At 71.7% G+C, this 52,209-nt stretch carries 47 protein-coding genes and 1 pseudogene (1 of these 48 running past the window's edge); 13 read left to right on the forward strand and 35 right to left on the reverse strand.

Features of this window, described 5'->3' with window-relative positions:
- Positions 1-316, forward strand: the end of a protein-coding gene (locus ACEXOR_RS14025; protein WP_374850308.1) for a GTP-binding protein. 779 nt of this gene lie to the left of the window's left edge; 316 of the gene's 1,095 nt are visible here — the last part of the coding sequence; its start codon lies beyond the left edge, outside the window; the stop codon is at positions 314-316.
- A 12-nt stretch (positions 317-328) separates the two neighbouring features.
- Here ACEXOR_RS14025 and ACEXOR_RS14030 read toward each other — a convergent pair whose 3' ends face one another.
- The 4 genes from ACEXOR_RS14030 to ACEXOR_RS14045 form a co-directional block, all read right to left on the reverse strand.
- Positions 329-625, reverse strand: coding sequence for a hypothetical protein (locus ACEXOR_RS14030; protein ID WP_374850310.1), 297 nt, complete (start codon positions 623-625; stop codon positions 329-331).
- Positions 626-740: 115 nt separating this feature from the next.
- Positions 741-1,022: an ArsR/SmtB family transcription factor gene (locus tag ACEXOR_RS14035; protein ID WP_374850311.1), complete on the reverse strand. Its 282-nt coding sequence runs from the start codon at positions 1,020-1,022 to the stop codon at positions 741-743.
- A gap of 70 nt (positions 1,023-1,092) precedes the next feature.
- Positions 1,093-1,620 carry a GNAT family N-acetyltransferase gene (locus ACEXOR_RS14040; RefSeq protein ID WP_374850312.1) on the reverse strand — a complete coding sequence of 176 codons (528 nt, stop codon included), beginning with the start codon at positions 1,618-1,620 and terminating at the stop codon, positions 1,093-1,095.
- 110 nt (positions 1,621-1,730) lie between these two features.
- The gene (locus tag ACEXOR_RS14045) at positions 1,731-2,567 is read right to left on the reverse strand and encodes an alpha/beta fold hydrolase (protein WP_374850313.1); all 837 of its coding nucleotides are present in this window, start codon (positions 2,565-2,567) and stop codon (positions 1,731-1,733) included.
- A gap of 275 nt (positions 2,568-2,842) precedes the next feature.
- Here ACEXOR_RS14045 and ACEXOR_RS14050 point away from each other — a divergent pair, with 275 nt between their 5' ends.
- Positions 2,843-3,517, forward strand: a complete 675-nt coding sequence (locus ACEXOR_RS14050) for a DUF998 domain-containing protein (RefSeq protein WP_374850314.1) — start codon at positions 2,843-2,845, stop codon at positions 3,515-3,517.
- 10 nt (positions 3,518-3,527) lie between these two features.
- Here ACEXOR_RS14050 and ACEXOR_RS14055 read toward each other — a convergent pair whose 3' ends face one another.
- The 3 genes from ACEXOR_RS14055 to ACEXOR_RS14065 all read right to left on the reverse strand — a co-directional run bounded on the left by ACEXOR_RS14055 (position 3,528) and on the right by ACEXOR_RS14065 (position 7,396).
- Positions 3,528-4,112: a hypothetical protein gene (locus tag ACEXOR_RS14055; RefSeq protein ID WP_374850315.1), complete on the reverse strand. Its 585-nt coding sequence runs from the start codon at positions 4,110-4,112 to the stop codon at positions 3,528-3,530.
- A 101-nt stretch (positions 4,113-4,213) separates the two neighbouring features.
- Positions 4,214-5,131 (reverse strand): cation-transporting ATPase, encoded by a 918-nt coding sequence (locus ACEXOR_RS14060; protein WP_374850316.1) that lies wholly within the window; start codon positions 5,129-5,131, stop codon positions 4,214-4,216.
- 114 nt (positions 5,132-5,245) lie between these two features.
- The gene (locus ACEXOR_RS14065; protein WP_374850317.1) at positions 5,246-7,396 is read right to left on the reverse strand and encodes a DUF262 domain-containing protein; all 2,151 of its coding nucleotides are present in this window, start codon (positions 7,394-7,396) and stop codon (positions 5,246-5,248) included.
- A gap of 165 nt (positions 7,397-7,561) precedes the next feature.
- Between ACEXOR_RS14065 and ACEXOR_RS14070 the strand changes: the two genes are divergently transcribed.
- Positions 7,562-8,104 (forward strand): TetR/AcrR family transcriptional regulator, encoded by a 543-nt coding sequence (locus ACEXOR_RS14070; protein ID WP_374850318.1) that lies wholly within the window; start codon positions 7,562-7,564, stop codon positions 8,102-8,104.
- Here ACEXOR_RS14070 and ACEXOR_RS14075 read toward each other — a convergent pair.
- Positions 8,101-9,954, reverse strand: a complete 1,854-nt coding sequence (locus ACEXOR_RS14075) for an alpha/beta hydrolase (protein WP_374850319.1) — start codon at positions 9,952-9,954, stop codon at positions 8,101-8,103. The two genes, ACEXOR_RS14070 and ACEXOR_RS14075, sit on opposite strands and share 4 nt — an antisense overlap.
- A gap of 203 nt (positions 9,955-10,157) precedes the next feature.
- On the opposite strand from ACEXOR_RS14075, the gene ACEXOR_RS14080 reads away from it, so the two are divergent.
- Entirely contained in the window at positions 10,158-10,931 is a 774-nt protein-coding gene (locus ACEXOR_RS14080; RefSeq protein ID WP_374850320.1) for a hypothetical protein, read from the forward strand.
- Between the two features lie 68 nt (positions 10,932-10,999).
- Here ACEXOR_RS14080 and ACEXOR_RS17290 read toward each other — a convergent pair whose 3' ends face one another.
- From ACEXOR_RS17290 to ACEXOR_RS14095, 4 genes and pseudogenes are all read right to left on the reverse strand, one after another.
- Positions 11,000-11,710, reverse strand: coding sequence for an OST-HTH/LOTUS domain-containing protein (locus ACEXOR_RS17290; protein ID WP_445451952.1), 711 nt, complete (start codon positions 11,708-11,710; stop codon positions 11,000-11,002).
- Positions 11,708-12,277: pseudogene (locus tag ACEXOR_RS17295) on the reverse strand (NYN domain-containing protein); the annotation flags it as partial. The pseudogene ACEXOR_RS17295 and the gene ACEXOR_RS17290, both read right to left, overlap by 3 nt.
- Positions 12,278-12,472: 195 nt before the next feature.
- On the reverse strand, positions 12,473-13,297 hold the full coding sequence (locus ACEXOR_RS14090) for a M23 family metallopeptidase (RefSeq protein WP_374850322.1): 825 nt from the start codon (positions 13,295-13,297) through the stop codon (positions 12,473-12,475).
- 298 nt (positions 13,298-13,595) lie between these two features.
- Positions 13,596-14,339 carry a DeoR/GlpR family DNA-binding transcription regulator gene (locus ACEXOR_RS14095; protein ID WP_374850323.1) on the reverse strand — a complete coding sequence of 248 codons (744 nt, stop codon included), beginning with the start codon at positions 14,337-14,339 and terminating at the stop codon, positions 13,596-13,598.
- Between the two features lie 56 nt (positions 14,340-14,395).
- Here ACEXOR_RS14095 and ACEXOR_RS14100 point away from each other — a divergent pair, with 56 nt between their 5' ends.
- Both ACEXOR_RS14100 and ACEXOR_RS14105 read left to right on the forward strand, forming a co-directional pair.
- Entirely contained in the window at positions 14,396-14,782 is a 387-nt protein-coding gene (locus ACEXOR_RS14100) for a DUF4406 domain-containing protein (RefSeq protein ID WP_374850324.1), read from the forward strand.
- A 64-nt stretch (positions 14,783-14,846) separates the two neighbouring features.
- Entirely contained in the window at positions 14,847-16,568 is a 1,722-nt protein-coding gene (locus ACEXOR_RS14105; protein ID WP_374850325.1) for a cation:proton antiporter, read from the forward strand.
- 30 nt (positions 16,569-16,598) lie between these two features.
- Here ACEXOR_RS14105 and ACEXOR_RS14110 read toward each other — a convergent pair whose 3' ends face one another.
- From ACEXOR_RS14110 to ACEXOR_RS14120, 3 genes are read right to left on the reverse strand one after another with little or no spacing between them, the layout of a single operon-like run.
- Entirely contained in the window at positions 16,599-17,609 is a 1,011-nt protein-coding gene (locus ACEXOR_RS14110; protein ID WP_374850326.1) for an NAD-dependent epimerase/dehydratase family protein, read from the reverse strand.
- A complete protein-coding gene (locus ACEXOR_RS14115) occupies positions 17,606-20,404 on the reverse strand; it encodes an alpha/beta fold hydrolase (protein ID WP_374850361.1) in 2,799 nt (932 codons plus the stop codon). Before ACEXOR_RS14115 ends, ACEXOR_RS14110 begins: the two co-directional genes overlap by 4 nt.
- Positions 20,398-21,423, reverse strand: a complete 1,026-nt coding sequence (locus ACEXOR_RS14120) for a 3-oxoacyl-ACP synthase III (RefSeq protein ID WP_374850327.1) — start codon at positions 21,421-21,423, stop codon at positions 20,398-20,400. The genes ACEXOR_RS14115 and ACEXOR_RS14120 overlap by 7 nt, the downstream gene beginning before the upstream one ends.
- A 213-nt stretch (positions 21,424-21,636) precedes the next feature.
- Between ACEXOR_RS14120 and ACEXOR_RS14125 the strand changes: the two genes are divergently transcribed.
- Positions 21,637-23,019: a magnesium chelatase ATPase subunit I gene (locus ACEXOR_RS14125; RefSeq protein WP_374850363.1), complete on the forward strand. Its 1,383-nt coding sequence runs from the start codon at positions 21,637-21,639 to the stop codon at positions 23,017-23,019.
- Positions 23,020-23,153: 134 nt separating this feature from the next.
- The gene (locus ACEXOR_RS14130) at positions 23,154-25,268 is read left to right on the forward strand and encodes a vWA domain-containing protein (protein WP_374850328.1); all 2,115 of its coding nucleotides are present in this window, start codon (positions 23,154-23,156) and stop codon (positions 25,266-25,268) included.
- Positions 25,269-25,388: 120 nt separating this feature from the next.
- Here the strand turns inward: ACEXOR_RS14130 and ACEXOR_RS14135 are convergent, their stop codons facing one another.
- From ACEXOR_RS14135 to ACEXOR_RS14165, 7 genes are all read right to left on the reverse strand, one after another.
- Positions 25,389-26,207, reverse strand: coding sequence for an Rv2133c family protein (locus tag ACEXOR_RS14135; protein ID WP_374850330.1), 819 nt, complete (start codon positions 26,205-26,207; stop codon positions 25,389-25,391).
- A 2-nt stretch (positions 26,208-26,209) separates the two neighbouring features.
- The gene (locus ACEXOR_RS14140) at positions 26,210-26,779 is read right to left on the reverse strand and encodes an Rv2134c family protein (RefSeq protein ID WP_374850332.1); all 570 of its coding nucleotides are present in this window, start codon (positions 26,777-26,779) and stop codon (positions 26,210-26,212) included.
- A gap of 54 nt (positions 26,780-26,833) precedes the next feature.
- Positions 26,834-27,586: an Rv2135c family putative phosphatase gene (locus ACEXOR_RS14145; RefSeq protein WP_374850333.1), complete on the reverse strand. Its 753-nt coding sequence runs from the start codon at positions 27,584-27,586 to the stop codon at positions 26,834-26,836.
- Positions 27,587-27,725: 139 nt separating this feature from the next.
- Positions 27,726-28,544 carry a DUF1275 family protein gene (locus ACEXOR_RS14150; RefSeq protein ID WP_374850334.1) on the reverse strand — a complete coding sequence of 273 codons (819 nt, stop codon included), beginning with the start codon at positions 28,542-28,544 and terminating at the stop codon, positions 27,726-27,728.
- 254 nt (positions 28,545-28,798) lie between these two features.
- Complete coding sequence (locus ACEXOR_RS14155) at positions 28,799-29,641, reverse strand: aldo/keto reductase (RefSeq protein WP_374850335.1); 843 nt, start codon at positions 29,639-29,641, stop codon at positions 28,799-28,801.
- Between the two features lie 71 nt (positions 29,642-29,712).
- Positions 29,713-30,057 (reverse strand): biopolymer transporter Tol, encoded by a 345-nt coding sequence (locus ACEXOR_RS14160; protein ID WP_374850336.1) that lies wholly within the window; start codon positions 30,055-30,057, stop codon positions 29,713-29,715.
- The gene (locus ACEXOR_RS14165; RefSeq protein ID WP_374850337.1) at positions 30,054-30,932 is read right to left on the reverse strand and encodes an EamA family transporter; all 879 of its coding nucleotides are present in this window, start codon (positions 30,930-30,932) and stop codon (positions 30,054-30,056) included. The genes ACEXOR_RS14160 and ACEXOR_RS14165 overlap by 4 nt, the downstream gene beginning before the upstream one ends.
- An 81-nt stretch (positions 30,933-31,013) precedes the next feature.
- On the opposite strand from ACEXOR_RS14165, the gene ACEXOR_RS14170 reads away from it, so the two are divergent.
- Positions 31,014-31,604: a uracil-DNA glycosylase family protein gene (locus ACEXOR_RS14170; RefSeq protein WP_374850338.1), complete on the forward strand. Its 591-nt coding sequence runs from the start codon at positions 31,014-31,016 to the stop codon at positions 31,602-31,604.
- A gap of 9 nt (positions 31,605-31,613) precedes the next feature.
- Here ACEXOR_RS14170 and ACEXOR_RS14175 read toward each other — a convergent pair whose 3' ends face one another.
- Entirely contained in the window at positions 31,614-32,156 is a 543-nt protein-coding gene (locus tag ACEXOR_RS14175) for a hypothetical protein (RefSeq protein WP_374850339.1), read from the reverse strand.
- Positions 32,153-32,998, reverse strand: coding sequence for a DUF429 domain-containing protein (locus ACEXOR_RS14180; protein WP_374850340.1), 846 nt, complete (start codon positions 32,996-32,998; stop codon positions 32,153-32,155). The genes ACEXOR_RS14175 and ACEXOR_RS14180 overlap by 4 nt, the downstream gene beginning before the upstream one ends.
- Before the next feature lie 224 nt (positions 32,999-33,222).
- On the opposite strand from ACEXOR_RS14180, the gene ACEXOR_RS14185 reads away from it, so the two are divergent.
- Entirely contained in the window at positions 33,223-34,815 is a 1,593-nt protein-coding gene (locus tag ACEXOR_RS14185) for an ABC-F family ATP-binding cassette domain-containing protein (RefSeq protein WP_374850341.1), read from the forward strand.
- 100 nt (positions 34,816-34,915) lie between these two features.
- Positions 34,916-35,317: a hypothetical protein gene (locus ACEXOR_RS14190; protein WP_374850342.1), complete on the forward strand. Its 402-nt coding sequence runs from the start codon at positions 34,916-34,918 to the stop codon at positions 35,315-35,317.
- Between the two features lie 30 nt (positions 35,318-35,347).
- On the opposite strand, the gene ACEXOR_RS14195 is transcribed toward ACEXOR_RS14190, so the two are convergent.
- Together ACEXOR_RS14195 and ACEXOR_RS14200 are read right to left on the reverse strand one after the other, a co-directional pair.
- Entirely contained in the window at positions 35,348-35,959 is a 612-nt protein-coding gene (locus ACEXOR_RS14195; RefSeq protein ID WP_374850343.1) for a ribonuclease H family protein, read from the reverse strand.
- A 31-nt stretch (positions 35,960-35,990) separates the two neighbouring features.
- Positions 35,991-38,399, reverse strand: coding sequence for an ATP-binding cassette domain-containing protein (locus ACEXOR_RS14200; RefSeq protein ID WP_374850344.1), 2,409 nt, complete (start codon positions 38,397-38,399; stop codon positions 35,991-35,993).
- A 122-nt stretch (positions 38,400-38,521) separates the two neighbouring features.
- Here ACEXOR_RS14200 and ACEXOR_RS14205 point away from each other — a divergent pair, with 122 nt between their 5' ends.
- Positions 38,522-39,451, forward strand: a complete 930-nt coding sequence (locus ACEXOR_RS14205; protein ID WP_374850345.1) for a 5'-3' exonuclease — start codon at positions 38,522-38,524, stop codon at positions 39,449-39,451.
- 64 nt (positions 39,452-39,515) lie between these two features.
- Here the strand turns inward: ACEXOR_RS14205 and ACEXOR_RS14210 are convergent, their stop codons facing one another.
- Positions 39,516-40,190: a class I SAM-dependent methyltransferase gene (locus tag ACEXOR_RS14210; RefSeq protein WP_374850346.1), complete on the reverse strand. Its 675-nt coding sequence runs from the start codon at positions 40,188-40,190 to the stop codon at positions 39,516-39,518.
- Positions 40,191-40,453: 263 nt separating this feature from the next.
- Here ACEXOR_RS14210 and ACEXOR_RS14215 point away from each other — a divergent pair, with 263 nt between their 5' ends.
- The gene (locus ACEXOR_RS14215; RefSeq protein WP_374850347.1) at positions 40,454-41,770 is read left to right on the forward strand and encodes an HNH endonuclease; all 1,317 of its coding nucleotides are present in this window, start codon (positions 40,454-40,456) and stop codon (positions 41,768-41,770) included.
- Between the two features lie 175 nt (positions 41,771-41,945).
- Here the strand turns inward: ACEXOR_RS14215 and ACEXOR_RS14220 are convergent, their stop codons facing one another.
- From ACEXOR_RS14220 to ACEXOR_RS14255, 8 genes are all read right to left on the reverse strand, one after another.
- Entirely contained in the window at positions 41,946-44,315 is a 2,370-nt protein-coding gene (locus ACEXOR_RS14220; protein WP_374850348.1) for an oxidoreductase, read from the reverse strand.
- Between the two features lie 13 nt (positions 44,316-44,328).
- Positions 44,329-45,273 (reverse strand): SDR family oxidoreductase, encoded by a 945-nt coding sequence (locus ACEXOR_RS14225; RefSeq protein WP_374850349.1) that lies wholly within the window; start codon positions 45,271-45,273, stop codon positions 44,329-44,331.
- Positions 45,270-46,622, reverse strand: a complete 1,353-nt coding sequence (locus ACEXOR_RS14230) for an acyl-CoA dehydrogenase family protein (protein WP_374850350.1) — start codon at positions 46,620-46,622, stop codon at positions 45,270-45,272. Before ACEXOR_RS14230 ends, ACEXOR_RS14225 begins: the two co-directional genes overlap by 4 nt.
- Positions 46,619-48,694, reverse strand: coding sequence for an AMP-binding protein (locus tag ACEXOR_RS14235; protein ID WP_374850351.1), 2,076 nt, complete (start codon positions 48,692-48,694; stop codon positions 46,619-46,621). The genes ACEXOR_RS14230 and ACEXOR_RS14235 overlap by 4 nt, the downstream gene beginning before the upstream one ends.
- Positions 48,691-50,058 (reverse strand): 3-phosphoshikimate 1-carboxyvinyltransferase, encoded by a 1,368-nt coding sequence (gene aroA / locus ACEXOR_RS14240; protein ID WP_374850352.1) that lies wholly within the window; start codon positions 50,056-50,058, stop codon positions 48,691-48,693. Before aroA ends, ACEXOR_RS14235 begins: the two co-directional genes overlap by 4 nt.
- A 74-nt stretch (positions 50,059-50,132) precedes the next feature.
- Positions 50,133-50,906, reverse strand: a complete 774-nt coding sequence (locus ACEXOR_RS14245) for an anti-sigma factor family protein (protein ID WP_374850353.1) — start codon at positions 50,904-50,906, stop codon at positions 50,133-50,135.
- Positions 50,903-51,409 carry a sigma-70 family RNA polymerase sigma factor gene (locus tag ACEXOR_RS14250; protein WP_374850354.1) on the reverse strand — a complete coding sequence of 169 codons (507 nt, stop codon included), beginning with the start codon at positions 51,407-51,409 and terminating at the stop codon, positions 50,903-50,905. Before ACEXOR_RS14250 ends, ACEXOR_RS14245 begins: the two co-directional genes overlap by 4 nt.
- A 142-nt stretch (positions 51,410-51,551) precedes the next feature.
- Positions 51,552-52,209 (reverse strand): class I adenylate-forming enzyme family protein (locus tag ACEXOR_RS14255; protein ID WP_374850355.1); only part of this gene is annotated, 658 nt, incomplete at its 5' end.

A 52,209-nucleotide genomic window follows, 5' to 3' on the forward strand; every position in this document is an offset into this window, starting at 1 on the left:
ACTCACCCGCGAGCGGGTCGGTCGGGTCGCGCGATCCCGCGGGTTCGTGCGCCTGGCCACCCGCCCCGACACGGTCGGCTCATGGTCGACGGCGGGAGACGTGCTCGATCTCGGCCCGACGGCCCTCCGCAGCTGGGATCCGGACTCGCCGATCGGTCAGGAGATCGTCTTCTTCGGGGTCGAGCTCGATCGCGACCGCATCGACGCGGCCCTCACGGCGTGCCTTCTCGACGGCTCCGAGCTCGAGGCGGGCCGAGACGCGTGGGCGCGCTACCCCGACCCCTTCCCGGAGTGGGCGGCGACCCACCACCACTGACCCGATGGGGGTCTAGTGCTCGTCGTAGTGCTCGCCGTGCGCGGCGTGCTTGTGGCCGTCGTGGAGGTAGTCGACGTGACCGTCGTGGTCGACGGTGTCGTGGCCGCAGTCTGCTCCGTGGGTGTGCTCGGCGCTCGTGTGCTCCGCCACGCTCTCGTGCTCGTCGTAGTGGTCGTCGTGCAGGGCGTGGTGGTGGGTGCCGTGCACGTAGTCGACGTGCCCGTCGTGCTGAACGGCCTCGTGGCCGCAGGTGGCGCCGTGCTCGTGCTCGGTCACGGTGTGCTCGGCGTGGATCTCGGTGGTGCTCATGGTCGGCCTTCCGCTCGTCTCGGGTGAGTCGTCGTCCTCATCGAGGCGACTGCACCAGCTTGACTGAAACATAAGCACATTGCAATATGTGCGGGTAATTGAGAGACGTTCTCACTCACCTCTCCAGGGCGTGCCGCACCGCGTCGTCGACGATGTGGGAGACGTGCTCATCCGCCACCTCGTAGTGGGCCTCCCGGCCGCTGCGGCGCACCGACACCAGCCCGGCCGCCCGCAGGTTGCGCAGGTGCTGCGAGACGAGCGGCTGCGACAGGTCGCTCTCCTCGGCCAGATGCCCCACCGTCGACGAGCCGTTCGCGAGAATGCGCAGGAGCTTCAGCCTCGACGCCGACGAGAGCGTCTTGAAGAGTTCGGCAGCGGGTTCCAGATCCTCGTCCATCTGTACATATAAACAGACATGAATGCATCCGGTGCCGGCGGGCAGCATCCGTCGGCGTGCGGGAGGCCGTTCAGTCCAGGCCGAGCGCGAACACGACGTCGGTGTAGCCGGCCGCCGCCTCGTCGAGGTCGGGCCGGCGGGTCAGGCCGCCCCGAGCCGCCGTCCGCTGCGAGGCGACGTTGTCGGCTGTGGTGTAGGCCACGAGCGGATGGCGCTCGCCGAGCGCGTGCCAGCGCGCCACGGCCGCAGCCACCAGCTCGCTCGCGAGCCCCCGGCCCCACGCCGCCGGCGCGAACCGGTAGTACAGGTTGTACACCAGGCGCCCGCGCCACTCGACCAGGCGGATTCCGCCGAAACCGATGACGGTGCCCGGGGCCTGTCGGTCTTCGACCGCCCAGTAGCCCTGGCCGTCATCGGCCCAGGCCGCCGCCCATTCCCGGGCGCGCGCGTCGGCACCCGGTCGTTCCGTCATCGGCCCGGCCGGGTTGTGCGCGTTCGTGCGTGGGTCGGAGTGGATGACCCAGATCGCATCGGAATCCTGCTCGGTGATGGGGCGCAGGCGCAACCGGTCGGTCTCCAGGGTGCTGTGCTCGTTCACGCCGACATGCTACCCACCGCGACCGACGGGCCGGGACAGAGCCGATCGCCACCCCGCCGACGCGAACGGCGCACCCGGGGTGTGCCCGGGTGCGCCGTTCGCGGTCGCCGCTACTGCTGGATGAAGGCCAGCAGGTCGGGGTTGATCACGTCGGCGTGCGTCGTGAGCATGCCGTGCGGGTAGCCCTCGTAGATCTTGAGGGTCGAGTTGCTGAGCAGTTCGTGCTGCTTCAGCGAGGCATCCTTGTAGGGCACGACCTGGTCGTCGTCGCCCTGCGTCACCAGAACCGGCACCGAGATGGCCTTGAGGTCGTCGGTCTGGTCGGTCTCCGAGAACGCCTTGATGCCCTCGTAGTGGGCCAGGGCGCTGCCCGTCATGCCCTGGCGCCACCAGTTGTCGACCACCGGCTGCGACAGCGTGACGCCCTCGCGGTTGAAGCCGTAGAACGGCCCGGATGCGACGGCCACGTAGAACTCGGCCCGGTTCGCCGCCAGCGCCTCGCGGAACCCGTCGAACACCGAGATCGGGGTTCCGTCGGGGTTGGCGTCGGTCTGCACCATCAGCGGCGGAACGGAGGAGACCAGGACGGCCTTCGCCACGCGCCCCTGGGGCTCGCCGTACTGGGCGACGTAGCGGGCGACCTGGCCGCCACCGGTCGAGTGGCCGATGTGGATGGCGTTGCGGAGGTCGAGGTGCTCGACGACGGCGTTGGCATCACTGGCGTAGTGGTCCATGTCGTGACCGGTGCCGATCTGCGACGAGCGGCCGTGACCGCGGCGGTCGCTCGCGATCACGCGGTAGCCCTTCGATAGGAAGAACAGCATCTGGGCGTCCCAGTCGTCCGACGACAGCGGCCAGCCGTGGTGGAACATGATGGGCTGGGCATCCTTCGAGCCCCAGTCCTTGTAGTAGATCTCTGCGCCATCATCCGTGGTCACAAAAGGCATGATCGATCTCCATTCTCATGTCGAACCAAGCCGGGCTCGGGACGACCAGTGGGCATTACACTCCGCGACGAAGCGGAGCGTGGCTTCACACTAACTCCGGGGCGAGGGCGTGTTGAGGGCTGAGTCGAGGGTTCCGACATCCGTTCAGTCAGTTCGCTCTGAAGGTCGCTCCGAGCGCCCACCGCCGGCGGCCACCGGGTTCTCACTGCGGCATGCCATCATGCTGTACCGGGACGCCGCCCCGCCCGCTTCGACCGTTTCGTGGAGGACCACTCATGGCCAGTGCACCGCCGGAGTTCGACCGCCAGGCCGCGGTGGTGCGCTCCCTGCTCGGCTGGGGAGTGGTGGCGGGCCCGTTCTTCGTGGCCTTCAGCCTCGTGATCGCGGCCAACCGCCCGGGCTTCGACCTCGGCGCCGACTCCCTGGGCCTGCTGCTCGTCGGCGGGTCGGGCTGGGTGTTCGGCATCGCCCTGGTGCTCTCCGGGGCCATGACCATCGTGGCCGCCTCCGGCCTCTGGCGCACGCCAGACTGGCCGCGCACGGCGGCCGTGCTGGTGGCCGTGTACGGCGGCTGCCTGGTGCTGAGCGCGTTCGCGATCCCGGATGCCGCCGGCTCGGTCACACCCACGGTTCCCGGGGTGCTGCACCTGGTTTTCGGTGCGATCGGCTCGCTCACGCTGGGGGTGGCGGCCATCGTGGCGGGCGGCTGGTTCCGCCGCCGCACGTCACGCGGGTCGCTGTGGTCGCTCGTGGCCGGCATCGTCGTGATCATCGGCTTCGCGGCGGGCGGCGCGGTCGAGCCCGAGTCGGGCGGGGTGCTGTTCACCTGGCTCGGGATGATCGTGGGCTGGCTGTGGCTGGCCCTCACGTCGATCGCCGCCTACCGTGCGGTGCCGCACCCGCTCCGGTCGCACCGGCAGGTGCCGGGGGATGAGGCGCTCGGGGGGTAGGCGCGGCTGATCACGAGGCGGGGTGGTAGTACAGCGCCACGTCGACGGGGTCGCCCGACGCGGTGAACAGGAACTCGGTGCCGCCCTCGGCGGCGGTGAAGTCGCCCGAGGTGAGAGAGCCTGTGCACGGCCCGGAGATGACCGGCGACGCCACGCCCCCGGTCGTGATGGCCAGGACGAGCTCACCGCCGCCGCGGCACGCCAGGTGGAACGAGTAGTCGCCCGGGGCCAGGCTCAGGGCCGTGACCCGATGGCTCTGGGTGGTCTCGGCGTCGAGGTGGGCGGTGATGCCCTCCGGGGTGTTCTCGAGGCCGAACTGCGTGGTGACGTCGGAGGCGATGCCGTCGGTCCACCGCGTCGCGTCGGCGGGGTCGTAGGGAGCGCTGGGGTCGGTGGCCGAGAGGGCCCTCGAGGTGGGCGACGGGGTGGGGGTCGCCGTCGACACGGCGCTCGGGGTGCTCGGGGTGCTCTGCGTGCTCGCTGTCGGCGAGGCCCCCGCATCCGACTGCCCGCCCGTGCACCCGGCGAGCACGGCCGCACCCCCCAGTGCAGCGGTGGCCGTGACGAGACGGATGGACCGGCTGAGGTTTCGCATCACTCCAGCCAACAACAGGCGACAGCGGTCTCGCCGACCTGCCAGGGTTCTTTACGGTTCGCGTCGCCCGGGTCGCGGGGCGCAGCCGGCTCGGCGGGGACTCAGCGGTCGAAGAGGTTGCCGAGGCCGCCGAGGCCGGGGATCTCGAAGTTCGAGCCGAAGTCGGTGAGCTGCTCACCCAAGCCCGTGGCCTGTTCGCCCACGCCGGTCACGGCATCCGTCGCCCCCGCCGCGAGGTCGTCGGCGCCGGTGGCGAACTCGCCCAGGCCGCCGCTCAGGGCCTCGAAGTCGACACCGAGGTTCGTGGCCTGCTCGAGCAGGGGAGCGGCCACGCTGCTCACGACCGCACCGCCGGCGACGGCGGCGAGGAGTCCGCCGGCCACGCCGAGCCCGGCTCCCGCGACGGCACCGGCGCCCACGCCGAGGCCGGCTGCGCCGAGGGCTCCGGCGCCCGAACCGCGTCCCGCACCGGCGCCCGGGGTCGCCTTGGCGAACAGTCCCCGCAGGAGGCCCGGCTTGTGCGCCTCGCCACGGGTGGCCGCCCGCGCCAGGTCGTCGGCCGACGCCGAGGCCGGTTGCTCATAGGGCGGCAGTTCGGCGCGCAGCCGCGACTCGACCTCGGCGCGCTGCGCCGGGGTGAGGCGCCCGAAGGCGTCGCGGTGCACCTGTTCGAGCTGCGCCGGGTCGGCGGTCTTCAGCAGGTAGTCGTAGCGGGCGATGGCGGCGCGGTCGTCGGCGCTCAGTGCGCTGCCGTGCGCCGGGGCCGGGGCCGGGGCAGAAGCCGGGGCCGGGGCCGGCGCGGGGCGAGCGGATGTCGCCCCGGTGCTGTGCGGCGTCACCGAACCCGGGCTACCCGCTCCCGACCCGCCGGTCACCTTGTCGGCCGCCGTGCGCACGAGGTCGCGCCAGTCGGGAGAACCCGATTTCCCGGCGCCGGCACCGGCCGCGCCCGTCGACGTCGACCCCTTCTTGTCGAGGGCCTTCGATGCCAGATTCAGGATGCGCTGCAGGTTGCTCACGGGGGCCTTCCGGTTCGGGTGAGGACGGGCGGTACGGTTTCCACCCTGTCGGCCGAACATTTGCAGCAGCCCCTAAACGGCCCGGCGAACGCCGAGCATCAGGTCTGCACCCGCCTACATCACCGCGCCGACGTAGGAGTACTTCACGAACACCTCCGAGGCGATCCCCGCCTCGTCGAGCACGCCCTGCACGGCCGTGAGCATGTACTTCGAGTCCCACCCCATGTAGAGGAAGTTCTCGGTGTCGAGCTCGTCCCAGTGACCCGTCCATGCCCGGCCGTCGTAGATCGGGCCACCGCGCCGCGCGCTGAACGAGATCACGGCCGGCCGCGCATCCGCCCACAGCCGCTTGAAGATGCGGTTGAACAGGTACTTGACGTCGTACACCTCCCAGTGCTCGCCGCGGTACTCCACGTACTCGAACTCGCGCTCCCAGCCGCGCGGCCAGCCCCGGCGGCGCACGGCGTCGAGGATGGGCGTGAGGTTGTCGTCGTCGATCAGCGCCGTGCCCGGCCGCTTCCACACCTCGAGGAAGCGCGCGGTCAGCTCCACCGTGCGTGCGGCGATCGCGGCCGTGCCCCAGACCTCCAGCGACGCGAGCGCCGAGGTGAGCGGCACCTCGCTCGCCGCGTACAGCCCGCGCTTCGCCGGGAACGACTGGTCGAAGGCCCGCTCGGCCAGCCCGTGCTCCAGCAGTGCCAGGTTGCCCAGCGTCTGCGCCAGGGCGCGGTGGCTGTTCTGCTCGTCGTCGCTGTAGTCGGCCCACTCGCGCTCGCCGTCGCCGCTCCAGCTGTCGGAGGGGGCGAGCGGTACGACGTGCTCGATCTCGAGGCCGGGCGACGCCGAGCCCGCGGTCGAGGCGACTCCCGCCAGCCGGCCGAGCACGTACGCGGCGTGTGGCAGCTCGGTGTACTTCAGCCCCACCTTCACGCGCTCATCCGACGGCGTGATGCGCGAGAACGCGTGCTCGAGGCTTTCGGCGCCCTCGGCCCGGGCCCGGCACAGCCGCGCCACGAGGCGGTCGTTCGTGAGCCCCACCACGGTGCGGCGCAGCAGCAACGACTGCACGTTCTCGAGCAGCTCGATCAGCCCCGCCGTGCCGAGCTCGCCGAGGGCGTGGTCGCGGTACGCCCGCATCACCAGGGGGTACAGGCCGCGGCCGAAGGTGTTCACCCAGCCCAGCTGCCGGGCGATGGCCGGGTCGGTCTCGAGCGACGGGTCGAGCAGGATGCGGTAGGCCGCCGAGAACTCCCGCCACTCGGTCGCGTGCCGGCGCAGGGTGGCCAGGTCGAGTCGGGGGAACTCCTGCCGGAAGGCGTCATACACGCCGCGCTCCCCGGCCACCACCACCTCGCGGCCCGTGGTCATCACCAGGTAGTGCCGCCAGAAGCTCGCGATCGACTCACCCGTGTTCTGCTCGATGGGCAGCCAGTACTCGTCCTCGATCTCGCTCTGCTCGGCGTGCGAGAGCCCCATCAGCACGTAGTTGTGGATGAGCTCGTGGTCGCGCAGCGGCTCGCCCGTGGAGTTCAGGCTCTCGAAGATCTGCTGCGCGTTCGCGTCGGGGCCGAGCGTGATGGCCACGTGCTCGAGCTTCTGCAGCCCGCGCCAGATGCGGGGGGCCTCCTCGGCCCGGATCTGGCTGCGGAAGAACGCGTAGTTGTCGTCGAAGCGCGATTCCCGCAGCTGGTCGCCGGGCTCCCGCCGGTCGAGCACGACGCTCTCGAACACCTCGGCCCAGGCGCGGTGGGGCCGCAGCCGCGTGCTCATGCGGGGTGCGGCGGTGCCGGCGCCGGTTCCGGATGCCGCGTCACCCCGCTCGCGCACCAGCACGCGTTCGAGTTCCGTGGCCAGCTCGGGGTGGTCGTCGCGGATGGTGTGGTGGAGGGCCGCGATCAGCAGCATCAGGGTGGTGATGCGCTGCTGGCCGTCGATCAGCACGAGGGCGGCGTCGTCGCCGTTCGTGCCGTCGGTCGCCGTGTTCTGGGTCGCTGTGTTCTGGGTCGCTGTGTTCTGGGTCGCCGTGTTCTGGGTCGCCGTGTTCGCGGTCGCCGTGTTCGCGGCCGACAGGATGGATCCGATGAAGTGCGTCTGCGCGTCGTCCGACTCCGCCACGGCCCGGATGTCGCCGAGCAGCTGCTCGCAGCCGCCGATGTCCCACCGGTACTGCCGCTGGTACACCGGCACCACGATGGTGGTCTCGGGGTCGGAGAGCCAGCCGATCGTGTTCACGGCGGTGGCTTCGACGTTCGTGGCAGTGACCATGTTCTCGCTCTCCCCGGGGCGCCCGTGGCGCCCGAGGTGCCAGGGCGCGCAGCCGCCGAGTCTAGCCGACGCTGCTGACGCCGGAGCGGGGCCGCGCGCGGCTCGCGTCAGCGGAACGAGGCGCCACCGCCCCCGCCGGTCAGATGCGTACGTTACGGTCGCAGCATGAGAAGCACGGCCGGCGCGCGCCGCTCCGACGCGGCCCGCGAGGCCCTCGGCCACTTCGCGCGGGGCGGTTTCGACGGCACCCCGGTGAGCGCGGTCGCCGACGCCCTCGGCGTCTCGCAGCCCTATCTGTTCAAGCTCTTCGGCAGCAAGACCGGGCTCTTCGTGGCCTGCGTCGAGCTCTGCTACGACCTGATCGAGGCGAACGCCAGGGCCCGGCTCGCCGCCGCAGAGGCCGAGGGGCGGGCGGGCAGCCTCGACGACATCGGCGACGCCTTCCGCACCACCATCGCCGACGCCGACCTGCTCGCCTTCCAGCTGCAGGCCTGGGCGGCCTCGGCCTCGCATCCCGGTCAGCCCGAGATCAGGGAGGTCGTCTCTCGCCGTCTCCGCAGCAGCCTAGAGCTCAGCCGGGAGCTCACCGGGGCCACTGCCGACGAGGTGAACGAGATGTTCGCCCGCGGGACCCGATTGGTCGTGACGACGGCCCTCGACATCCGGTTGCTCGAGAACGAACCGGATGCCGAGAGCCCGTCGCGCTAGCCGGTGACGGTGAGCGTGTTGGTCACCGACACCAGGGCCACGGTGGCCGCCATGATGAACCCGCCGATGTAGGGGTTGTTCGTCACCCGGTAGAGCTTGCGCGAGACCACGGCCGCCACCGCGAGGATGACGATCACCGGGAACAGCCAGATGCTGAAGATGCCGCCGAACCCGGGCACGAGCTCGCCGCTGGTGAAGAACACCGTGTACTGCACCACCACCAGCACGATCGGTGCGAGCGAGTTGAACAGCGCGAGCACCGCGGTGTTCACCCACTCCCTGCCACCGAGGGTGAAGCGGTTGAACACGTTGATGGCCACCGAGTTGGCGAAGAAGTACACCAGGAAGAACGGCAGCACCAGCAGAGCCAGCGGGATCTTGTCGGGCGTGAACCACTTCACCGCGATCACCCAGATGCGGAAGTCGGTGGTGAAGAAGTAGTCCACCACGGCCACGATGCCGAACGCGGCCACCACCACGACGAGCCCGAGCAGGATGCCCTGGAAGAACTTCTTCCAGCCGGGCAGCATGCCGCCCGCCCTCAGGTCGACGCCGGCCTTCCGGCCGAAGGCGAAGTACGACACCGTCATGATGATGAGCGCCGCGCCGCCGTTGATGGCGGCCCACAGGGCGATGAAGAACACCGCTCCCTGCGGGAACAGCGAGGGCACGGAGTTGAAGGCCAGCGTGCCGATCGTGTCGTTCTGCGAGAGGGCGACGTAGGTGGCTCCTGAGATGAGGGCGGAGACCACCATCGAGCTCCAGAACCACACCAGGCCGCGGCGGGTCTGCGGTCGGGCGGGCTCGATCTCGGTGCGGCGGAGCCCGGCGAACGCGCGGGTGGCGAGCAGCGCCTTGGCGAACGCCACCAGGAAGATGCCGAAGCCGATCAGGCCGAGGGTGGTGAAGAACTCCTTCCACTGCCACACCTGGGCGCCCGGGTCGATCGGGTTCGGAGCTCCCAGCGTGGTGTCGAAGTAGTCGATCACGTCGGAGGTGGTGCCCTTCGAGAACGGCCCCCACGGGTGGGTCTGCGCGGGCGTGTAGAGGATGCGCTGCGCGTCCTGACCGTCGACCGACTGGGTGTAGAACTCGCCGGCCTCGCGCTGCTCGGTGTCGCCGGCGGCGGGATCGGCCCCGAAGTTCAGGAACGACTGGGCGTTGGGCGTGCCGACGAAGTCGCGCGGAGCCGTGAGGGCCACGCCGTTCGCGTCGTAGCTGCGGAAGAAGAACTCGTCGTACTGGTCGGCCACGAGGCCCACGTCGCGGGAGCCGTAGATGTTCGTGTACGCGCCGTCGGCGTCGGCGTAGAACGCCTCGTTGTCGACCAGCAGCACCGACTTGATCAGGGGAGTGGGAGCCGCATTGTCGGCCACCACGCTGTAGTTCGCGGCGCGGGCGCCATTGGAGTGACCGGTGATGCCGATGCGGTCGGTGTCGACGTAGGGCAGATCGGCCACGAGCTTCACGGCGTCGTAGAGGCCGGTGCCGTTGACCGGGATGTCGGCGTTGGCGAGCGGCTCGGAGTTGCCGTGCCCGTACATGTCCACCGCCACCACGACGTAGCCGCGGCGGGCGAGCTCGACGAAGTTCGCGTCCTGCATCTCGCGGTTGTTCCACCAGCCGTGGGTGACCACGACGGCGGGGGCCTTGTCGTCGGCGGTGGCGGTGTCGGGCTTGTAGAGCAGGGCGCTGAGCATCTCGCCCGAGGAGGTCTCCCACCTCATGTCCTTCACGGCCACGTGGCCGCTGTCCGTCTGCACCAGGGAGGCGCCGATCGCGGAGACGAAGCAGAGCGCGAGGGCCACCGCCAGCCAGATCGCGTTGCGCCGGAATAGGTTGAGCTTCATTGCTGTCCTTCGAGTAGTGACTGGTCGCTAACCATAATCTCCCGCCGAGCGGCGCTCCGGCCGATCGGGGCGAATTGCACATCTGTGCACGCGACAGGCCCGCCGGAGGCCTCGGACTCTTGTCAGGGGGCCCGATGTAGGGTTGCCTAAGTTCGGGCCTGTTAAAACGTGCTGGCCCTTTACGAAAGGACATGATTCGCGTCATGGGTTACATCAAGTCCGCCGCTCTCGAAGAGACCGGCTACGTGGTTCTCGACCGCTACAACAAAGAGATCGACCCCAAGGAGTGGCTCGACATCGAGTATGTCGACTGGAAGTCGTCGGGTGACACCCGCTTCTCTCCGCTCGCCAGCGCCAAGGGTGAGATCGAGTGCAACGGCTTCTGGAACCACAAGCCGCCGCGCACCGACAAAGACGGTGTCTGGATCGATTCCCAGACCGCCATCGCCCCCACGCTCACCGAGCGCGCGAAGGAGCCGGGCGCGAACGTGGGCCGCTGCCGCGTGATCGAGCTGCAGCCCAACAGCTACGCCGACGCGCTCTACAACCTGCACCAGGACGACAACAACCGTCTGAACCCGGATGGCACCGGCTGGGTGGTGCGCGGCTTCTTCAACCTCACCGACGACAAAGACAGCTACTTCGTGCTGCGTCACAACCGCACCGACCCCGAGGGTGAGGTGCGCATCGCACTGCCCGCCGGCGCTCAGCTCATCGTCGACACCCAGCGCCTGTGGCACGCGGCTTCGCACCCCGGTGCCGAGCCCCGGTACTGCCTCATCACGTCGTGGGAGTCGGGCCCCGAGCTCGACGCCTACATCGAGAAGTACAACGGGGTGAACCACGTCGACAGCGTCGAGGTGGACCAGGAGGTCCTCGACGCCGGCCAGGCCGAGCAGACCCGTCGCATCGCCGCTCGCGCCGCCGCCCTCGCCGCTCGCGGCCAGGCGGAGAAAGCGGTCATGAGCGAGGCCTGATCTCCGCTCGAACGCGAAAGGCCCCGGACCGATGGTCCGGGGCCTTTCCCGTCTCCGCGGAAGGAGCGTCAGTTCTGGGCGGCCAGCTCCGGCGAGAGGCGCACGAGGCGGGCCGTCGACGACTCGTCGATGTCGGCGATCGACTCGCGCGACTTGATGAAGTCCGAGAACGAACGGAACCCGAGGGCCTTCTCGCTGAACGACGGGTCCATGCGCTTCATCTGCGTCTTCACCTGTGAGCTGTGCAGCCACTCGGCGTCGTCCTTCTCGTGGCCGAGGCGCAGGGCGCGCTCGAGCAGGCTCGAGGCGAGCGCCTGGGGGTCTTCGGGCTCGGGCTCGGGCTCCGGCTCCTCCTCGATCACGTCGGCCGGGAACTTCGCGCGGCGCGGGCCCCGCTTCTTCGCGGCCGGCGGCGAGACCTGCTCGAGCGCATCCTGCAGCAGGCGCTCGGCGGCGGCCACGTCGGCGGCGACGGCGGCCGAGCTGTCGTCGGTCGAGCCGGTCGAGCCGGCGGTGGTTCCGGATGCGGCCGACGCGGGGTCGGCCGTCTCCTCGGCACCCTGGGCTGCGGCGGCGGCCGCGGCATCCGTCGCCGGCTTCTTCGAGCGGCGGCTGCGCGACGAGGGCGCCGCCTGGGTGCCCTCGGCGGAGCCGGCCGTCTTGTCGTCGGTGGTCGTGCCGTCTGGCGTCTTGTCGTCGCGCGCCGCCTCCTTGGCGGTGCCCGCTGCCGCCCGGGCGGCATCCGAGGCGGCCCGTGCGGCCTGCGAGGGCGACTTCACGCCCGGCAGCGCGTCGTAGGTGGCGAACTCGTCGCAGGCCGCGGCGAGCGAGCGGCTGGTGGAGCCGGCCACGCCGATGCCCACCACGTAGCGGCCGAGTCGCTTGCAGCGCTGCGCCAGCGCGATGTAGTCGGAGTCGCCCGCGACGATCACCACGTGGGTGAGGTCGGGCAGTCGGAACATGTCCTCGATGGCGTCGACGGCGAGGCGGATGTCGGCACCGTTCTTCGCGTACGCCGCCGCCGGGAACAGCTGCACCAGGTCGACCGCGCGCCCCACGAGCTGGCCGCGGTAGTCGGCGTTCACGGGCGCCGACCAGTCGGCGTACGCCCGCGTGAGCACGAGGGTGCCGAACGAGGAGGCGAAGTCGATCACGGCGCCGATGTCGACCGTGGCCTCGCGCAGTTTCTCGGCGGTCTCGGCATCCGGCTGCGAACCCACCGAGCCGAAGCCGCGCGCCTTGTCGCGCATGAACTGGCTGCGACCGTGAACCTGGTCGTAGCGGGAGATGATGATGTTGTCGAAGTCGATGTACACGGCGACGCGGGCGTCGGCGGATTCGGTCATGGAGAGCTCGTCTCGATCGGTGGCCAACCTCCAGTGTGGCCCGCGCGGGGCTCGTGCACCACTCGGTGCGGCCCGCGGCGGGTCGGAGAGGTCGGCCGGGCTGGGGTGGATGCGGGTCTGGGGTGGATGTCAGGGCCGGGGTGGATGGCAGGGCTGGGGTGGCTGGCCGGGCTGGGCCGGGGCTGTCCGGGTCGGTCAGTTGTGGGCGGTGAGCCAGGCGAAGGGGTCGACGGGGGTGTCGTCCAGGTGGATCTCGAGGTGCAGGTGCGCGCCCGTGGACGTGCCCGTGTTGCCCACCGAGCCGATCGCCTGGCCGGGCAGCACGGCCTGGCCCTCGGTGACGAGCGGTGACCCGCTGAGCATGTGACCGTACCAGCTGCTCACGTTCTGGCCGTCGATGACGTGGTCGATCACCACGTACACCCCGAGGCCGCCCGCGTCGGAGGACTGCACCAGGCGCACCACGCCGGCCGCGACCGCGTTGATGGGCTTGCCCTGCCCGGGGGTGAAGTCGACGCCCTTGTGGTTCGTGCTGCCGATGCCGCCGGGCGAGGAGCGCGGCCCGAATCCGTCGCTGATCGGCACGCCGACCGGGAACGGCCACTGCACGGCGCTGTCGGGGTTGTTCGTGAAGGTGGAGGCGGTGCGGAAGCCCACGGCAGCCGCCTTGGCAGTCGCGGTGGCGACGCGCTCGGCGGTGCGGGCCGCCGAGAGGGCCTCGGGGGTGGTGGCGTCGTAGCCGTCGCGCCAGACGGCGGGGGTGTCGCCGGAGGCGGTGAGCAGCTGCTGCGCGTCGGGCGCCTCGGCGGTGACCGGCGCGGCGCCGAACGAGGTCGCGGGCTCGGCGGCGGCCAGCGACGTGGCGGCGGCCAGCAGCGCGGCGAACGACAGGGCAGCGGCGGCGCGCAGCCGCGGTGGCCGGGGGCGGCGAGCCGACACCGGCGCGGAGCGGGCGGGCTCGTCGGGTGCTCGAGCGACGCGGGCCTGCACGGCGCGTTCTTGCACGGTGCGAGCCTGCACGGCGCGTTCCTGCTCCCGCAGTGCGCGCCGGCTGGGCAGAGCGACGGACGGGGATGAAGGGGAGGTCGACGACATTCGGGGTTTCGGGTTTCGCTTTCGTTCTGCGGGCCAGGGTTCGGCCGGCGCAGCTGACCAGGAGACGCCTCGGCGCATCCGGTGCTCCCAGCAACTCTAAAGACGTCTCATAGGTGATAGCTGAGTGTGCCGACCGGTTCGCGCACGTCTGCCGGTCGCCGACCCCCTCCTCGCCCCGGTGGTGGATGCGCGTGCGCGAGGCGCCGCGTGCGCGAACCCGAGGTCAGGGGCGGGTGCGGGCGGTGAGGGCGGGGAGCAGGGGGTTGGTGTCGTGGGGGTCGGTGATGAGTTCGGCGACGGCGTCGAGGGCGAGCACCGGATAGCGCGACACCGCACCGATCTTCTCCTCGCTCGCGAGCACGTACACGTCGGCGCTGCGGCCGGCGAGCACCCGCTTCGTCACGGCGTCGTCGAGGTCGCCCGTGGTGAGGCCGTGCTCCGGATGCACGCCCGTCACCCCCAGGAAGAACGCGTCGGCCGAGAGCCGGGCCGCCGCCTCGATGGCGAGCGGACCGCCGGCCACGAGGGAATGCCGGGTGAGCTCTCCGCCCAGCAGGATCACCCGCGCATCCGTCGTCTCGGCCACCCGCAGGGCGACCGCCGGGCTCGGCGTGATGACCGTGAGGCCGGCGCCCGCCGGCAACAGCCCGGCCAGCAGCAGAGCGGTGGTGCCGCCGTCGATGACGACGGTCGAGCCGGGGCGGATGCGCTCCGCGGCGGCCCGGGCCACCCGCTCCTTGCTGGCCGTGGCGAGATTCAGCCGTTCGGCCACCGGGCGATCGGCCGGGGGGACGGGCAGCGCCCCGCCGTACACGCGTATGCACGCTCCGGCGTCGGCGAGCTCGCGCAGGTCGCGGCGGATCGAGTCCTCCGACACCTCGAGCTCGGCGGCCGCGCTCTTGGCCACGATGCGGCCGTCGCGGGCCAGCAGCTCGAGCAGGTGGGTCTTGCGCTGGCTCGCGAGCATCCGTACTCCTTCACGATGTTGCAGGTTTGTACGTGTTTAACGATAGTGTCTGCGGCATGCAGAAGCCACTCGTCATCCTCATCGCCGGCCCCTACCGCTCCGGAACGGGCGGCGACCCCGACGCCATCGCCCGCAACCTGGAACGCCTCGAGCAGGCCGCCGCGCCGATCCACCGTCTCGGCCACATTCCGATGATCGGCGAGTGGGTCGCGCTTCCGGTGCTGCGGGGGCTGGACGCGAACGGCGGCGCCGCGGCACACGGCGTCGAGGGCGGCGGCGAGGGCGACGTGATGTACGAGGTCGCCAGCCGCCTGCTGCAGCACTGCGACGCGGTGCTCCGGCTGCCGGGCGACTCGGTCGGCGCCGACACCGACGTGGCCATCGCGCGGGAGCGCGGGCTGCCGGTGTACGTCGAGCTCAGCGACATCCCGGCCGCGCGGTAGGGGTCGCCGGGCGGCGTTCCGCAACCCCGGGCCGATGCGGTTCGACCCGGATAGGGTCGGGACAATGGAACTGGGCCTCTACGGAATCGTCGCCGTGGCCGTCATCGTGGCCGTCGCGGCGTTCTCGAAGCGCCTGGGGATAGCGGCACCCATCATCCTCGTGGTGGTGGGCCTCGGGCTGTCGTACCTGCCCGGGGTGCCCGAGGTCGAGGTGCCGCACGAGATCGTGCTCGACGGCCTGCTGCCGCCCATCCTCTACGCGGCCGCGGTGAGCGTGCCGGTCGTCGACTTCCGCCGCAACCTGGCGCCGATCGCGAGCCTGTCGGTGGTGCTGGTGATCGTCACGGCCTTCGCCACCGGTTTCCTGCTGTACGCGCTGCTGCCCGACCTCGACTTCGCGGCGGCGGTGGCGCTCGGGGCCATCATCAGCCCTCCGGATGCGGTGGCCGCCACCTCCATCGGCCGTCGCCTCGGCCTGCCCCCACGACTGCTCACGCTGCTGGAGGGCGAGGGGCTCGTGAACGACGCGACCGCCCTCGTGCTGCTGCGCTCCGCGGTGGCCGCCGCCGCCGGAGCGCTCGCCTCGCCCTGGGCGGGCGTGGCCGACTTCTTCTTCGCCGCGAGCGTGGCCGTGGTGGTGGGCATCGCGGCCGGTGCCGTGACGGTGTTCGTGCGCTCGAAACTCACCGACCCGGTGCTGGACACCGCGCTGTCGCTGGCCGTGCCGTTCGTGGCGTTCATGCCGGCGGAGCAGCTGGGCGCATCGGGGATCCTGGCGGTGGTGGTGGCTGGGCTGTACACGGGGCACGCGGCGCCCACGAAGTTCTCGCCGCAGTCGCGCATCAGCGACCGCATCAACTGGCGCACCATCCAGTTCCTGCTCGAGAACGGCGTGTTCCTCTTGATCGGGCTCGAGATCCGCACGCTGATCGAAGACGTCGACCCCACCGTGCTGGGCGTGGCGGACTCGTTCGGCATCGGGTTGCTGGCGACCCTCGCGCTCATCCTCATCCGGTACCTCTGGGTGGGGCCGCTGGTGTTCGGGTTGCGGCTGCGCGAGCGGAGGGCGGAGAGATCGACCTACCGCGCCCTGCTGGCGCTCTACTACTACCGGACCCATCCGGTCGACACGAAGCACCAGGCGCGCATCCGCAACCGGCTCGAGCGCGACTTCGGGCGGCGGCGCAGCGACCTCGAGACGCAGCGGCAGGAGCGCATCGACTGGCGCGGCGGCATCGTGCTCGGCTGGTCGGGCATGCGCGGCGTGGTGACGCTGGCGGCCGCCCAATCCCTTCCGGAGGAGACCCCGTACCGGCCGCAGCTCATCCTGATCGCGTTCACGGTGGCGGTGACCAGCATCGTGCTGCAGGGGGGAACGCTGCCGTGGCTCATCCGGGTTCTCGGCGTTCAGGGCATCGACGCCAAGGAGGACCGGCGCGACCTCGCCCAGCTGCTGGAGACCATCAGCGGGGCCGGGCTCGAGGCGCTCGACGACGAGGTGGCGAACCGCACCGACGTGGTCGACCCCGACGTGGTGGAGCGGGCCAGGCAGACCACGTTCCTGCGCACGGAGGCGGCCTGGGAGCGCGCGGGCCGCCGGGAGACTCCGGATGAGACGCCGCACCGGCTGTTCCGCGAGCTGCGGCTGGCGATCGTGGCGGCGGAGCGGGAGAAGATGCTCGAACTGCGGTCGCTCGGCACGTATCCCTCGCGGATCCTGGCCGAGGCGCAGGCGCTGCTCGACCAGGAGGAGACGCGGCTGCGCCGGCGCCCTGGGGCGCACTGAGGGGCACTGAGGCGGGAGACCCGGCCGACGTCAGCCGCGCTGCAGCGCGGCGTAGTGCGCCGCCAGGCGCGCCAGCCCCTCGTCGATCGAGACCTCGGGGGCCCAGTCGAGCGCGCGGCGCGTCTCGCGCTGATCGAACCAGTGCGCCGTGGAGAGCTGCTCGGCGAGGAAGCGGGTCATCGGCGGCTCGTCGGCACCCGGCCGAACGCTCCACCAGCGTTCCACGGCGCTGCCCGCCGCCCGGGCGAGAGCGGCCGGAACGCTCCAGCGCGGCGGCGTCACCCCCGCCGCCCGGCAGATGCCGGCGATCAGCTCGCCCACCGGCCGCGGCTCGCCGTTGGTCACCACGTAGGGCCGCCCGTGCGCCGTCTCGGCCCGGTGCAGGGCGGCCACGATGGCCGAGGCCGCGTTGTCGACGTAGGTGCTGTCGATGAGCGCGGTGCCGCGGTTCAGCAGCGGCAGCCGGCCCTGGCGGGCGCGCTCGACGACGCGCTCGACCAGCTGTGTGTCGCCCGGCCCCCACACCACGTGCGGGCGCACGGCCAGAACGGCGAAACCCTCGCGGTCGCGTGCGAGGGCGAGCAGCTCGCCCGAGGCCTTCGTGCGGGCGTACAGCCCGCGTGCGGCCGCCGGGTCGGCGGGCATGGCACCCGCCCCCACGAGCGATGTCCCCGCGTGCGCCACCGACGGCGACGACACCTGCACGAACCGCGTCACGCCGGCCGCCTCGGCGCCGTCGAGCAGCGTGCGGGTGCCCTCCACGTTCACCCGCTCGAACTCGGCCGGATCGCCGGCCAGCGACACCTTGGCCGCCAGATGCACCACGGCCTGCACGCCGTCGAGCGCGCGCGTCACCACGGCCGGGTCGGTGACCGAGCCGCGCACATCCGTCACCCCGTCGACCGCGCCGGCCCCACCCGGGGTGCCCACCAGACCCGATGGGCGCCGTTGCAGGGTGCGCACCTCGTGGCCGTGCGCGGCCACCTCGGTCGCCACGGCGCGGCCGAGCAGCCCGCTCGCGCCGGTGACGAGCACGATCATGGTGCGCTCGGGCGCCGGCCCGCGAGGATGAGCTCGGCCCAGGCCGACAGCCGCACCCGGTCGATCTTGGAGTTGTGCCGGATGTCGGTGGGCAGCTGCGCCACCGCCAGAACCGCGACGAGCGGATGCGGGCTCGCCGCCCGGATGCCGGCTGCCAGCCCGGCCTCCGCCAGCCGCGCCGACCGGGTGGCGGGCGTCGTCTCGACCACGGCGACGAACTGGCGGAGTCCCTCGGGACCGATGCCCACCACCGCGGCCCGCCGCACCTCGGCGACGGTCTCGATGGCCTGCTCGGCCCCGACCGGGGCTACCGGTCCGTTCTCGGTGGCGATGACGTGGGGCAGGCGGCCCTCGATCCAGAGGCGGCCGGCGGTGTCGAGGTGGCCGACGTCACCCGTGCGGTGCCAGCGGGCGCCCGGTGTGCCCGATTCCGCCTCGCGGTCGGTGAGCCAGAGGCGGTCGTAGTGGTCTTTGAGGTGGGCGGCCGAGATGACGACTTCGCCCAGCACTCCGGGCTCGGTGCTCGGCTCTCCGGATGCGCGACCGTGGGCGTCGAGGCCGCTGATGCGCACCTCGACGCCGCCGATCGGGAGCCCGACGCAGACGCCCTGGTCACCGGGGTCGCGTTGCTCGGGGCCGTGCTGCGGCGCACCCGCGGCATCCGCTCGGAGCTGCTGCAGGTCGGTGAGCGTGATGTCGGAGACGAGCAGGCACTCGGTCATGCCGTAGATGGCATGCGCACTCGCGTTCGGCATCACCTCGACGAGGGCGGCGAGCATCCGTTCGCTCACCGGGGCGCCCGTGGAGAGCACGGTGCGCACGCCGGTGAGCACCTCGCGGTCGGCCGGCGTGAGCTCGTTCGCGGTCGCCACCACGTTCAGGATGGCGGCGGGGGAGAGGAACACGATGTCGGCGGCCGCGGCCCCGACCGCGCCGGCCACGGCTGTCGCGGTGAGGGTGCGCGGCGATGAGACGTCCATCTCGGGGGTCGACGAGCGGGCTCCGAGCGCGGGGCCGAGCAGGGCGAACGGGGCGAACCCGGTGACGAGCCCCGAGTCGGGAGTGAGCGCGAAGTGCTCGGCGAGCACGTCGCGCACGGCCGAGAGCTGGGCGTGGGTGTACACGACGCCCTTGGCGGGGCCGGTGGAGCCGGAGGTGTAGAGGATGGCGGCGGGATCGTGCGGGCCGGGGGCGTCGGGGAGGGCCGCGTGGGTGGTCCCGTGCTCGAGCAGCGCGCCCAGGTGGGTGCGCACGCCGAGTGCCTTCGCGATGCCGCGGGGCAGGCGTGCGGTCGAGATGCGCACACCCGGCCAGCCGAGGGCGCGTGCCGCCGCGAGGCCGCGGGGTTCCCCGATGACGTACTGGGGCCACGCGCCCTTCACGGCGCGGCTGAGCCCGGTCACGCCCAGCCCGGCGTCGGCGACCACGACCACGGCGCCGAGCCGCAGGCAGGCGTAGACCACGGCGGTGAGGGTGGGACCGGGGGTGGTGAGCAGCGAGACGCGGTCGCCCTTCCGCACGCCGAGCCGATGCAGGCCGGCGGCGAGGCGGGTGACGCGGTCGTCGAGCTGCGCCCAGCTCACCCGCCGTACCCAGCCACCGCCACCGCCACCGCTACTGTTACCGCCGGAGGGGGCCACCTCGATCACGGCATCGCCGCGATCGTGGCGCCGGTCACTCAGACGCTGCCAGAGCGGCACGAACTCCGGTTCGAACTCAGGCGCGGCGACGTGCCGGCCGCCGGTGGGGACATCTCCGAGCGCGGGATCGCCGTGGTGCTCGCCGTGGTGCTCGCCGTGGTGCTCGTCGAGCAGCGCCGGGCCGTTGTCGCCGAGCCAGGTCAGCACCGAGTCGGCCACGGGGGCGTCGTCGGCGAGCAGATGGCCCGCACCCTCGAAGCGATGCACGTCGGCGTGCGGCAGGCGCTCCACGAGGTCGTCGAGGTAGCGGTCGCCGAACACGGGGTCGCGCGGCCCCCAGAGAATCAGCGCCGGCACCCGCAGCGCGGCCACGTCGGTGGCGAGCCGCGTGAGCCTGGCATGGCTGGTGTGCTCGGGGCCCACCGGGATGTCGGCGACGAAATCGCCGATGCCCTGCCGGCGCGAGGCCGACCGGTACGGTGCGCGATAGGCGTCCCGCACCGCGCGCTCGAGCGGCGGCGAGGCGAGGGAGAGCGTGGTGTCGAGGAAGGCGGTGGTCTGCACCGAGCCGGCCGCGAGCATCCCGCGCGCCCCGGCCAGCCGCAAGGGCGCCGGGATCGGCAGGCCCGCCGGGTGGTGCACCGCGGTGTTGAGCAGCATCACGCCCGCGAGCGACGACACGTGCTCGGTCGCCCAGCCGAGCGAGATCACCCCGCCCCAGTCGTGGCCGAGGGTCACGACAGGCCCGCCCGAACCCGATTCCGGCCCGGATGCGAGGCCGAGCGCGTCGGTGAACGCCCCGAGGTCGGCGATCCGCTGGGTGAGCGTGCGCTGCAGCCCGGTGCGCTCCGAGAACCCCATCTCGAGCTGGTCGACCGCCACCACCCGCCACGCCGGCCCGCCCTGCCGCGCGACGTCGATGGAGCGCTCGAGCACCGAGCGCCACAGGTACGACCAGGTGGGGTTGCCGTGCACCGCGAGCACCGTGCCCACCGGCTCGATGCCGAGCGAGGCGAGAGCGTCGGCGGTGTCGAGGTAGTGCCACCGTCGCTGCCGTCCCGCGTCGGCCAGCCGGCCGGCAACCTCGAGCCGCCGCGAGAGCGAGGAGTCGAATCCGGCGAGTCCTTCGGGCGACGGCGCGGAGGTGGTCACCAGGCGATCTCCATCAGGGCGGTGTTCAGGCCGGACCCCACGCCCATCAGGAGCACCCGGTCGCCGTTCTTCAGCGTCTTCTGCTCCTCGGCGAGCGTGATGGGGATCGAGGCGGGCCCCACGTTGCCGAGGTGCGGATAGGTCACCGGCACCCGGTCGCGATCGAGCGTGGCCGCCCGCACCATGGATTCGGTGTGCACCGACGAGACCTGGTGGGTGATGTAGCGGTCCATCGTGCCCCAGCGCCAGTCGGCCGCCGCGGCTTCCTTCCAGGCCGACAGCACGAGGTCGAGGCCGCCCTTCAGCAGCGCCCGCGCGTCGGTGAACATGCCGTCGACGCTGCCCACGCAGAGTTCGTGGAACTGGGTGGCCGCCCGGGTCACCCCGCCCAGGATGCGGTGACCGGCCGGATGCGCGTCGGCCGGGCCGATCACGGCCGCCGCCGCCCCGGAACCCAGGGTGAGCGAGGCGAACTCGCTCATGAAGGCGTCGCGGTCGATGTCGTCGCGAAGCAGCCGCTCGATGGTGTTCACCTGGATCTCGTCCGCGTCCTCGCCGTTCACGATCAGGGCGTACTTCACCTGGCCCGACTCGATCATCGCGGCGGCCAGGGTCATCCCGGTCACGAAGCCGAGGCAGGCGTTCGCCACGTCGAAGTTGATGGCCGAGCTCGGCAGGCCGAGGCCGTCGTGGATGCGCACGGCCACCGAGGGTTCGAGGTGCTGGCGCGTGACGGAGGTGTTGATCATCAGCCCGATCTCCGAGGCGTCGATGCCCGCTTCGGCCAGTGCGCGGCGCCCGGCGGAGATGGTGGCGGCATCGGAGCTCTCACCCGGACCCCAGTTGCGCCGCTCGAGCACGCCCGCCACGCGGCGGAGCAATCCGCTGCGCAGCTTCAACCGCTTCAGCGCAGAGGCGAGCTTCTGCTCGATCTCGTCGGACGTGGTGACCTTCGACGGGATCGTGCTCGCCACGGACAGCAAAGCCACGTTGCGGAATCGGGTAGTTGAGTTGCCGGTCACGAATCCTCCGCGGCTCTCGTAATCCCGCGCGATCGCGCGCGAGAGACTAGCAATCTACAGCGAGACTGCTGGATGGTCGCTGTACAGCTCATCCTCGGATAGTAGGCACGCCTGGCCTCCGACGGCTCGTCCGGGCCCCGGCGGCGAAGCGCTGAAGACGATTCTGGCAGAACGACAGGGGTGCCGGGAACGCGGCGTAGCATTGCCCGCGTGATGCGTCCTACCCAGACGACCGTCGGCGAACTGCGAGCCTCCGGGCACACGCAGAAGACGCTGCGAGCCGAGATCCGTGACAACCTGCTCGATGCCCTCCGAGAGGGCCGAGACCCGTGGCCGGGGCTGCACGGCTTCGAGTCCACCGTCATCCCGCAGCTGGAGCGTGCGCTCATCGCCGGGCACGACATCGTGCTCCTGGGCGAGCGCGGCCAGGGCAAGACAAGGCTGCTGCGCACCCTGTCGGGGCTCTTGGACGAGTGGTCGCCGGTGATCGAGGGATCGGAGCTGGGCGAGCATCCGTTCGAACCCATCACCAGTGAGAGCCGCCGCCGCGCTCTCGAACTGGGCGACGCGCTGCCGATCACCTGGCGCACGCGCGACGAGCGCTACGTCGAGAAACTCGCCACCCCCGACACGAGCGTGGCCGACCTGATCGGCGACGTCGACCCGATGAAGGTGGCCGAGGGCCGCAGCCTGGGAGACCCCGAGACCATCCACTTCGGGCTGATCCCGCGCAGCCACCGCGGCATCGTGGCCATCAACGAGCTGCCCGACCTCGCCGAGCGCATCCAGGTGGCGATGCTCAACGTGATGGAGGAGCGCGACATCCAGATCCGCGGCTACGTGCTGCGGCTGCCGTTGGACGTGCTCGTGGTGGCCAGCGCCAACCCCGAGGACTACACCAACCGGGGCCGCATCATCACGCCGCTGAAAGACCGGTTCGGGGCCGAGATCCGCACCCACTACCCCACGGAGCTGGCCGACGAGATCGCGGTTATCCGGCAGGAGGCTGAGCTCGTGGCCGAGGTGCCCGACCATCTGGTCGAGATCCTGGCGCGATTCACCCGCAACCTGAGGGAGTCGGCCTCGGTCGACCAGCGCAGCGGCGTGAGCGCCCGGTTCGCCATCGCGGGGGCCGAGACCATCGCGGCGGCGGCCATCCATCGCGCTACCCGACAGGGCGAGACGGATGCGGTCGCCCGTCCGGTCGACCTCGAGACCGCGGTCGACGTTCTGGGCGGCAAGATCGAGTTCGAGTCGGGCGAGGAGGGCCGGGAGGACGAGATCCTCGACCACCTGCTGCGCACGGCCACGGCGGAGACGGTGCGCGCCCACTTCCGCGGGATCGACTTCTCGGTGCTGGTGGATGCGCTCGAGAGCGGCGTGATGGTGACGACGGGCGAGCAGGTGGCGGCCCGCGACTTCCTCGCCGGGCTGCCGTCGCTCGGCGAGTCCGACCTGTACGACCAGATCGGCGAGCGGCTCGGCGCCACCAACGACGGCCAGCGTGCCGGGGCGATCGAACTGGCGCTGGAGGGCCTGTACCTCTCCCGCAAGGTGAGCAAAGAAACGGGCGGCGGCGAGACGATCTATGGCTGACCTGTTTCGGGTGGTTTCGCAACGACGGAGGTTCCCGGTCGTGTCGGTGCCGGAGTCCGTCGGTGCCGTGATCCGTCCGGGATCTCCGTCGTTCGGGCGGACCCGGGAGGGCGGCGGCCGACCTGGGGGTTCCGGTGCCCAGGGCTAACCGGCGGCTGACGCGGGACTCGCGGTACGGCAAGTACGTCGACGGGCCCGACCCGCTCGCGCCGCCCGTCGACCTCGCCGAGGCGCTCGACGCCATCGGCGAGGAGGTGATGGCGGGGTACTCGCCCGAGCAGGCCCTGCGCGAGTTCCTCCGCCGCGGAGGCCGCGACCAGACCGGTCTCGACGACCTCGCCCGGCGCGTGGCCGAGCGCCGCCGCGAGCTCACCGGCCGGCACAACCTCGACGGCACCCTGCAGCAGATCAGGCAGCTCCTCGACGAGGCGGTTCTCGCCGAGCGCAAGCAGCTCGCGCGCGACGTGGACCTCGACGAGGGCGACCGCGCGCTGGCACAGATGCAGCTCGACAACCTGTCGCCATCCGCTGCCGCCGCCGTGAGCGAGCTGAACGGTTACGACTGGAAGAGCACGGATGCCCGGCAGCGCTTCGAGCAGATCAAAGACCTGCTCGGCCGCGAACTGCTCGACCAGCGCTTCGCCGGCCTGAAGAACGCGCTCGAGAACGCCTCGGAGGAGAACCGCGAGGGCATCACCCGGATGCTCGCCGACCTCAACGCGCTGCTCGAAGCGCATGCCAGGGGCGAGGCCGGCCAGGCCGAGTTCGACGCCTTCATGGCCGAGCACGGCGAGTACTTCCCCGAGCAGCCCGAGACCATCGACGAGCTGCTCGACACGCTCGCCGCCCGCGCCGCGGCCGCGCAACGCCTGCGCAACTCGATGACCCCCGAGCAGCGCGCCGAGCTCGACGCCCTCGCCCAGCAGGCCTTCGGCTCGCCCGAGCTCATGCAGGGTCTCGGGCAGCTCGACCAGACGCTGCGCTCGCTCCGCCCCGACGAGAACTGGGGCGGAGCCGAACGGCTCGACGGCGACCAGGGCCTCGGGCTCGGTGACGGAACGGGCGTCTTCCAGGACCTGGCGGAGCTCGACGCCCTCTCGGAGCAACTGAGCCAGTCGTACAACGGCTCGCGCCTCGACGACCTCGATCTCGACACGCTCTCGCGCCAGCTGGGCCAGGATGCGGCGGTCGACGCCCGCACGCTGCAGCAGCTCGAGAAGGCCCTGCGTGACACCGGCACGATGAACCGCGGGTCTGACGGGCAGCTGAAGATGACGCCGAAGGCGATGCGCCAGCTCGGCAAGGCGCTGCTGCGCGACGTGGCCCAGCGGCTCTCCGGCCGCCAGGGCGCCCGCGACCTGCGGCAGGCCGGAGCGGCGGGGGAGCGCTCGGGTTCGACGCGGGAGTGGGCCTTCGGCGACACCGAACCCTGGGACGTGACGCGCACCGTCACGAACGCCATCACGCGCGCAGCGGGCGAAGGCACACTCGGCTCGGGCGTGCGTCTCGAGATCGGCGACGTCGAGGTGCAGGAGACCGAGGCGCGCACCCAGGCCGCGGTGGCGCTGCTCGTCGACACCTCGTTCTCGATGGCGATGGACGGCCGGTGGGTGCCGATGAAGCGCACCGCACTGGCGCTGCACACGCTCATCACGAGCCGGTTCCGCGGCGACGACCTGCAGCTGATCGCCTTCGGCCGGTCGGCGCAGGTGATGGAGATCGAGCAGCTCACCGGGCTCGAGGCGGAGTGGGACAAGGGCACCAACCTGCACCACGCGCTGCTGCTGGCGAATCGGCACTTCCGGAAGCATCCGAACGCCCAGCCGGTGCTGCTGATCGTCACCGACGGAGAACCGACCTCGCACCTCGAGCCGAACGGCGAGGTGTACTTCAGCTACCCGCCCGACCCGGTGACCGTGGCTGTGGCGGTGCGCGAGCTCGACAACTCGATGCGGCTGGGAGCGGCGACCACGTTCTTCCGGCTCGGGGATGACGCCGGGTTGGCCCGGTTCATCGATGCGATGGCGCGGCGTGTCGGTGGGTCGGTGGTGGCACCGGAGGCGGACGACCTCGGGGCCGCGGTGGTGAGCTCGTACCTCGGGTCGCGGCGGGGTGGCGGTGCCGGTGGTTCTGGTGGCGGTGCCGGCAGTGCCGGCGGTGCCGGTGGTTCGGGCGGCCTCGGCGGCGGGGCGATGCGCGAGGGGTACGGCGATCTGTTCGGGCGCGGCTGGGGCGGCCGCTTCAGCTGAGCCGGGCGCTCGTGGGAGTCGGGGCGCATCCGTTCGGCGGGATCGTCGTGCTCGGCGGGGCTGTCGTGTTCGGCGGGGCTGTCGTGTTCGGCGGGGCTGTCGTGCTCGATGCTTCGCGGGTCAGAACAGCGGCCAGGGGGTGGCCGGCATGCGGCCCTGCGGTTCGGGGAATCGGGCCTCGCGGGTCAGGCGTTCGCAGCGGAGCGCGAAGGCGTCGATCTCGTCTGCGGTGAGCAGCTCGGTCAGCGCCTCGCCGAGCGGGCCCAGCGCGAGCTGTTCGGAGACACGCTCGGCACCCGCGAGCTCGTCGGCGGCCAGCGGTTCGCCGATCCAGCCCCAGAGCACGGTGCGGAGCTTCGGTTCGGTGTGGAAGGTGAGGCCGTGGTCGACGCCGAAGCGGTGCCCGTCGGGCATCGCGAGCACGTGGGCGCCCTTGCGGTCGGCGTTGTTGGCGATCACGTCGAACACGGCGAGACGGCGCAGGGTGGCCGAGTCCTCGTGCACGAGGGCCACGGGATGGTCGTCCTCGTCGTAGCCCTCGAGCACCGTGCGCCAGCCGGGCGCGGGTGCGGGGCCGTCACCGGATCCGCGCCCTGGCAGGTCGGCCGTCAGCACGAGGTCGACCGCATCCTGCTCGGGGTCGATGTCCTGCCAGAGCTGCACCATGCCGGTGCCGAGCGGGCCGTCGCGGAGCCAGGTGCGGGGCACGAGGTTCCAGCCGAGGGCTTCAGACACGAGGTAGGCGGCCACCTCGCGGTGGGCCAGGTTGCCGTCGGGGAAGTCCCACAACGGCTTCTCGCCGCGGATGGGCTTGTACACCACGGGAACGCCCTCGATGTGGGCGAGGAAGGTGGCGTTCGAGGCGGTGGTGATGCGTCCGGCGAGTTCGAGGTCGCCGGTGAGGAGATCGGCGTTCCCGGGTGCGCTGCCGTCGGGCATCGTCAGAGGTCGCCGTCCACCGGGCAGACGTGGCCGCTCGGGTCCATCGGCGTTCCGCAGAGCGGACACAGCGGCCGGCCGGCGCCGACCACCTCGCGCGTGCGCTTGGCGAAGGCCCGGGCGGTTCCCACCGGCATCCGGAGCACCAGCATCTCGGCGGGCTCGACCACGATCTCGTCGTCGAGCGACCACTCGGAGGCCTCGTCGGCCTCGTCGACGATGATCACCGGGTAGGCCTCGACCACGAGCTGGGCGGTCGACGGGTCCCAGCCGAGGCCGATCGCCCCCACCCGGAACTGCTCGTCGACGGGCAGCTCGAGCGGGTCGTTGTCGACCAGTTCGACCGGGGTGCTCGTGGGAACGCTGAAGCGGTTGCCGTCGTTCACCATCAGCTCGTCGAGGATCTCGTCGAGCTTCTCGGCGAGCAACGACGACTGCTCCTTCTCCAGCGACACGCTGATCGACCGGCTGCCGGCACGCGCCTGCAGGTAGAAGGTGCGCGCCCCGGGAAGGCCGACCGTGCCGACCACCACGCGGTCGGGCCAGTCGAAGGTGTGGACGAGTGTGGGCATGGGCTCCAGCTTAGGTTCGTGAGGGCGTGGCCGCCCGGGGGAGGAGGTCGGGATTCAGGGAGCCGCTGTCGGGTGGCCCGCACCGCCGCCGACGGGCGCATCCGTCGCCGGGGCGACCCGGGCGAGCCACGACAGGTCGCCGGCATCGGTGTTGGTGGCGATGACCTCGGGGCGCCCGTCGCCGTAGCGCACGATCGAGACGGATGCGGGGCCGACGCTGATGCGCTGGAACAGGTCGAGGTGCATGCCGAGCGCGTCGGCGAGGATGCTCTTGATCACGTCGCCGTGGCTCACCGCCACCCACACCGCTCCGGGACCGTGCTCGGCCTCGAAGGCGGCGTCGTGGCCGCGGATGGCGGCGACCGCCCTGGCCTGCATGGCGGCCATCGACTCCCCGCCGGGGAACACGGCGGCCGACGGCTGCGTCTGAACCGCCGACCAGAGCTTCTCCTTCGCGAGATCGGCCAGGCGGCGGCCCTGCCAGTCGCCGTAGTCGCACTCGGTGAGGGCGTCGTCGATGCGGAGGAGGCTGTGGCCGGAGGGGTCGGCGGGGTGCTCGGGGTGGTGGTGCTCGCGGTGCTGGTGCTCATCGTGGTGCCGGCTCAGGATGCTCGCGGCCGTCTCCCGGCACCGCTCGAGCGGACTCGACACCACCCCCACCAGCGGCACCACCCCGAGGCGCTCGCCGGTGCGTCCGGCCTGCTCGCGCCCGGTGGCGTCGAGCGTCACTCCCGGGGTGCGCCCGGCGAGCACGCCCTCGACGTTGGCGGTGGTGCGTCCGTGCCGCACGAGGATCACAGTGGCCATATCCACCAGCCTAAACGCGCCCGCCCCGACCCCGACCCGGCCCCGGCCAGCGTCGCAACGACGGAGTCTGCGCGCCGATCTCGAAAACGACGGATGCTGCACCCGTTCCGCGCGCAGACCTCCGTCGTTGCGCCAAGGGTCAGCGGGAGGAGTCGAGGGTGGCGGCCGGGGAAGGGGAGGGGGACCGCAGAGCGGCGTGCGCGATCCACGTGGCCACCGCGCTCACCGCGAGCGGCAGCAGCGGGCCCGCCCAGCTCGCCAGGTGCACGAGCGCCGTCGCCGCCAGCGCGCCGGCCGGCAGCGCCACGATCGACAGCACCCGGATGCCCTGCCCCCGGTCGTCGCGTTCGGCCAGTTCCTGCATGGTGGTGGTGAGCGTGCCGGTGACGTACGTGGTGGTCACACCGCCCACGTCGCTGAGCTTCTTGGCGGCCACGGTCTGCAGCGCGAGTGCCGCGGCCGACAACCCGATCACCGCGCACTGCACCGGCAGCACCACGTCGCGCCAGCCCACCAGCCACACGACGGCCGCCACCGCCTGCGCCACCAGCGACGGCACCAGGACGAACCGGATGACGAACCCCCGAGCCCGCCCCGCACTCGGTGCCGCATCCGGTTTCGCACCCGCCCTAGCCGGCGTGGATGTCGCATCCGTCGTCCGGGTGAGGCGGAAGCCGACGTACAGCACCACCGCGAACACCACGACCGCGAGCAGTGCGCAGGTCACCGTGGTGGGGAACCCGGCGCGGGTGAACATCGCCGCGAGCACGAGATTGCCGGTCATGTTGGCGGTGAAGGTGCCGTTCAGGGCGAGGAACGCGAACGCGTCGGCGCATCCGGCCGAGAACGACAGCAGCACCAGTGCGGCATGCAGCGGCGTCAGCCTGCGAGGGGCACCTGCTGCCCGGTCGGCTGCCGAATGTCCGTCGTGCGGTTGTCCGTCGTGCGGCGCTGTCATGCCCCGAGGCTAGCCACGCGGATGCGCTCGCGACACGAGCACCCGTCGCACGCCCTTGCGACGTCCGTCGCAACCCCGGCCCGGCCCGACCTGCCCGGCCCGAGACCCACTCCCTCCGGCGCCGAGCCGGCGACGGAGTTCCGGCCGGGGGCGCGGCAACGACGGATGCCGGGCCCGCTCTCGGCCCGACCCTCCGTCGTTGCTGCGCGGCAGCGGGGCCGACCGGGACGGGACGGGAACGGAGGGAGTAGGGGTTACTGCTCCTCGTGCACGTCGGGGTCGCCGCCGAAGAGGCGGCCGTCGGCGCGGCCGAGGGCCGTGATGGCCGCCACCTCGTCGTCGGTGAGCTCGAAGCCGAACACGTCGAGGTTCTCGGCCTGGCGCGAGGGCGTCGCACTCTTGGGAATCGGGACGCTGCCGAGCTGCACGTGCCAGCGCAGGATCGCCTGGGCCGGCGTGATGCCGTGCGCATCCGCCGCCGCTCGCACGGCCTCCTCCTCGTAGGGGGCGTTGCCCTTGCCGAGCGGGCTCCACGCCTCGGTCTGGATGCCGAGCCGGGCGTGCACCGCCCGCAGCTCCACCTGCGGGAAGTACGGGTGCAGCTCGACCTGGTTCACCACCGGCGTCACGCCCGTCTCGGCGATGATCTCCTCGAGGTGCGCCTCGGTGAAGTTGCTGACGCCGATCGAGCGGATGAGCCCCTCGTCGCGGGCCTGCACCAGCGCCTGCCAGGCCTCGACGTACTTGCCGACGCTCGGGTTCGGCCAGTGGATGAGGTACAGGTCGACGTACTCCAGCCCCAGCCGCCAGATCGACTCGCGCACGGCCTCGGCCGCCTGCTCGCGGCCGTGGTAGCGGCCCGGGAGCTTCGAGGTGACGAACAGCTCCTCACGCGCGATGCCGCTGCGCCGGATGCCCTCGCCGACCGCTCCCTCGTTCTCGTAGTTGAAGGCGGTGTCGAGTGAACGGTAGCCGGTGCCGATGGCGCTCACGACCGCCTTGGCGCCGGCCTCGCCGCGGAGGGGGTAGGTGCCGAAGCCGATCGCCGGGATGGAGCGTCCGTCGTTGAGGGGCAGGAGGGGAGCGAGATCAGTCATGGCTCCCACGGTACGCCGACCGGGCCGCGGTGCGCCCGCGGGGTGCGATGGTAGGCGGCGTTCTCGGACTGCTACTCGTCGGGCGGGGAGTCCGGTTCGCGGTCGAGCTCGGCCAGGGCCTCGCGGGCCTGTGCCAGACGCTCGGGTTCTGCGATCTCCCACCACTTCGGGCCGCGCTCGCCGAGACCGCGTTTGGCGAGGCCGACCCGCACTCGGGCTGCCGCCATCCGTTCGCCGTCGCCGGTTCGCTTGGCGGCGCCGACGGATGCGCGGGCCCGGCCCAGGTGACCCTGCAACGCCTCGACCGTCTCCACTGGCAGCACCGGGTCGGTGCGCCGCCAGCGCCGGCCGCCGATCACGATCCAGCGCTCGTCGTCGGTGTAGACGCGCTCGCCGGCCGGCTCGTCGCGGCTCATGGCATGGCCTCGGGCAGCGGTGGTGCCGCCGTGCGCCGTGCGGTCGCCACCACGCCCACGCTCGCCGCCGTCACGAGTGCGATCGCCGCCAGCTGCGGCACCGTGAGCACCTGGTGCAGCAGCGTCAATCCGGCCAGCGCCGCCATCGCCGGCCCGAGGCTCGACAGCACGCCGAACACGCGCGACGACATGGTCTTGAGGGCGGTGAACTCCAACGCGTACGGGATGGCGGAGGTGAGCAGGGCCACCCCGGCGAACACGGCCAGCAGCCACGGCGCGTCGAGCACCGCATCCGTCGCGGGCACAGCCCCCAGCGGCACCACGATCACCGCGGCCACGAGCATGGCGGCCGACAGCCCGTCGACGCCGCGCACGCGGGGACCGAGCCGCGACGAGGTGACGATGTAGAGCGCCCAGAACGCCGCCGCACCCGCCGCGAGCAGCAGCCCCACGGGTGACAGCGCCCCACCGGCCTCGGCGCCGAGCAACGCCACCCCGCTCACGGCCAGCAGCACCCAGAGGGCGTCGACCGGGCGCCGGATGCCGGCCGCGGCCACCGCGAGGGGGCCGAACAGCTCGACCGTCACGGCCACCCCGATCGGGATCTCGGCGATCGCGAGGTAGATCAGGCTGTTCATGCCGGCCAACGCCACGCCCAGCAGCACCACACCGAGCCAGGTGCGCGCATCCCACCCGCGCAGCCGCGGGCGCACCACGGCCGCGAGGATGAGGGCGCCGAACGCCAGCCGCAGGGCTGCAGCGCCGAGCGGGCCCACCTGGGCGAAGAACGAACCGGCGAAGGCGTTGCCGAACTGCACGCTGACGATGGCGACGACCGCGAGCACGGGCGCAGGCAGCAGTCGTCGGTCGTTCATCGCCTCCATTCTCGGGCACGCCGGGGCGGTTCGGTTGCACCAGCCGGGGGCCGAACCGGCCGCGGGTGCGAGACTGGGGGAGTGAGCGCGCTCGACGACATCCGCGCGGCCGTGACCGCGCATCCGTCGAACGCGTGGGCGCGGGAGGCCGGGTACGCGCCCCTGTTCGTGGCGTCGGAGCGGTCGCGCGTGCTGATCATCAGTCAGGCGCCCGGGCGGCGGGCGCAGGAGAGCGGAGTGCCCTGGAACGACCCGAGCGGGGTGCTGCTGCGGTCGTGGCTCGGCCTGACGGAAGCGGAGTTCTACGACCCCGAGAACATCGCGATCGTGCCGATGGACTTCTACTACCCGGGCAGGGCACCGAGCGGCGACCTGCCGCCGCGGTCGGGGTTCGCCGAGCAGTGGCATCCGTCGGTGCTGGAGCAGCTGGGAGACGTGCGGCTCACCATCCTGATCGGCGCCTACGCGCAGCGCCACTACCTCGGTCGACGGCGCGCGGCGACGCTCACCGAGACGGTGCGCGAGGCCGAGAGTCACCTGCCGTTCTTCCCGATCGTGCACCCGTCGCCACTCACGCGCGGCTGGCGGATGCGCAACCCCTGGTTCGAGGCCGAGACCGCCCCGCGGCTCGCCGCACTCGTGCGGGAGGCGCTCGCCGACCCGGCTGCGTGACCGCGGGCGTCAGCCGTGCGCGAGCAGCTCGAGGCCGATCACGGCGAACCCGAGCAGCACCTCGGCCGCGAGCAGCGCGAGTTTGAGCCAGCCGGGCAATCTCACGCGCCGCACGGCGAGCCAGCCCACCACGCCGAGGGTGACCACCAGCACCGTGCTCGAGAGGCGAAGCGCTCCCTCCACCCCCATCACGTCCAGCGCCGCGAGCCCGAGCAGGACGAGCGGCACCACCACCACCGCGAGCGCACTCGACGACACCGCCGCCATGCGCCGCAGCTCCCCCCTCGACGGAACCGCCGCGTGCACCACCGTGTGGCTCACGAAATCCGCCACGAACACCGCGAGCAGCGTCGCCACCACCGTGACCAGCAGCGTCGTGGCCGCCTCGCCCGCGGTCACGTCGTGGGCATGGCTGAGCATCGCGAGCACCACCGCGAGGCTCGTGAAGGTGACGTAGATGCGCTCCTTCAGCCGTTCGGCGCGCAGTTCTCGATCGGCTTCGCTGAGGGCGGGCCGGCGACCCGGCGGCTGGTCGCGCGACGTCTCACTCATCCCTCGATCGTGCCATCTGCACCCGCGGTCGTGGTCGGGGTCACGGTTCCGGATGTCGCCAGCTCGGCGACGGGGCCGGTCGGCAGTGCGATCCAGCCCTCCCGTCGTGCCTGGTCGAGCAGCTCCGGCGGTGCCGGGGTCCAGCGGCCCAGGGCGGCGCTGCGGGCGGCGAGTGCCGCCACCACGGCATCGAAGGCGTCTCCGGATGCGGTCATCAGCTCCGCGAATCCGCCCAGGTCGAGCCACGGGCACTCCGTCACCAGGTGCCGCAGCAGCCGCTCGCGGGCCTCCGTGCCCACGCGGTAACCCGTGGTGTCGAAACCCCACAGGCGGAGCGACGCGCCCGGATACACCTCCGCAACCCGCCCGCCGCCCGCCCGATCGACCGCGACTCCCGCGGCAGCGAGCCGGCCGAGCAGCCCGGCGCACCGCATGGCGGTGAGACCGAGCCGGTCGGTCGAGACACTGAGCGGCCACCGGCCGGTGACCTGCCTGACCCGGCGGTCGGTCTCTCGGTAGGCCAGCGTGCGCCGCCAGTCCATGCCGCCGTCGGGGGCGGTGGGCGCAACGTTCGCGGCACTCGTGTCGGGAGCGGCGTGCCCACCCGGAGCTGCCGGCGCACCGAGGGCGGCGTGACCTCGCACGAACTCCACGAAGGCGTCGGGCCAGCCCAGAGCGCAGTCGATGCCGAGCTTGTGCACCCCGAGGGCGGCGCCCACGATCAGGGCGTCATCGACCCCGAGGTCGAGCCGCTCGAGCCGTGCTGCGGCGCCGTTCCATTCGATCACGGCGAGAGCCGTGCCCTTCGCCTCAGCGGCGAGATCGACTCCGGCCACGCGCACCCGTTCACCCTAGCCCGAGCCGCGGCTGTGCCGGCATCCGCCCGACCGGTGCGCGCCGTCGCCGGCCCTGCCCGCCCTCCCAGCCCACGCCGTTAGGCTTGGCCGTCGGCCACATCGCGCGACCCGGTGCGCCGCCGGCACGCCTGCCGTCCTTGCAGGACGTCGCGCATCCGCCGCCGTGTCACCCCACCCGCCGTCCCACCCGAACCACCCCGAAGGAACCCGTGAGCCTGATCCGCCTGAACGACGTCAGCATCGAGTTCGACGGGCGGCCGGTGCTGCGCGAGGCGTTCCTGAAGCTGCGAGCGGGCGACCGCGTGGGCCTGATCGGCAAGAACGGCACCGGCAAGAGCTCGCTGCTCGAACTCGCGCTCGGCCGTCTCGAACCCGCCTCCGGCACCGTCGACGTCACGCTCGGCACCACCATCGGCTACTTCTCCCAGTTCTCCGAGCTCGACGGCGACCGCAGCATCCGCGACATCCTGAGCGACCACTTCGAGCCGGTGCACGTCACCCAGCGCCGCCTCGACGAGATCGGCGAGAAGCTCGCCGAGCCGATGGGCGACGACGAGATGACGGCGCTGCTCACCGAGCAGGGCGAGCTGTTCGAACGCATGGACGCCATCGACGGCTGGTCGTACGAGAACACCATCGACACGGTGCTCACGAGTCTCGGCTTCGACGAGGCGAGGCGCGGACTGCCCGTCGACCGGCTCTCGGGCGGCTGGCGCAACCGCGCGGCGCTCGCCCGCATCCTGATCCAGTCGCCCGACGTGCTGCTGCTGGACGAGCCCACGAACTTCCTCGACCTCGACGGCGTGCGCTGGATCGAGAACTGGCTCGGCCGCTACCCCGGCGCCGTGCTCGTGGTGAGCCACGACCGGCAGTTCCTCGACGGCGTCGTGACGCGCATCGTGGAGATCGAGAACTACCGGCTGCAGGAGTACGAGGGCGACTACTCCGCGTACGTGCACGCCAAGCAGTCGCGCCTGAAGATGCTCGAGCGCCAGTTCGCCCACGAGGAGGAACTGCTGGCCTACGAGCAGGCCGCCAGCACGGCCCGCCGCGAGGCCGCCCGCAACCCCTCGAACGCTGTGGCCCGCCGCCTGGCCGACATCAAGAAGAAGCAGGCGCCGCGCCCGATCGATCAGATCATCACCGACATCTACGGCGGTCTGCGCGTGAGCAACGACCTGCTCGAGGTGGTGCGGCTCAGCAAGGGCTTCGACGGGGTGCCGCTGATCGAGGGTCTCAGTTTCAGCCTGCACCGCGGCGACCGCGTGGCCGTGGTGGGCTCGAACGGCTCGGGCAAGTCGACGCTGCTCGACGTGCTCACCGGCGAGACGGAGGCCGACAGCGGCCAGGTGCGCTGGGCCCGCGGCGCCCGGTTCGCGTCCTACAACCGGGTGTACGCCGAGCTCGACCTCACCGACACCGTCGGTCACGCCGTGAACGCCTACCCCGACTCGCTCGCGTTCTCGGCCACCAAGAAGAGCGTCGGCCGGTTCCTCGCCATGCTGCAGTTCTCGGATGCCGAGCTGCAGCAGAAGATCGGCTCGCTCTCCGGTGGCCAGAAGGCGCGGGTCGCCATCGCCCAGTGCTTGCTCTCGGGAGCCGCCGTGATCGTGCTCGACGAGCCCACGAACCACCTCGACATCACGAGCACCCAGGTGATGGAACGCGCACTGACGCACTTCCCGGGTGCGGTGCTGGTGGTGTCGCACGACCGGTTCTTCGTCGACAAGCTCGCCGACCGGCTGCTGGTGTTCGAAGGCGACGGCGTGGTGGTGGAGCGGGCGGCCTCAGGGGCGCTGTGATGCCGGGCGTGCTGGTGCGTGTGCTCGTGCGCGGGCGGGTGGTCGTGCTCGTTGCCGGATCGTGACCCGGGGTGCGGGGCCCGGCTGGGATACTCACCGCATGAGAATCACGTCGGTCGTCGCCGCTGCCCTCGTCGTGGGTGCTGCTCTCACGCTCACCGCCTGCACCGGCACGAGCTCCACCACCCCTGAGACGCCGATCGGCGGTGACATCGTGGCACCGGTCACGATGGCGGCGAACGACCTGCAGGGCGCCACCGTCGACCTCGTGGTGGGCCAGGTGCTCAACATCACCACGGGCGACCTCGCCACCGACAGCTACACGGGCGAGGTGGCCGACACGGATGTCGCGACCTTCGTTCCCGGCACCACCGGCGGCAGCGCCGAGACGAACCCCGGCGTGACCGCAGACGCCGCGGGCGAGACCGAGGTCACGATGACCAACGCGCAGGGCGGCATCCAGCCGCTGAGCTTCACGGTCGTGGTGACCGAGAAGAAGTAGCGGCGGGCATCGGCTGCTGGACCGTAGCGGCTAGAACAGGGTGTCGTCGAACAGCCGCGGCGCGGCGGGCTGTGATCCGGGGGTGCTGACGGTCGGCGACGGCGAGCCGGCGGACGCCGGTGGCTGTGCCGTCGTGCCCTGTGCCTGTGCCTGTGACGCTGCGGCCGGTGCCGCGTGCGCTCCCGGGAAGCCGGGCCCGCGGTCGGGTTCGCGGCCCTTCTGGTAGGCCTCGGCAGCGCCGCGGGCTCGGGCGTCGGCCGCCTCGTTCATCACGTGGCCGACGTGGCCCTTCACCCATTCGAAGCGGTAGCGGCGACCCCGGATGGCGTCGTCGATCTCTTTGATCAGGTCGAGGTTCATCACGGGCTTTCCGTCGCCCTTGCGCCAGCCCTTGCGCTTCCAGCCCGGCATCCACTTCGTGATCGTGTTGATCACGTACTGGCTGTCGCAGAGGATGTGCAGGTCGTCGTCGACATGGGCGGTGGCCTTGAAGAGCTCGAGCACCGCCTTCAACTCACCCATGTTGTTGGTGCCGTGCGGCCAGCCGCCGGCGGCCCAGGTGTCGTCGTCGATGTACCAGGCCCAGCCGGCCGGGCCGGGGTTGCCGAGTGCGGATCCGTCGGCAGAAGCTGTGATTGTCATCAGCCCCAGGCTACCGGCAGACCGCCTCCGCTCACGCCTCCACGTACCGCGCCAGGTGCTCGCCGGTGAGCGTCGACCGGGCCTCGACGAGCTGTGCAGGCGTGCCCTCGAACACCACCCGCCCACCGTCGTGTCCGGCTCCCGGGCCGAGGTCGATGATCCAGTCGGCGTGCGCCATCACCGCCTGGTGGTGCTCGATCACGATCACCGACCGCCCCGCTTCCACCATGCGGTCCAGCAGCGCCAGCAGTTGCGACACGTCGGCCAGGTGCAGCCCCGTTGTCGGCTCGTCGAGCACCAGGATCTCGCCCTTCTCGCCCAGGTGCACCGCGAGCTTGAGTCGCTGGCGCTCGCCGCCGGAGAGCGTGGTGAGCGGCTGGCCGAGCGACACGTAGCCCAGGCCCACGTCGCGCAGCCGCTGCAGGATGGCGTGCGCGGCGGGGATACGCGCCTCACCCGCCGCGAAGAACTCCTCGGCCTCGGCCACGGGCATCGCCAGCACCTCGCTGATGTCGCGCCCGCCCAGCCGGTACTCCAGCACCGAGGCCTGGAAGCGCCGGCCCTCGCACTCCTCGCAGGTGACCGCGACCCCCGCCATCATGGCGAGATCGGTGAACACCACTCCCGCGCCGTTGCATACCGGGCAGGCACCCTCGGAGTTCGCACTGAACAGCGCCGGCTTCACCCCGTTGGCCTTCGCGAACGCCTTGCGGATCGGCTCGAGCAGCCCGGTGTAGGTGGCGGGGTTGCTGCGGCGGGAACCACGGATGGGGCTCTGATCGACCGTCACCACGCCCGCCCCCGCCTCATCCGTTCGCCCGCTCAGCGAGCCGTGGATGAGGGAGCTCTTGCCGGAGCCGGCCACTCCGGTGATGACCGTCAGCACCCCCAACGGGATGTCGACGTCGACATCCTGCAGGTTGTGCTCGGAGGCGCCGCGGATCTCGAGCGCCGAGCGCGGCTCGCGCACGACCTCCTTCAGCGTCGCCCGGTCGTCGAAGTGGCGGCCGGTGACCGTGTCGGAGGCCCGGAGCTCGTCGACCGAACCCTCGAAGCACACCGTGCCGCCCGCGGTACCCGCTCCCGGGCCGAGATCGATCACGTGGTCGGCGATCGCGATCGTCTCCGGCTTGTGCTCGACGACGAGCACCGTGTTGCCCTTGTCGCGCAACCGCAGCAGCAGGTCGTTCATGCGCTGGATGTCGTGCGGGTGCAGCCCGGTGGTCGGCTCGTCGAAGACGTAGGTGATGTCGGTGAGCGCCGAGCCGAGGTGCCGGATCATCTTCACGCGCTGAGCCTCGCCGCCGGAGAGGGTGCCCGACGCCCGGTCGAGCGAGAGGTAGCCGAGACCGATCTCGACGAAGCTGTCGAGGATGTGCGCGAGCGAGTCGAGCAGCGGCTGCACCGACGGCGCGTCGAGCCCACGCACCCACTGCGCCAGATCGCTGATCTGCAGGGCGCACGCGTCGGCGATGCTGATGCCCGCCAGCTTCGACGATCGTGCCGCCGCGCTCAGCCGGGTGCCGCCGCAGTCGGGGCAGGTGGCGAACGTGGCGATGCGGTCGACGAAGGCGCGGATGTACGGCTGCATCGACTCGCGGTCTTTCGAGAGCATCGACCGCTGGATGCGGGGGATGAGCCCCTCGTAGGTGAGGTTCACGTTGTCGACCTTCACCTTCACCGGGGCGCGGTTGAGCAGGTCGTCGAACTCCTGCTCCGTGAAGTCGCGGATGGGCTTGTCGGGGTCGAAGAAGCCCGAGCCGGCGATGATGCGCACCATCCACCCGTCGCCGGTGAAACCCGGCACCGTGATGGCGCCCTCGTTGATCGACTTCGAGTCGTCGTAGAGCTGGCTCCGGTCGATGTCGGAGACCGAGCCGCGGCCCTCGCAGCGCGGGCACATGCCTCCGGTGATCGAGAAGCTGCGTCGCTCCTTCGTGGTGGCCCCACCCTTCTCGAAGGTGACAGCGCCCGAGCCCGAGATGGAGGCGACGTTGAACGAGTACGCCTGAGGCGACCCGATGTGGGGTTCGCCCAGGCGACTGAACAGGATGCGCAGCAGCGCGTTCGCGTCGGTGGCCGTGCCGACGGTGGAGCGCGGGTCGGAGCCCATGCGTTGCTGGTCGACGATGATGGCCGTGGTGAGGCCCTCCAGCAGGTCGACCTCGGGCCGGGCGAGGGTGGGCATGAATCCCTGCACGAAAGCCGGGTAGGTCTCGTTGATCAGGCGTTGCGACTCGGCGGCGACGGTGTCGAACACGAGCGAGCTCTTGCCCGAGCCCGAGACGCCGGTGAACACGGTGAGGCGGCGCTTGGGGATGTCGACGCTGACGTCTTTGAGATTGTTCTCGCGGGCGCCCTGCACGCGGAGGAGTTCATGCGGGCGCTCGGCGGCACGGTTCGGTGTGCGGGTGTCGCTGGTATCGCTGGTGCTGGCCATGGCGGTCACTTTAGCGGTGGCCGGGGGTCGAGGGCTTCTCGGATCCTGCTGTGTGGAGGCCGGGCCCGCTGTGCAGGACAGGAGGGCCTGCCGTCGCACGCGCATCCGTGTCAGGATCGGCTATGCCCTCCCGCCTCATGCTGCTCGACACCGCGTCGCTGTACTTCCGTGCCTTCTACGGAGTGCCCGACAGCATCCGCCGGCCCGACGGCACGCCGGTGAACGCCGTTCGGGGGCTGCTCGACATGATCGGCCGGCTGGTGGTCGAGTACGAGGCCACGCATCTCGTGGCCTGCTGGGACGACGCCTGGCGGCCGTCGTGGCGGGTCGCCCTCATCCCGAGCTACAAGGAGCACCGGGTGGAATCGACGCGCGGCGGCACCTCGGTCGAGGTGGTTCCGGATGGCCTGACCGCCCAGATCCCGCTGATCCGGGAGGCGCTCGCCGCCGCCGGCATCGCGGTGGTGGGCGCCGCCGATCACGAGGCCGACGACGTGATCGGCAGCTACGCGACGCAGGCCCAGATGCCGGTGGACGTGGTGACGGGAGACCGCGATCTCTTCCAGCTGGTCGACGACGACCGCGGCATCCGGGTGATCTATACCGCTCGGGGCATGAAGAATCTCGAGGTGCTCACCGACGCGGTGGTGGTGAAGAAGTACCGGGTGCTGCCGTCGCAGTACGCCGACTATGCGGCACTGCGCGGTGACACGTCCGACGGCCTGCCGGGCGTGGCGGGCATCGGCGAGAAGACGGCGTCATCGCTCTTGCTGGAACACGGAACGCTCGAGGCACTGCTGCGGGCCGACGACCTGTCTCCGTCGGTCGCCGCGAAGCTCGAGGCTGCGGCCGACTATCTCGCTGTGGCACCGCGGGTGGTGAACGTGGTTCGCGATCTCGCGCTGCCGTCGCTCGACGAGATCGGGGCCCGGCTGGGCCCGGTGACGGATGCGGGACGGGTGACACTGGAGCGGCTGGCCGAGCCGGAGGAGTGGAATCTCGGAGGGTCGGTGAAGCGGTTGCTCGGGGCGTTGGATGCGGTGGGTGGGTGACGCGGTGGGTGCGATCCGCTGACGCTCCGGCTGCTGCGCCGGCGTCAGGTGCGTCGGCTCGCGCTCAAGCCACCCCGGCTGCGCGACGCACGAGAACGATCGCGTCGTCGAGCACCATCGGCTGACCATCCGGGCCCGTGGCCTCGCGCGAACGGGTCTCGCTGAGCACGGTCGTCCATCCCTCGGCCAGCTGCAGCGACTCGACCACTTCGTCTGGGGTGGGCAGCGGCGGCTCGTCGTGGTGCGGCTGGTGGGCCGACGGGAAGCTCGCGTGCCCGACGACGAGGAGATGGCCTCCGGGCGCCACGGCCTGCGCGGCACGACGCAACACCTCCTCGCGGGGGAAGGCCACGGGGGAGTGCAGGAAACACGCCGAGACGAGGTCGAACTCCTCTGTCGGCTGCCACTCGGCGAGGTCGGCCTGCTGCCAGCTGATCGCGGCGACGAGCTCGCGACCTGCGCCGTGGGCCTGGTTCGATCGGGATGCCGCGTGCTCGGCCGCCCGGGCGAGGGCCGTCGTCGAGATGTCGATGCCCGTCACCGTCCAGCCCTGCTCGGCGAGCCAGATGGAATCGCCCCCCTCGCCGCTACCGAGATCCAGGGCGCGGCCCGGTATCAGGGATGATGCCACCGCCACCAGCGCGGCGTTCGCCTTGCCGCTCCAGATCTGGGGGCGCTCCTGGTAGCGGTTCTCCCAGAAGGCGATCGCATCCTGATTCGTGTTCTCGGGCTCGGTCATGGAGATCAGCATGTCGGGTGCGGGCGGATGGTGGGAAATCGCGTGCTGAATCGGCATGTGTGGGAGACGACCCGACATGAGAGGGCAAGCGCGGAGCGCGCGGCAGCTTCGTGTGTTCGGCAGGAAGATGGGTGGCCTGCGAAGGGGCTGCCGCGCGCTTCGCGCTTGCCCTCGATGGTCGTGGATGCGTCTCAGAGATAGGTTGCATTGTCGAGATGCGGCTGGACATCGCGATGTCGGTGGGTGCGTGTTGAATTAATCTCATGAAGCCGCACTTCGAATCCGCACCCGGTGAGGGGGCCGTGTTCGCGCGCGCCTCGGGTGCGGGGCGTGATGCGATCGGGGAGCGGTACGACGCGGTCGTGCAGCGCATCGTGGAGGCCGAGCGGGCCATTGCGCGCATCGAGGCCGCCCGCACCCGTGACTTCGTCGAGGCGATCGCGTTGGCCGAGGCGCTGGCGTCGACCGCGGGTGCACCCACGCCCACCGAGCGGGAGTGGGCCCGCCGTTCGCTGGCCGCGGAGATCGGATGCGCGTCGCGCCGTTCCGAGCGAACAGTCGCGCGGTTGCTCAACGAGTCCGAACTCATCGTCGCCGACCTGCCGGCCACGCTGGCGGCACTCGCGTCGGGCGACATCTCCTACGCCCACGCGCATTCGATGGCTCTGCACGCTCTGTCGTTGCCCGAATCGTCGCGGGGCCCTTTCGAGGTCGAGGCCCTGCCGCTCGCCGCCGAGAACACCGCCGCGCGCTTCGACGATCGGGCCCGCCGGTTGCGGGAGCGGGTGCATCCCGAATCCATCGAGTCGCGAACCCGGCTGGCGCGCGAGGAGCGCGGAATCTGGCTCGATCCGGAGCGCGACGGTATGGCGACGCTGCACCATCACCTGCCGGCTGTCGACGCTCTGGCCATCCACGATCTGGTCGACCGCACCGCCCGAGAACTCCGCGGGCCCGACGAGGAGCGAACGCACGCTCAGCGCTGCTCCGACGTGCTGACCGGCATCATCCTCGGGCGCCCTGACGGCGAGAAGACGGTGCAACCGACCATCATCGTCACGGTGCCGGCCACCACCCTGGCCGGTTGCGACGACGCTCCGGCCGATCTTCACGGCTATGGCCCGATCGATGCGGCCACTGCCCGGCGCATCGCGGCGGCTGCTCCGACCTTCCTCCGGGTGCTCACCCACCCGTCCACAGGCGAGCTGCTCGATGTGCGCCGCACCCGCTACCGGGCACCGGCGGAGCTGCGGCTCGCACTCATCGCGGCCGACGAGACCTGCCGGTTCCCGGGTTGCGGCCGCCGCGCCTCCCGCAGCGAGCTCGACCACACGGTCGCCTGGGCCGACGGCGGCGCCACGAGCGCGTCGAACCTAGCCCACCTCTGCTCGAGCCACCACCACCTCAAACACGCGGTGGCCTGGACTGTCCGCGCAGCCCCCGAGCCGGGCCTCCGGTCTCCCGATTCGTCCGGAGGTCATCCACCTTCCACGGCGTACCATCCGGCACGCACCTTGGAGTGGCGATCACCGAGAGGCGCCACCTACCTCACGAGTCCCGCCTCGCTCCCGCCTCCATGATCCGGCGCGACATCATGACGATCCGGGGTGCCGATCGGGGCGCCCGGTGCCGCGCCCATCAGCGCTTGGAACGGTGCGCGGCGGACTGGTGCAGACGGGGTGACGTGAGCAGCTGTGCGGTCGTCTCTTCGGTGGCGCCGTCAGCTGTCAGCTGTCAGCTGTCAGCTGTCAGCCGTCAGCCGCCTGCCGTCAGGCGTCGCGCGGCTGCGAGGGCTTCGCGGGTCGCGCGCACGGCGTCGACACCCGAGGCGTCCCGGGCGCCGCCCACGATCTCGTGCGGAACCCCGGCCGAGGCGAGCTCCGCGCTCAGCGGGTCGTGGGATTCCTGCCCGGCGCACACGATCACGGTGGTCGCTTCGATCAGCTCGCGGGTTCCGTCGGCGCGCACGATCCGCACACCCTCGGGAACGATCTCCTCGTAGTCGAGCGACGTCTCCATCCGTACGCCCGCGTCGCGGAGCTCGCCGACGGCCACCCAGCGCGACGTGATGCCCATTCCGTCGCCGATGCGTCCCGACCGCCGCAGCACCGTCACCTCGGTTCCCGGCCGCGGGCCTGCCGCACCGCCGGCTGCGCCGTTGGCGGCATCGTCGTCGGCATGGCGGACCGATCCGGCAGCCACGTCCGGCGCGACCCGCGAGCGGATGCGCTGCGGCAGCGCGTCACCCTCGAGGTACGTGTCCGGCCGGGCCAAGTCGTAGCGCCGCGAGAACTCGCGGGCCCGCTCCGCCGGGTCGTGCGAGAGCACGAGGTACTTCGCGACATCCACGCCGATCCCGCCCCCGCCGAGAATCGCCACCGGCCCCGCCAGCACCCCCTCCCGCAGCGCCTGCTCGTAGCTCAGCACGTGCGGCAGCCCCGCCCCGGGCACCGACACCTCCCGCGGCCGCACTCCCGTCGCCACGATCACCCCGTCGAAGCCGCCCGAGATCAGCTCCTGCGCCGTCACAGCCGATCCGAGAACCACCGTCGCCCCGGCCGTGCGGAGTCGTGCCTCGTAGTGCGCGACAGTGAGGGCGTAGTCCTCCTTGGTCGGGATGCGCGCCGCCAGTCCGAACTGGCCCCCCAGCCGCGTCGCCGCCTCGAACAGGGTCACCTCGTGGCCGTTCGAGGCGAGGTCGTCGGCCGCGACCAGCCCGGCCGGCCCGCCGCCCACCACCGCGATGCGTCGGCGGTGCTCGATGGTGTCTCCGGCGCCGAGTGCGTCGCCCGCACCGAGAGCGTCGCCCGCACCGAGTGCGCCGCCCGCCTCGAGAGAGTCGCCCGCACCGAGTGCGCCACCCGCACCGAGAGCGTCACCCACCCCGAGGCCGCCGCCGGGCAGCCCCACCGCCACGGGATACCGAACCTCGTTCCCCGCGCGCGGGTTCACCAGGCACGACACCGACCGCCCCACGAACGATCGGTCCAGGCACGCCTGGTTGCACCCGATGCAGGTGTTCACATCGTCGAACCGCCCGCGCCACGAGTGCGCCACGATCGCCGCATCGGCGAGGAACGGCCGTGCCAGCGCCACCGCCGTGATCAGCCCGCCGGCCAGCACGTCCTCCGCGTCGCGCAGATCGGTGAGCCGGTTGCTCGCGATCACGGGCACCGCGGTGGGCGCCGACGGGTCGCCCGGCAGCGCGACCGCCCGGGCCACGGCCTCCGCATAGCGCAGCCACACTCCGTGCGGAACCGCCGCCTGCACCGTCGGCACCGTCGACTCGTGCCAGCCGATGCCGATGTTCAGCGCGTCGGCGCCGGCGCGAACGAGGTCGCGGGCGAGCGCATCCGTGTCGTCCTGGGTGCTGGAGTCTGGCACGAGGTCGGCGCCCGACATCCGCACGATCACGGGCACGTCGGTTCCGGCACCGCGTCGCACCGCGCGCAGCACCTCGATCGCGAACCGACGCCGCCGCACCGCGTCGCCGCCCCAGTCGTCGTCGCGACGGTTGGTCACCGGCGAGCAGAACTGGTTGATCAGGTATCCCTCCGAAGCCATGATCTCCACGGCGTCGAACCCCAGCTCGACGGCGCGCGCCGCCGCCCGCTCGAAATCCTCGATGGTTCGGCGGATGCCGGCCTCATCGAGCGCGACCGGCATCGACGACCCGCGAGCCCGCCACTGCACCGCAGACGGCGCCACCGGATGCACGGCCTCGCCCCGCGCATCCGTCACCCCCTCGAGCAGCGCGTACCGCCCGGCGTGGAAGAGCTGCGCCGCGATGAACCCACCCGCCGCGTGCACGGCGTCGACAGCGGTCTTCAACCGGTCGTCGGAGGCGGAGCCGCCGGTGGTGGTGTCGCCGACATCCGTTCCGCCGATCACCGTGAAGTCGGCCCCGCCGCACCCTTCGGCGTTCACCGCGAGCCCGCCCGTGATCACCAGTGCCGCTCCACCGTGCACCCGTTCGGCATAGAACGCGGCGAGGGCGGCGCCGCCGTCGTCGAGCGAGTCGAGGCCGGTGTGCATGCTGCCCATCACCACGCGGTGCGGCAGTTCGAGCGGGCCGAGCCGCCACGGCGAGAACGTGAGGGGGAGCGTGGTGCGGGGTGCAGACATCCGGATGCGTCGCCTACTCGGCCGCGCCAGAACTGCTCGCGGCCCCAGAACCGTCGGCAGCCCCAGAATCGTCGGCGATCCCAGAACCGCTCGCGGCCCCAGAACCGCTCGCGGGCTCCGTACCGCCGGGCCCGCCCGAACCATCCGATCCCAGCACCGCCTCCCGCAACGATCCCGTCGTGTCGCCCCAGAACGGCGGCGCCACCACCGTGAGCCCGCCGTCGACCACGAGCGTCTGCCCGGTGATGTACCCGGCTCGCTCCGAGAGCAGGAACTCGGCCGCATCGGCCATGTCGTCGGCGGTGCCCGGCCGCTGCAAGGGGATCTTCGAGAACACCGTCTCCACGGGCGCCATGCCCGGCACCCGGTTGTAGAAGTAGTCGAGCGAATCGGTGTCGATCAGCCCGCCGTTCACCGCGTTCACGGTGATGCCGCGCGGCCCGTACTCGGTGGCCATGTACTTCACGTACGCCTCGTTGGCCGCCTTGGCGGCGCCCAGGGCGGCGTAGGTGGGGAACGCGCGCAGCGACCCGTAGCTCGTGACGGCCAGAATTCGGCCGCCGCGGTCCATCAGCGTCGCCGCCCGGATGGCCCCGAGCACGAACGAGCGCGTGTTCATGGCGTAGCTGCGATCGAGATGGTGGGTCTTCAGCTCGGCCACGGGCTTGAAGGCGCTCGCGGCGGCATTGGCCACGAAGCCGTCGAGCCGGCCGTACTCGCTCTCGACGGTGTCGAACAGGTGCTCGATCTGATCCGGATGCTCGATGTCGGCCTGCACCGTGAGCCCCGATCCGCCGGCGGCCACCACGTCGGCCAGCGACTGCTCGGCGAGGTCGGTGTTGACCTTGTAGTTCACCACCACCGCGGCGCCCTGGGCGCCGAGCTTCTGCGCGAGCAGGCGCCCGATGCCGCGGGAGGCGCCGGTGATCACGATCACGCGTGTGGGGTCGCCGCTCATGCGGGCACCCCTGAATCCGAGCCCGAGCCCGAGCCCGAAGCCGCACCGCCCGAAGCCGCACCGGGATCCGGCACGGCACTGCCCGCAGCAGCATCCCGAACGGAACGCTCCCGAACCGCCTCGGCCAGCACCGCCCGCGCCACCACCGTCTTCTGGATCTCGTTCGTGCCCTCCTCGAAACGCTGCGCCCGGGCATCCCGGTACACCCGCTCGATCGCGTTGCGCTTCCAGTAGCCCTGCCCGCCGTGGATCTGCAGCGCCTTGTCGGTGACCCGCGCCAGCATGTCGACGGCGATCATCTTCGACGCACTCGAGAGCGTGCCCGCATCCGGAGCACCGCTCTCGAACGCGGCCGCGGCGGCCATCACGAGCGCCCGGGCCGCGGCGATGTCGGCGTGGTTCTCGGCGAGGTAGGCCTGGATGACGGGCCGTTCGGCCAGGGTCTTGCCGAAGGTCTGCCGGGTGAGCGCGTAGTCGAGGGCCAGCTCCTGAGCCCGCGAGGCGAGGCCCACGCAGCTCATCGCCACCGAGATGCGGCTGGGCAGCAGGAAGCCGCCGAGCGCCACCGCGAGGCCGTCGCCCTCCTCACCGAGCCGCGCCGACACGGGCACCGGGGTGTCGGTGAAACGCAGGATGGCGTGGTCGGTACCGCGGATGCCCATGGTCTGCGAGTCGTCGATCACCTCGGCGCCCGGCAGCCCGGTGTTCGGCACCAGCAGGGCCACGGTGCCCTCGCGCCCGGTGGTGCCCTCGAGGCGGGCGAAGAGCAGCCAGTAGTCGCACTTCACCCCGAAGGTGATGAGGTGCTTCTCGCCCGAGAGGTAGTACGTGTCGCCCTCGCGGCGCACGCTCGAGCGCAGGTCGGCGCCGGTTCCGGCCGTGGCCTCGGTGAGGGTGAACGCCACGAGCACGTCGCCCGCGATCGAGGATCGCACCAGGTCGACCTGCGCCTCGTTCGCGAACGGCAGCATGGCGCGCCAGGTGCCGTTGTTCACGTGGGCGAGCATCCGGATGCTGGCGTGCGATCGCGAGAACAGCTCCAGCAACTCCAGATACCGGCTGAACGGGATGCCGCGGCCGCCGAGCTCCACCGGGGCGGCGAGGCTCATGTACCCGCGGTCGCGGAGCTCCTCGTACAGCTCTCGGGGTACGTCGCCCTCGGCCTCGATGCGCTCGGCCCACACCTCGCCCGGGCCGCGCACCCAGGCCTCGATCTCGGCCTTCAGCCGGGCGAATTCGAGCTCGTCGAACTCGCGCTGATCGAACCCGGGCTCATCGGAGCCGGGCTGATCGGACCCGGGCTCATCGGACCCGGGCTCATCGGATCTGGCCTCGTCGAGCGTGCTCACGCGTCCTCCTCGTGTACTGCTGTCGCGTCTGCGGTTGCTGTTGCTGTTGCTGTCGCGTGCGCGGTTGCTGTCGCGTGCGCGGTGGCTGCCGGCTCGGCGAGCGACGCGGGCGGGTCGGCCGCCACGAGCCTAGCCGCCTGCTCGCGCAGCAGGTTCTTCTGGATCTTGCCCACCGCGTTGCGCGGCAGCCGGTCGATCGTCACGAGCCGCTCGGGCCAGTAGTACTTCGACACCCCGGCCGCGGCGAGGTGCTGCTGCATGCCGGCGAAGTCCAGCGGCCGGCCAGAGACGGTTGCCACGAAGGCACAGGCCCGTTCGCCCAGACGCGGATGCGGTTCGGCGACGATGGCCGCCTCCCGCACCGCGGGGTGCTCGGCGAGCAGGTTCTCGATCTCCACCACCGGGATCTTCTCGCCGCCCCGGTTCACCACGTCTTTCACCCGGCCCGTGAGATGCAGGTAGCCCGCCGCGTCGATCACAGCGAGGTCGCCGGTGCGGTACCAGCCGTCGGCGGTGAAGGCCTCGGCGGTCAGGTCGGGCCGGTCGAGGTAGCCGAGGAAGGTGGTGGGGGAACGCAGTTCGTAGTGGCCCTCGACGCCCCACGGCAGCTCGGCGCCCTCGTCGTCGACGATGCGGATGCGGATGCCGGGCAGAGGCCGGCCGTCGGTTCCCCAGGCCGACTCCGGCGGGTCGTCGGGGGCGGCAAGCGTGCCGAGGCATGTCTCGGTGGTACCGAACGCGCCGCACACGGCGGCGCCGAGCACCCGTCCTGCCCGCTCGGCGAGCTCCCGCGGAACGGCGGCGCCGGTGGGCACCACGATGCGGAGGCTCTCGGGTGCCGGTGCGCCCGCCTCGACCGCTTCGACGAGATCCATCACGAACGGGGTGGCAGCCTGCATGAACCGGGCGCCGGCGCCGGGATGATCCGGCTGCGCGGATCCGAAGGCCTGCTCGAGGGCGACGGTGGCGTTGTGCTGCTCGGCGCGCTGGGGGCTCGGCCGCGCGGATCCGAAGGCCTGCTCGAGGGCGACCGACGCGTTCCACACGGGCTGCACCACCGCGGCGGCGCCGATGCGCCAGCTGAGCAGCAGACCGTAGAGGAACCCCGTCTGGTGCGCGAGCGGCGAGGGGATGAACACGCGGTCGTCACCGGTGAGAGCGAGGTGTTCGGCCTCCATCGCGGTGGCGAGGGCGAGCGAGCGGTGCGAGTGCAGCACGCCCTTGGGTTCGCCGGTGGTGCCCGAGGTGAACAGCAGCTGGGCCACGTCGTCGGCTGACGGACGACGTGCCTGCAGGGCGGCGCGCGCGGCCGCCGGTACCTCGGGGTTCAACAACGCGTCGTAGTCGTGCTGGGCGGGCTGCGGCGGTCGCGACGGCGCTCCGATGGAGGTGCCGGTGGCAGTGCCGGTGTGGGTTCCCCCACCCGCGTCCCGCGCGCCGGCGCGGAGCGCCCCCGTGGCGTCGCGCGCGCCGAGCACGATCACGTGCTCGAGCGACGTGGCCGACCCCCGCGCCTCGGCCTCGGCGAGCACGGCCGGCAGCTCGGCGGCGTGCGCCCGGCCGCGGAACGACTCCGGCACGATGAGCACCCGCGAGCGTGACCTGGCCAGCACCATCGCGGTCTCGCGCACCCCGAAGACCGGCATCACGGGAGCCACGACGGCACCGATCTGCAGCACCGCGAGGCTCACCACGGCGCACTCGGTCCAGTTCGGCAGCTGGAACGCCACGGTCTCACCCGGCTCGACGCCGAACGCCACGAGCGCCGCCGACAGGCGGTCGGCCTCCTCGGCGAATTCGGCCCAGCTGAGGCTGCGCGGCCGGTCGCCCACCTCGATGAGGGCGGTGTCCTGCCCGCGCTCCGAGAGCATCCGATCGACCGCGCTCGTGACCCCGGTGCCCGAGCCGACCGGGGCAGCGCCGAGCACCTCGCCCGACCCGCTGCCCACCCGCGCCGCGCTGCCCGCCCGCGCCGCACCGTCCACCCGCGCCGCGCTGCCCGCCCGCGCCGCACCGTCCACCCGCGCCGCGCTGCCCGCCCGCGGCGCACGCCCCCGCGCCGCATCCGTCACGGCGCCACCTCCTCGCGCGCATCCCGAGCACGAACCCGCATCGGCAACCCGATGTCGTTCATGGCGTCGAGGAACCGCGGGTACGAGATGCGGTACGCCCGCGGGTAGGTCAGCGTCGTCTCCCCGTCGGCCCGGGTGCCGGCCACGGCGAGCGACATCAGCACCCGGTGGTCGTTGAACGACGACAGCGCCGCACCGTGCAGCGGCCCGTCGTCGCCGAGCCCGTCGATCTCGAGCGCATCGCCGCGATCGGTCAGGTGTGCACCCAGCCGGTTCAGCTGCAGCATCGCCTTCACGCGGTCGGACTCCTTGAGCCGGATGTGCGCCACCTCGTGCAGCCTCGACCGCCCCTCGGCGAAGGCGGCGAGCGCCGACACCACGGGCAGCAGGTCGGGGATGCCCGAGCAGTCGAGGTCCACCGGCTGGAGGGCGATGCCGTCGTGCCGCACCCGCACGAACCCGGTGGCGGCATCCCGCTGCACGGGCAGCCCCATCGCCGTGACGATGTCGAGGAAGTCGGCCTCGGGATGGTCGGTCTCCGACGCCCGGGTGGCGTGCAACCCCCGGAACAGAACGTCGGAGGGGTGCAGCGCGGTCGCCGCCAGCCCGAACGCCGCCGATCCGATGTCGGGCGGGATCGTGTAGTCGGCCGGCCGGGCGGTCTGCCCCGGAGGCACCACGAAGGTGCGGCCGTCGTCGGAGGCCTGCACCTCGAGGCCGAAGTGCCGCATCATGCGCACGGTGAGATCGACGTAGGGGCGCTCGTTGAGCGTTCCCGTCACCTCGATCGTGGTCGTGCGCCGGGCGAACGGCGCCACCAGCAGCAGCCCCGACAGCCACTGCGAGAGGGTGCCGGGGATGCTCGCGTGGCCACCCTCCGGCCGGCCGGGGTGCACGGTGATCGGGGGGCATCCGCCGGCCGACTCGTGCCGGATTCCGAGCTGCTCGAGCGCGTCCAGCAGGGCCTGGATGGGCCGGCGGCGGAAGTACTTCATTCCGGTGAGGGTGATGGGCCGGTCGGCGAGGGCGGCCAGTCCGGTCATGAAGTAGAGCGTGGTGCCCGAGGAGCCCACGTTCAGCAGCCCCTCGGCCGAGACGGAGCCGTGATCCACCACACCGCCGGTGGTCGTGTACGGACCGCCGTGCACGACGTAGTCCTCGCCCTGCACCTCGATGCGGGTGCCGAGGGCGCGCAGCACGCCGATCGTCCACACCACCTGCCGGGTCTCGGAGAGCCCGCGGATGACGCTGCGCCCTGGGGCGAGCGAGGCCAGCACGAGCGCCCGGTGGGCGTGGTACTTCGACACGGGAACATCGAGCTCGCCGCGGATGGTTCCGGACGAGCCGTTCACGGTCAACTGCACGCCCACCATCCTGCCAGGCGTGGTGGCAGCCGAGCGCCGGGGCGGTCCCGGCGCATCTCAGAGCCCCTGATGACTCACAGGTCGGTGCGCACGATCGGCTGGTCGCTCCCGCTCAGCCGGATGTCGACCGAGGCGATGTCGGATGCGGCGATGCTCGTCGAGGCCGACAGATTGCCGGCCGAGGCGCCGTTCTCCGCGGTCCAGCTCGCCACCGTGGTCTCCACCCCGGTGCGGTCGGTCACCACGAGGTCGTAGGGCACCGGTCCGACCAGGGTCGACTGCAGCTGCTCGCTGTAGCTGCAGTCCCAGTCGAAGCGGGTTCCCCAGTCCGTGGGGCTCACCCGCAACTCGGCATTGATGTAGCCCGGCTCCACCTGGGTCATCATCACTCGCTCGGCCGCCGTGGTCGTGGTGCCCCCGGGAAGGGGTGCGGCCACCGGAGCCTCGGTCCCGTCCGGCTGCGACGAGCCGAGGCCGAGCCCCGCGCCCAGCCACAGGCCGCCCACCAGGCCCAGCGCTGCCAGGGCCGCCCCCGAGCCGGCCATGATCGCCGCCATGCGTCGCCGCAGGCTGCGCCGGCGTCGGCTCACCGCCCTGGCCAGGTCCTGCACCGAGTCGGCCCGCCGGGCGACCACCACGGTGGGCTCGGCTTCGAGCAGCGACTCCGCCTCCTCCACGCTCAGCCGGCCCAGGATGGCGGGCATCCCCGCCAACTCGGCCACCGCCCGCGAGCACTCCGCGCAGGTGGTGAGGTGACGCTCGAAGGCGCGCCGTTCGTCGGGCCGGAGCATGCCGGCCACGTACGCGGCATCCCAGTCGCGGAACTCGTCGTCCTGTTGGCCGGTCATTCGGTCACCCCTCTCTCCTGCAGGGCGAGCCGCAGCGCGCGCATGGCGTAGTGCAGCCGTGACCGCACCGTGCCCACGGGAACCCCCTCGTTCTCGGCGATCTGCCCCGCCGTCTCGCCCAAGTAGTACGACCGTACGATCGCCGTGCGGTGCTCGATCGACAACGACAGCAGCGCATCCGACACCAGCCAGCGGTCGAGCACCGCGTCGGTGCGGTCGGCCGTGGCGCGCTCGGGAACCTCATCGGTGGCGAACTCGCGGTTGTGCCGGGCGCTGCGCCGGTCGTCGATCACGAGGTTGCGCGCCACCGTGAACAGCCAGGCCCTGGCCTCCTCGTCGCTCAGCGCGAGCACGGACGGCTTCTTCCAGGCGCGCAGCATCGCCTCCTGCACCACGTCCTGCGACAGCTCGGGGTCGCGCGTGAGGCGCGTCACGTAGCGCATCAGCGCCGGCCCGTGGGTGTCGTGCACGGCGCGCAGCAACTCCGCCTGCTCGTCATCCATCTGCCACCCGCTGTCTCGTGTCCGAATCGAAAAGTCGTTCATTCAGGGCAACGAGATGGCGGCCCGAAACGTTCAACCGCCACGCTACGGGGTGATGAACCGGCCGTCGAGGTCGTCCTGCCGGGCGCGTGCAGTCGCCACGCTACGGGGTGATGAACCGGCCGTCGAGGTCGTCCTGCCGGGCGCGTTCTTTCATCACGAAGTGCTGCTTCTTGCCGGTGGCGGTGTACGGCAGCTCGTCCACGAAGGCATACCGGCGGGGCCGTTTGTAGCGCGCCAGCTGCAGGCTCTCGAGGCAGTGCCGGTCGAGCTCGGCGGCGGCCGCGGCCGGGTCGGGCAGCTCACCTGGCCGTCGCACCACGTACGCCACCACCAGCTCGCCCCACTCCGCGTCGGGCAGCGCGGTGACGAGGGAGTCGGCGACACCCGGATGCCCCGCCAGCACCTCCTCCACCTGCACCGGATGCACGTTCTCGCCGCCGGTGATGATCATGTCGTCCTTGCGGCCCACGATGGTCACGAGCTCGTCCTCGTCCCAGGTGGCCAGATCGCCCGGGTACATCCAGCCGTCGCGGAACTTCTTCGCCTGCTCCTCGGGATTCTGCCGGTAGGTGTACCCGCTCTTCACCGTGCGCATGATCACCTCACCCACCTCGGTGCCGTCCTTCGCCGCCAGGTCGTCGGGATGGGCGAGGCGGTCGTCGTACACGCGCACCACGGCCACGTCATCGTCGAGACAGGCCCGGCCGGCCGTGGCGGGCGCGGCCGGTAGCGCCCCTGGGGGGGGGGCGGTGTTTCCG

Source organism: Herbiconiux liangxiaofengii (assembly GCF_041927335.1).
Lineage (GTDB): Bacteria > Actinomycetota > Actinomycetes > Actinomycetales > Microbacteriaceae > Herbiconiux > Herbiconiux liangxiaofengii.

What these genes read in the sequence shown, in the direction of transcription:
- ACEXOR_RS14030 (WP_374850310.1), bottom strand. Translation starts at nt 625, where the DNA reads ATGAGCACCACCGAGATCCACGCCGAGCACACCGTGACCGAGCACGAG.
- ACEXOR_RS14035 (WP_374850311.1), bottom strand. Translation starts at nt 1,022, where the DNA reads ATGGACGAGGATCTGGAACCCGCTGCCGAACTCTTCAAGACGCTCTCG.
- ACEXOR_RS14045 (WP_374850313.1), bottom strand. Translation starts at nt 2,567, where the DNA reads ATGCCTTTTGTGACCACGGATGATGGCGCAGAGATCTACTACAAGGAC.
- ACEXOR_RS14050 (WP_374850314.1), top strand. Translation starts at nt 2,843, where the DNA reads ATGGCCAGTGCACCGCCGGAGTTCGACCGCCAGGCCGCGGTGGTGCGC.
- ACEXOR_RS14055 (WP_374850315.1), bottom strand. Translation starts at nt 4,112, where the DNA reads ATGCGAAACCTCAGCCGGTCCATCCGTCTCGTCACGGCCACCGCTGCA.
- ACEXOR_RS14065 (WP_374850317.1), bottom strand. Translation starts at nt 7,396, where the DNA reads ATGGTCACTGCCACGAACGTCGAAGCCACCGCCGTGAACACGATCGGC.
- ACEXOR_RS14070 (WP_374850318.1), top strand. Translation starts at nt 7,562, where the DNA reads ATGAGAAGCACGGCCGGCGCGCGCCGCTCCGACGCGGCCCGCGAGGCC.
- ACEXOR_RS14075 (WP_374850319.1), bottom strand. Translation starts at nt 9,954, where the DNA reads ATGAAGCTCAACCTATTCCGGCGCAACGCGATCTGGCTGGCGGTGGCC.
- ACEXOR_RS14080 (WP_374850320.1), top strand. Translation starts at nt 10,158, where the DNA reads ATGGGTTACATCAAGTCCGCCGCTCTCGAAGAGACCGGCTACGTGGTT.
- ACEXOR_RS14095 (WP_374850323.1), bottom strand. Translation starts at nt 14,339, where the DNA reads ATGCTCGCGAGCCAGCGCAAGACCCACCTGCTCGAGCTGCTGGCCCGC.
- ACEXOR_RS14100 (WP_374850324.1), top strand. Translation starts at nt 14,396, where the DNA reads ATGCAGAAGCCACTCGTCATCCTCATCGCCGGCCCCTACCGCTCCGGA.
- ACEXOR_RS14105 (WP_374850325.1), top strand. Translation starts at nt 14,847, where the DNA reads ATGGAACTGGGCCTCTACGGAATCGTCGCCGTGGCCGTCATCGTGGCC.
- ACEXOR_RS14110 (WP_374850326.1), bottom strand. Translation starts at nt 17,609, where the DNA reads ATGATCGTGCTCGTCACCGGCGCGAGCGGGCTGCTCGGCCGCGCCGTG.
- ACEXOR_RS14125 (WP_374850363.1), top strand. Translation starts at nt 21,637, where the DNA reads ATGCGTCCTACCCAGACGACCGTCGGCGAACTGCGAGCCTCCGGGCAC.
- ACEXOR_RS14135 (WP_374850330.1), bottom strand. Translation starts at nt 26,207, where the DNA reads ATGCCCGACGGCAGCGCACCCGGGAACGCCGATCTCCTCACCGGCGAC.
- ACEXOR_RS14140 (WP_374850332.1), bottom strand. Translation starts at nt 26,779, where the DNA reads ATGCCCACACTCGTCCACACCTTCGACTGGCCCGACCGCGTGGTGGTC.
- ACEXOR_RS14145 (WP_374850333.1), bottom strand. Translation starts at nt 27,586, where the DNA reads ATGGCCACTGTGATCCTCGTGCGGCACGGACGCACCACCGCCAACGTC.
- ACEXOR_RS14150 (WP_374850334.1), bottom strand. Translation starts at nt 28,544, where the DNA reads ATGACAGCGCCGCACGACGGACAACCGCACGACGGACATTCGGCAGCC.
- ACEXOR_RS14155 (WP_374850335.1), bottom strand. Translation starts at nt 29,641, where the DNA reads ATGACTGATCTCGCTCCCCTCCTGCCCCTCAACGACGGACGCTCCATC.
- ACEXOR_RS14160 (WP_374850336.1), bottom strand. Translation starts at nt 30,057, where the DNA reads ATGAGCCGCGACGAGCCGGCCGGCGAGCGCGTCTACACCGACGACGAG.
- ACEXOR_RS14165 (WP_374850337.1), bottom strand. Translation starts at nt 30,932, where the DNA reads ATGAACGACCGACGACTGCTGCCTGCGCCCGTGCTCGCGGTCGTCGCC.
- ACEXOR_RS14175 (WP_374850339.1), bottom strand. Translation starts at nt 32,156, where the DNA reads ATGAGTGAGACGTCGCGCGACCAGCCGCCGGGTCGCCGGCCCGCCCTC.
- ACEXOR_RS14190 (WP_374850342.1), top strand. Translation starts at nt 34,916, where the DNA reads ATGAGAATCACGTCGGTCGTCGCCGCTGCCCTCGTCGTGGGTGCTGCT.
- ACEXOR_RS14195 (WP_374850343.1), bottom strand. Translation starts at nt 35,959, where the DNA reads ATGACAATCACAGCTTCTGCCGACGGATCCGCACTCGGCAACCCCGGC.
- ACEXOR_RS14200 (WP_374850344.1), bottom strand. Translation starts at nt 38,399, where the DNA reads ATGGCCAGCACCAGCGATACCAGCGACACCCGCACACCGAACCGTGCC.
- ACEXOR_RS14205 (WP_374850345.1), top strand. Translation starts at nt 38,522, where the DNA reads ATGCCCTCCCGCCTCATGCTGCTCGACACCGCGTCGCTGTACTTCCGT.
- ACEXOR_RS14210 (WP_374850346.1), bottom strand. Translation starts at nt 40,190, where the DNA reads ATGACCGAGCCCGAGAACACGAATCAGGATGCGATCGCCTTCTGGGAG.
- ACEXOR_RS14215 (WP_374850347.1), top strand. Translation starts at nt 40,454, where the DNA reads ATGAAGCCGCACTTCGAATCCGCACCCGGTGAGGGGGCCGTGTTCGCG.
- ACEXOR_RS14220 (WP_374850348.1), bottom strand. Translation starts at nt 44,315, where the DNA reads ATGTCTGCACCCCGCACCACGCTCCCCCTCACGTTCTCGCCGTGGCGG.
- ACEXOR_RS14225 (WP_374850349.1), bottom strand. Translation starts at nt 45,273, where the DNA reads ATGAGCGGCGACCCCACACGCGTGATCGTGATCACCGGCGCCTCCCGC.
- ACEXOR_RS14245 (WP_374850353.1), bottom strand. Translation starts at nt 50,906, where the DNA reads ATGACCGGCCAACAGGACGACGAGTTCCGCGACTGGGATGCCGCGTAC.
- ACEXOR_RS14250 (WP_374850354.1), bottom strand. Translation starts at nt 51,409, where the DNA reads ATGGATGACGAGCAGGCGGAGTTGCTGCGCGCCGTGCACGACACCCAC.